We start from the raw sequence: 56,016 nt of genomic DNA on the forward strand, positions 1-56,016 counted from the left end.
TCGTACCGTGCGCAACTGGAAGCGCATAGACAAGGTCTGGCTCAACCCGGATAAGGTCAATGAAGAGCTACCGGAAACCATGAAGCTTGTTGCATGAAAAAGCGGACATCATTGTTGACAAACACCGGTTGCGTGGTGACGGTGATCGGTGCCAGGGTGCGCGTGCCGCCTTGTAACGCAGGCGGAGCAAGCTGCGCCCAGGCAATCGGCATGCCTGCCGTAAGCGAACATGAGAGCCAACTCGTTGCGGCGAGGACGCGTACAGCCGGCCGGGCCAATGTTTTGCAAGGCATATACATTCTGTTCCTAGTTTTGGTGGTCAAATTTGCGTGTCGCAGGGCCCCGGACTTTTCCTCTGGCGTCGCGGAAATGACCAGAACCAGGCACCGGTTGCGACCGGTACTGCAAGCGCCAGCCAGGCCAGCCAGTGCCAAATATCGACGCCCAGCAATGCGGCCAACAAGCCGAAACACGTCAGCAGTCCGAGCACAGCAGGGGCGCCCCAAAGCCGCCACGTTGCGACAGGTCTTTTACCCGTCATCATGACCTCGCCGCGGCCGGGCTCGGCGGGGAGTTACGCGCCATCCGTTCGATACGGGCATCATTGGCCTTGCGGCGCGCGATCCACAGATAAAGGCCGCTGGCCAACACCACGATCGTCAATAGATCGAGCAGGACCCAGATAATCTTCAGAGGTATGCCGCCGTAATCGCCAAAATGAAGAGGGCGCGAAAGCTCGAGGAGATTCAGGTACCAGGGCGGATGCGCCACAGCGGTCACGTCGCCCGAACCTGCATCCACCAGCACTGGCGTGAATAAGTGGCCGGTCAGCGGCGTGCTGCCCTTGGTCCAAATCACGTAGTGGTGGGAAGTGGCGTAACGGTTGCCCGGGTAGCTGATGCTGACCACTTCATTGCCCGGAATTGCGCCGGCGGCGGCCGTTACGGCGGCGTCCATGGACGTATGTTGTGACGGCGGCGCGTCGTTGCGATATGAAGCGATCAGTTCGGAGACTTCGGTGGCCTGCCATAGGCCATACAAAGGAGTAGCCAATTCATTGATGACGCCGGTCACGCCCACGACAGAGGCCCATACCAGCGTAACGGCGCCAAGCAGGTTGTGCAGGTCCAGCCATTTCAACCGTGCGGAACGTTGCTTGCGCACGGTGCCGAACGACAACTTTTTCATGAAGGGTCCGTACAGCACTATGCCGGAAATGATGGCGATGACGAAGAGCAACCCCATAAAGCCCAGGAATAATTGGCCGGGCAGTCCGGCGAACATGTCCACGTGTAGCGCGAGCATCAGACCTAGAAATGTGAACTGCTCCTGGGCGACCGTGTCTCCGTCCTGCAGCAGCGCACCGGTATGGGCGTCGAAACGCATGTAATGATGCTGCTTTGGGTCTGATGCATGGGACGGAGACATGCCGACGTAGACCAGCGGTTCGTGATCATCCATGTACACATATTCGACCACTTCGCCAGGGTACTGTTGACGCGCACTCTGAACGATACCGTCGAGGCTGGTGCGCGGCGTGCCTTGGGCGACTACGGCATAGGGCTTGCCGTCATCCAGCACATGCTCGAGTTCCTCGTGAAAGACCAATGGCAGACCAGTGATGCAGATCACCAAGAGGAACAGTGTGCAGACCAGGCTGGACCATTTATGGACCCAATACCAGGACTTAAGCGACGCGGGCGCCATCATGCTGGCCAGGCCATGCGGGGAGGAACGCTGGCGTCTTTCGAGATTTCCTGTATGGCAATGCCCACGGTCAACCATTTATTGAATGAGAATGATTCGTATTATAATTTTATTGATTTTTGCTGTCAACCAAAGAGTTTCGTGGCGTCAGCAAAGTTTCCCTAAACGCAACCGTTCGCGTTTGGGTACCGAAGTTACGATGTGAATATTTTCACTATGACCATGAGGAGCGCAAGCTCATGACTGACACTATCTCCCATTCACGCGTTTGTTCCGGGCAGGCGATTTATGTCGGGTGCGCCGGCTGGGGGCTGGCTTCCGGAGTAGCTTCGCGTTTTCCCAGCGAGGGTAGCCATCTTGAACGATACGCACAAGTATTCCCGTCGGTGGAAATCAATTCTTCGTTCTACCGCCCACATCAACCCAAAACCTATGCGCGTTGGGCCGCGAGCGTACCGGATGCATTTCGGTTTTCTGTCAAGATTCCCCGCAGCATATCGCATGAACTCCGGCTGCGGGAAGCGGACGCCGCCATGCGCGCGTTTGTCGACCAGACCGCCATGCTGGGCGATAAGCTGGGGAGCCTGCTTCTGCAGCTGCCGCCTAGCCTGGCCCTGCACAAAGCAGTGGCAACGGATTTTTTTTCCATGTTGCGTCGTCTTACGAGCGTGCCTGTCGTCTGCGAACCACGCCATACAAGCTGGTTCACCCCCGCGGCGGCTGAATTGATGAGGGACGAAGGTATAGCTTGTGTTCATGCGCACCCGGCCCCGGTATCGGGCATTGAGCCCCGAGGCGACCCGCATACCCTGTATATCCGCCTGCATGGTGCTCCGCTTATGTACTACTCCGCGTATGACGATGCGTTTATTGATGCGGTAGCCGTGAAGATCGCCGCTACGTGCCGGTCACGCTGTCAGGCCTGGTGCATATTCGACAATACGGCGCGAGGAGAGGCCATACCCAATGCGCTGACCTTGATGGAACGTTTGAGAGCGATACACCCGGCGACCTGAAGTGCCCGGTTTCCAGCGAATGCGCTCGTCAGCCAATATGTTTGATAAGCGCCGACGCTGCCATGGGATTCAAGACTTTGTGGCCGCCGATGACATACAGGTAGACATTGCGCTTGTCGGCATCGGGCATGGCCGGCGCAAGCGGACTCAGGCCCTTTGGCGTTGCGCCCTTGGCCCACGCCTTTGCACGCTGTGACCACAGCTTCAGGGTAGCCGAGGGATAGCCAAGCGCCTCGCCCTCTTGAGTGCCCATCAGCCGGATATAAACGAATGGCGCGGTTGTGTCCGCGATTAAAGGGTACTGGGAGTCCACGTCCATCACCACGGCAACGCCATAGCGCCGGGCCAAGGCGATGAATTCCGGCGTCCGAAAGCTGTCGTGACGGACTTCGACGGCATGATGCAGAGCAAGACCATCGATACGCTTCGGGAGCAACTTGAGGAACGCCTCGAAGTCGCCAGCATCGAATATCTTGCTGGGCATAAACTGCCAGTTGATCGGGCCGAGCTTGTGTTTCAGTTCCGTCACACCACCTGACAGAAAACGCTCGATTGATTTTCCAGCTTCCGCCAGTACCTTGCGATGGGTAGCGTAGCGGGGCGCCTTTACCGAGAATATAAATGTGTCGGGCGTCTGCTCGTACCACTTGGCAAAGCTTTCCGGCTTCTGAGCTCCGTAGAAGGTGCTGTTGATCTCTATCGAGGTGAGCTGCCGGCTGGCGTACTCGAGCTCGCGCTTCTGGGGATGGCTTTCGGGATAGAAAGTGCCTCGCCATGGTTCGTATGTCCATCCACCTATGCCGACGCGTATCGTGCCGCTGTTTGTCTCGTTCATGAGGGTCCTCCGAGGGGTCGTCAGTAACCGGGCTAAAATCGCTGAAAATAGAGCATTTATTTTGTTTCTTCGTAAGTTTTCAGGAGCAGAGGGTTGATCAGTTTGGCTAGCGGTATCATGCTTGTAGTCGCGTTCGCCGCGGCGTTTATTGTGTCCCGGCTGATTGTAAAAACCCGGACAGCGCGCGCCGCTACGCAAGCGCGGCTGCACATGGAGTCTATTAGGCGCAATGCGCCACCGCCAGCGCCTTCCAAGAATAAAAGCAAGCGGCGGCGACAACAACGTACGCAAGGCTAACGAGGTATCCATCGCACGCCAAAAAGTGCAGCGGCTTTTAGTGTCGAATCCCTATTCTTTCAATCCTACTTTCAGGAGCTGGCCCGGCGACGCGTCGGTCAATACGTAAACATAACCGTCAGGGCCGACACGCACATCGCGGATGCGCGCGTCCAGGGATTCGAGCAGCCGCTCTTCGCGCACGACGTTATGGCCATCTAGCTCAAGCCGTATAAGGGCGTGTTCCTTTAACGATCCAATGAAAAGCGACTGCCGCCAGGCAGGGAAGCGCTTGGCGTCGTAGAAAGCCATGCCCGATATTGCCGGCGATACTTTCCAAAAATGGATGGGCTGTTCCGTTCCCTTAACGTGGGTGCCTTTCGATTCGGGTATGGCGGAACCACCGTAATCGATGCCATGGGTTGCCAGTGGCCATCCATAGTTTTTACCGGCTTCCGGAATATTGATCTCATCGCCGCCACGTGCGCCATGCTCATGCGTCCACAGCCTGCCTGTCCAGGGATTGAGCGCCGCTCCTTGTTGATTGCGATGGCCGTACGACCAGACCTCTGGTCGCGCGTTTGCGTTTCCGACAAAGGGATTGTCGTCGGGAACTCGTCCGTCGGGCAGGAGCCGCACCACTTTGCCTTGCAGTTTGTCCAGGTCTTGAGAGGTTGGACGTTGATTGTTCTCGCCCAGGGCAATGAATAAGTACCCTTGTCGGTCAAACACCAGACGCGAACCAAAGTGCGCACCGGTGGACAGCCGGGGCATCTGCCGGAAGATAACGGTGAAGTCTTCCAGTCGGCGCCCATCAGCCGACAAGACGCCGTAGCCTACGGTGGTGCCTGCTTTACCGTCATTGCCGCGTTCCGCATAAGACAAGTACACACGCCGGTTTTTTACAAAGTCCGGAGCCAGGACGACATCGAGCAAGCCGCCCTGCGACCGCGCATAGACGTCAGGCACGCCAGCTATGGGTTCAGACAGCGTGCCGTCCGGTTTCCACAACCGCAGCCGCCCCGCTTTTTCGGTGATCAATGCTCCAGCGTCCTCTGGCAGGAATGCAATTGCCCAAGGGTAGTCCAGGTCAGTAAGCAGCTCAGTGACGATGAGCGTGCCTTTCTCGCTGGGAAAGCTGCTGGGAGCCGGAGCCTGCGCATGGGCCTGCCAGGCAAGCAGCGGTAGTGCAGCGGCGCAGAGAAAGCTGTGCAATGTCCGGCGGAAAGCCGGCCCGATAGCGAAGTGGTTTTTTCTGATCGAGCTGGTGTAAGGTAGCGTCATGAGAGCTCTCCGGGTTGGAATGATGGAAGAGGCTGGCTGCTTGTCTGCCTTCTAAAACCATATCACGTAGTCAATACATATGGCTGCCGATCGCGGGGTGGCGTGCAAGCTAAGAGGGCGGTGCATGGCCATTACATTACAACGCCTGTTCAATGTCCATCGCGCGGAGGTCGCGCCGGTGGCCCTGTCCGTGCTGTTTTTCTTTTGCGTGCTGACCGCGCTGATGATGCTGCGGCCTGCGCGCGAAGCATTGGGTATGCAAGGCGGATTGGATGCAGTCCGATGGCTGTTTGTCGGTACCGCGCTGGTGACGCTGCTCGTCAATCCCGTATTTGGAACGCTAGTAAGCCGATTTCGCCGGATCGTGTTCATTTCTGCCACGTATTTGTTCTTCGCGTCCAGCCTCGTGGTTTTCTACCTGTTGATTGTCTTTACGCCTGACGTTGTCGGCCTGATCACCGGCCAAATCTTCTATGTCTGGTTCAGTGTCTTCAATCTATTTTCTTCCATGGTCTTCTGGGCCTTGATGTCCGACCGGTACTCTCTGGAACAGAGTAAACGGTTTTTTGCGCTGATCGCCGTGGGGGGTACTCTGGGCGCCATTTTTGGCCCATGGCTGGCTTCAGTCCTCGCGGCGCCACTGGGCACCCCGGCTCTGCTACTGGTGTCCAGCGGCTTCTTGATACTGGCATTGTGCGCGGCAACCATGCTGGTCCGCATCCAACCTGCGCATACAACGCAGGATGACGACGAGTTGGAGGGGCGGCCACGGCCCGACGCCGGCGTTATCGGCGGCGGTGCATGGGACGGGATCAAGGCAGTGTTCCAGTCAGGATACCTGACCGGCATTGCGGTCTACGTCGTGATCCTGGCCGTAATGGCCACCTTTCTTTACTTCACGCGGCTGCAAATGGTGGCAGCCCTGGGCGGTGGAGTGGACGCGCGCACCACGCTTTTTGCCCAAATCGACTTGATCACGCAAATTGCCACCCTGGTGATCCAGGTCCTAGTATCGGGCCATCTGATGAAGCGCCTGGGTGTCCATATCACCCTTGCCCTGCTGCCCGTCACCGCATTGCTTGGATTTGTCGGACTTGCGTTGGCAGGTTCATTGGCTGCCTTGATCATTTTCGAGTCGGCGTTCAGGGCGGTGCAGCGCGCGATCATGCGTCCCGCCCGGGAAACGCTGTTCACCGTGGTCAGCGCGGAAGACAAGTACAAGGCCAAAGCCTTCATCGACACTTTCGTCTATCGCGCTGGCGACGTGGCAGGTGCCCAGCTGGAGGGCGCATTGGGTCGCCTGGCAATGGGACTGGCCGCCGTGGCCAGCGTCGCCGTACCTCTGGCCATCGTCTGGGCGGTACTTGCGCTTTGGCTGGGCCGCACGCAACAGCGGATCGCGGTGTCCGACAGATCCGGGCATATCCCTGCAGGCTTGCCTTCCCCTAACACGCTTGGTAAAGGAGCTTCCACATGATCTCTCGTCGTGATTATTTGAGGCTGTGCATGGCAGTCAGTACCGGCTCCATGCTCAAGTCCGCCTCGTTGTGGGCAAATGAGAAATCCGGTATGGCGTCCGGTATCTTGATCACACGGCGTATCCCGTCTTCCGGCGAGACGCTCCCCGTGGTGGGCTTGGGCAGCTCGGCGACGTTCTCCAGCGCGGCGGGCAGTCACGATGTTGAAGCGTTGAAGCAGGTATTCACCGCCATGGTGGAACGCGGTGGATCGGTTTTTGATACCGCGCCCAGTTATGGCGCATCGGAATCCGTGGCGGGAGGAATCGTCAATGACATCGGCATTCGGGACAAGGTGTTCTGGGCGACCAAGCTCAATGTTGCCGGCTATGGCGGGGGAAAAGCAGATGTCGCGCGGGCACGGGCCCAGATCGAGGCTTCATTCAACGCGGTCCGCAAACCCGTTATCGACCTTATCCAGGTGCACAATCTTGGCGATCTGCCTACTCAGTTGCCGCTATTGAAAGACCTGCGCGACCAGAAACGGATACGCTACATGGGCGTCACCACGACATTTCCGAGCCAGTACGACTACCTGGAAAAAGTGATGCGCGATGAGCCGCTGGACTTTATCGGTGTGGATTATGCAATTGATAACCGGATTATGGAGGAACGTATCTTGCCACTGGCGCAAGACCGCGGCATTGCCGTGCTGGTGTATGCGCCGTTCGGGCGCTCGCGTCTATTCAGTTTGGTGAAGGGACACGAGGTGCCCGGCTGGGCTGACGAGCTGGGCATCCGATCCTGGGGTCAGTACTTTCTGAAATTTGTAGTGTCCCACCCGGCAGTCACTTGTGCGACCCCGGCGACGAGCCGCCCAAAGAATATGGTGGACAACATGGGCGCGGCGTATGGAGACTTACCGGATGCGTCCATGCGGAATCGCATGGCCCAGCACATACAATCTCTGTAACGACGGTTCACGGCGCGGAAATATCCGCAGTCCGGCGCTTGGCTGCCTGCGCGCCCGTCAGTCAGCTCGATCATCGTGGAAGATGGTTGTCGCTACCGACTAGGCATCAACGTGAAGTTCTAGTGCGGTTACAAGGTGCAGGCGCCTTTCGGGCCGGCGTCTCGGGGTGTCCTTCACCAGACAGGCTTGCGCTTTTCCACAAAGGCAGCTATGCCTTCTTTGGCGGCTTCGGTTGCAGCGACGTTGCAGAAACTGTCTGCTGCAGCAGATACCGCCTGGCGATAGCCATTGTCATTTGCATGCATGAATGCAGACCTCCCGAACCTGACGACTTCCGCCGATTTGTCGCGCAGGGTCTGCGCAAGCTGACGTGCGCCTTCGAGCTCCTGGCCGTCCCCGGTCAATCGGCAAACCAGTCCCAGCGATACCGCTTCCTGTGCGTCAAAAGAGCGTCCGGTGAACAGAAGCTCAAACGCCCGGTGTCGGCCGATGATACGCGGCAGATGCGTGAAATGGATGGATGGAAGCACGCCGGCGTCGATTTCCGGATAGCCGAAAGTCGCTGTGCTGGAAGCCACAATCATGTCGCAGGAGATTGCAATAGTCATGCCGCCGCCACGCGCTGTGCCGCCTATGGCTGCGATTGTGGGCTTGCCCATATTGAACTGGGTTTCCGTCATCCGGACGTACAGGCGATCAAGCAGCGACCGTACTTTGCTGGTCTCACCCGTGTGAATGGCCGTCAAGTTCAATCCGGCCGAGAACCGGCCGGGAACCTTGCTTCCCACAATAACGGCACGAACGTTGGAATCGCGCGATGCCTCTTCCAGAGCTGCAAGGTAGTCCTCCAGCATGGTCTCGGATAATGCATTTACTGGCGGATTGTTGAACAGTATTTCTGCAACTTGATTGTTGACGTCATAGCTTAATGCGGACACCGTGTACTCCAATAGTTGAGCCTGCTGGTAGAGGGTGGTTCGATTCTACGCAGCACAGGCTTGTGTGATTATCCCGTGCTCCTTGAAGGACTGGATGTCTTCCCGGCTATAGCCGGCCTCGAGAAGAATCTCTTCACTATGCTCGCCGTGCAGCGGGGGAGGACGCGAGGCCGTCCGGTCCTTTTGCTGAAACCGGACCGGATGCCCGATATTCTGCAATTCTCCCAGCACGGGGTGGTTCGACGCCACGATCAGGCCGCGCGACGCGACCTGAGGATGCGACAGCGCCTCCCCTAGTTTATAAATCGGAGAGCAGGGCACGCCGACCGCGCTAAGGCATGATAGCCACTCTGATACTGTCCGGGTTTTCATTACGTCCTGCACCAGGGCTTCGGTTTTGGCCAAATTGCTCATGCGTATGGCATTGGTGGCAAAGTCGGGGTGGTCGACATAGCTATCCAGACCGGCGACCGAGCAGAATCGGCGCCATTGGGCGTCATTGCCAGCCCCGAGCATGATGGGTCCGTCCGATGCTTGAAATGCCTGATAAGGCGACATGGACGGATGGGCCGTTCCCATGGGTTTCGGGTTCACACCCGTGCGCCAATAACTTTGAGCCATATAAGACATAAAGCCCAGCGCCGTATCCAGAAGCGATATCTCGAGGTACACGCCCTTGCCGGTCCGTCCGCGTTCGATGACAGCGGCCAGCACACCGCTTAGACCGTGCATGGCCGTACCGATATCGACCGGCGAAAAGCTGGCACGTGCATAATGCCCTTCCTTTTCGCCGATGGTGCTGATCATACCGCTGAAGGCCTGCAACATGACGTCGTAGCCCGGCTCGTTCCCCATGGGTCCCGTTCGTCCGTATCCCGAAATCTCGCAGTAAATCAGTTTGGGGTTCAGTGCCGCCAGCGTTTCATAGTCAACGCCCAGTTTTTTTGCGGTGCCTCCCCCAAATCCTTGCATCACAATGTCGGAATTTTGAACTAGCCGGTGAACAGCTGCCAGACCCGCTTCCGTCTTGAGATCGACGGCCAGGCTGCGTTTATTGTGGTTGACGGCCAGGAAGACCGCGGATTGCCCATGGTCCTGGGGAAGCCACCCTCGCGTATCGTCGCCTGTGCCCGGCGTCTCGATCTTGATGACATCGGCGCCGAACTCTCCAAGATATTGGCTGCACAGCGGTCCAGCCAACACCTTGGTCAGATCAACGACTTTCATACCTTTAAGTGGCTTCATTTTTTGCCTCGCAGATGGAAGTGAATTACTCAGCCTTGATGCCAATGGATAGGGCGGCTTCACGCCACTTTTTCGTATCGCTGCTCATGAACGTATCCAGGTTTGCCGGTGCCACATAGAAATTTTCCACGCCGCGTGCTGCAACACTCTGACGGTAGGTTGGATCTTGCACGGCTTTATCAATTGCATGGCGCAGCTTGGCAACCACATCTGGCGGCGTTTTTGAAGGAACTTGCAAGGTGAACCAGAAATCGACATCCACGTCGCCAAAACCCGTTTCCTTCAACGTGGGCACGTCGGGCAGGAGCGCAGAGCGGTTCGACGATGTAATGGCAAGGGGCACCAACTTGTCGGCTTTGACCTGCGTGACGCTGGTGGTCATGCTGTCGAACATGAAGTCGATGCGGCCTGCCAACATGTCGGTAATGGCGCTTGCACTGCCTTTATACGGGATGGGCATGGCGGAGATGTCCGCGGCTTTCTCCAGCAAAGAGCCAAAAAAATGAGGTGAGCTTCCAGGGCCGAAGGTCGCGAAGCTCAGTTGCGCGCCGTTCTTCTTGCCTTTTTTGACCAGCTCTTCAACTGTCTTGATGCCGGACTCGGGGTGCACGACCAATAGGTTGGGTAAAGCCCCCGTGATGCCAACCGAAATCAGATCGCGGGATGGCTCGAAATTGGCGCTGGGATACATTAACGGATTCACCGCTTGCATGGCCGCTGTACTGTGGACCAGTGTTAAACCGTCAGGTTTGGCGTTGACGACGTTCTGGGTGCCAATGTTTCCACTTGCTCCCGGACGGTTGTCGATGACCACGGGCATGCCGAGCTCTTTTGAAAGGGGTTCGGCGAGCAGCCGTGCAATGAAATCGGTAGGGCCTCCTGCCGAGAACGGTACAACGATGGTCGTCGTTTTTCCACCGCCCAGCTGAGCCATAGCCGGCAACGAGAATGCAGCTGCAACGATTCCGACCAATAGTAAGTGGCGAGTTGTTATGTTCATGTCTCCATCCTGTTTGAGTTTTTGAACGTTATTCGGAACATCCGAGGCTGGATTCTGAACGCGAGCTGGGTATAGGTCAAAGATTAAATTTTCATGGCAGGTATAGTATTCTTGTATAGGTTGATCACTCATAGCCAGGGACAGTTCAAATGGCCTTCGATCTGCGAAGTCTACGAAGTTTTGTCGCCGTTGCCTCTACCGGGTCCATCTCGGGGGCGGCGCAACTGCAGCATGTCGCTCAGCCCGCGCTCAGCGTTCAAATCAAGCAACTCGAAGAGCAGTTGGGCACAGCGCTTTTTGAGCGGCACGCGCGTGGCGTAACGCTTACGTCCGCGGGTGATCGACTCTTGGTGCACACAATAGAGGTATTGAGACGTCTGGATGTTGCATTCGACGACGTACGTGGCGCTGTGGATGATCCTAGTGGCCGCGTTTCGATTGCACTGCCACAATCTGTCGCCAAATTTGTGACCGTACCACTCGTACGGGAGGTCGTGCTGCGATGGCCCAAGATTCAACTTCAAATGGTCGAAATGAGCACGGGCTATATTCCCGATCAGCTTATGCGTGGGTACATCGACATCGGTGTGACGTTCGGCGTTGAAGAAGATGTACGGATGAACTTCAAACACCTGATGGATGAAGAACTGGTGCTTGTGACATCACAGCGGGAGCTGTTGCGTCTGCGCCTGCCGCCGCAGCGCAACAGGACGGATGTCGCCTTGCGATCCATCGGATCGCTACCGATGATTTTGCCGACGGTAGCGCACAGTTTACGACGGCGTATCCAGACGTATTTGCTGGAGGAAAACGCAACGTTGAACGTGATTGCTGAAGTCAACGCCATACCCGAGCTAATCGAACTGGTGGCGGCCGGCGTCGGGTCCACCATATTGTCGTATGCAGCGGTTAACGACCATGTGGTAGCCGGACGACTACTCATGTTGCGGATCAACAATCCCCAGATGATTCGATCGATTTATTCCTGTCGGTCGGCAACATTGCCGATGTCGATAGCCGCGACGAAGGTCCAGGAACTGTTGCATGAAACCATTGGCCACGCTGTGGCCTGCGGCGCTTGGCCACACTTGCTTGATGGTCTGGGCAACAGCGCTGGCGAAGAGCAGGTGTGACCTTGCCGCGATTTTGTCTAGCCGGCCGACCCGTGGGGCAGCCCCGCCATGGCTTCTTCGATCTCGGCAGCGGTGGGCATGGATACCGCAGCGCCGTGCCGGGTGACCGAAATGCCGGCCAATGCGGCGCCAAACCGCATGGCTTCTTTTACGTGCAAGCCCCGGGACAAGCCAGCGGCGAAGCCGCCTGTGAACCCGTCCCCGGCGCCAGTGGTATCGATGCACTTGCCAGCGCTGAACGCAGGCGCCAGATAGGCTTCGTCTGCATTGCAAAGCAATGCACCTTTTTCGCCCAGTGTAATGATTACGTTGGCTGCCCCTTTTGCCAACAGTACATGCGCTGCCGCCTTGGCGCTTTCAATCGAGTTCACCTCAATGCCTGACAGGATGCTTGCCTCGGTTTCATTAGGCAGGAGGTAGTCGCACAGCGGGAAGACGTCGTCAGGTAACGCACAGGCTGGCGCCGGGTTGAGTATTGTGATTACGCCGTTCTTTTTTGCAAGTTCGAGACCACGCACAGCCGCTTGCACTGGTTGTTCGAGCTGCACGACGAAGACTGCGGAAGCAGCAATATCGGAAGCGTGGGTGTCGATATCGTCGCGGGTCATGTGTCGCGATGCGCCAGGATAAACGCAAATGCTGTTATTCCCGGATCGAGTGTCGACGAAGATGCTGGTAACGCCAGTCACTTCGTCGTTCACGATTCTTGCCTTGCTGCATATGCCTTCGTCTCGCCAGAGTGCGATAGTTCCCGGTCACGAAGACAGTTCCATCTGGTGGAGTTTCTCCACCCGCCGACGGCAATCTTCATCAGTGGAAAACTGCGCCTGCAGGTAGGACTCGACCAGATCGTTGGCCAGCCAGGGGCCGACAATCTGTGCGCCGATACACATGACGTTCACATCATCATGCTCGACGCATTGATGGGCGGAATGCACATCGTGACATACGGCCGCCCGGATACCCCGAACCTTATTGGCGGCGATACTGGCGCCAACAGCGGTCCTGCACACCATAATGCCGCGGTCCGCGGATCCGGCCTTGATCTGGTCCGTAAGTGCCCGGGCAATATCTGGAAAATCCCCAGGTTCGTCAGAATGACTGCCGACATCATGAATTTCATGTCCCATTCTTTTAACGGCTTCGATGATGGAACCTTTTAAAGACCAGCCGGCATGGTCGGAGCCGACGACTATACGCATATCGCTTCCTGATTAAAAATGTATTGGGTCTATTTGCTGCCGAGCATTTCCTTAGGCAGCTCGCGCCTCGGCGTTGCATTGTTCGCGAACTGTGCGTGGGCCGAGCAGAATCCTGGCGCCTTCTGCGGTGGTACAAAAGGACATAGACAACAAGGTTGGCGACAATAAGTAGTACCGCCAATAGCGTTTGCAGCTGTCGCGTGAGACCCGGAGGATATATCGCCACCAGCAGGTAGTGTTCAATAAACCCGCTGGCGTATCCATTGTTGCCCGCCATCTGGCGTAACGTGTTTTCCGATGGAGTCAACGGACAGGTCCAGCCCATTCCTATGACGGCTGCGCCCCACGCGAGCGCGGGCATATGCAGGAGGACGATCCATGGCTTCCATAATGCGAGCACGCCGCCGAAAACCACAAACATGATGAATGAGGCATGCACCAGTAGAACCAGATCGGCAAGAGCCTGGTAGATCATTGCAGTTTCCCGCTCAATTGGATACGCAGGCGTGCCAAACCACCGTGGACCTTCAGATGACAGGTAGAAATTCAGGGCGGGCGCCGCGGGGGAACGCCAGATCCAGACGCGCGATTTCATCGCTGGAAAGCGTGATGTCCCCGGCGGCGGCGTTCTGTTCAAGATGCGCTGCCTGGATCGCTTTGGGAATGACGAATACCGATGACGCACGCGTCAGGAAGGCCAATGCTATTTGCTGTGGGGTCGCACCGCGGGCCCGCGCGATCTCGTTCAGCGTCATGCCCGCCGGTGTCGTCGATTCAGGGAAGGCGTTATGTCCCAATGGACTATATGCCACGACGGCAACATTGTTGGCGTCGCACCAGGGAATGACGTCATGTTCGATGGCACGTTCCCCCAGATGGTAAAGCACCTGATTGCAGGCCAGGCGTCCCCGTCCCAGCAGGGCCAGTGCCTCGTCCAGATCGTCGACATCGAAATTGCTGACGCCAAACGACAGGATTTTGCCCTGTTTTTGCAGGCTTTCGAATGCGGAGAAAGTTTCCTCAAGAGGGTAAGAGCCACGCCAATGCAACAGATAGCAGTCGAGGTGGTCTGTGCCCAAGCGCTTCAGGGAGCTTTCGCACGCCGCGCGCGTACCGTGACGGGAGGCATTCTCCGGCAACACTTTGGATACCAGAAAAGCATCATCGCGCCGCCCGCGGATTGCTTCCCCAACCACGCGTTCCGCGGCGCCGGAGCCATACATTTCTGCTGTGTCGATATGGCGCATGCCAAGTTCGAGGCCGAGTCGGATTGCGGAAACGGCGGCGCTGCGCTGCGCGTTGTCGATATACCAGGTTCCCTGTCCAATGACTGGAACCCGGTGGCCTGTGGTGCCGAACAAATGTTGATGCATGGTGTTGTAGACCCCCGTTGTTCGCCGGGGCGTTTGACCGCTGGTAACACCCGGACATAGGCAATGGCACATCGAAACGCCGGTTTATGTTACTACTGAACGCGGCGCCTGCGGGAGATCCCCAGGCGCCGTTTTGCAGTGAACAGGAACCAGGCATGACAAAAAGCAGTTTCAGTACCGGTATGGATACCGCACGAGTAGGTGCGTGTTTCATGGTGATCGTCTTACATGTGGCGGCAGTCAATTTCAGTATCTTCGACGACCAGTGGTGGGCGTCCAACTTCTACGATTCGCTCACGCGCAGTTGCGTCCCGGTGTTTCTTATGATTTCGGGCGTGTTGCTATTGAACAGGCACGAAGATATTCCGGTGTTTTTCACCAAGCGTTTTGCGCGAATTCTGCCACCGTTGCTGTTCTGGTCCTTGTTCTACATGACATGGAATGCATGGCAGGGCAGGGGCTATGGTGCCTGGACGCAATGGGTGAAGGCGGTGGCCAGTGGCCCCGTCGTTTTTCACTTATGGTATCTGTACGCAATACTCGGCATTTATCTGTTCGTACCGTTGCTGCGGCGTATCTGGTCTTCGTCGCAAACGTCCGATAAAAGAGCATTTTTATTGCTTTGGATGCTTGTCTCGGGATGGCCCATTGTAGGGGCCGGTTTCGGACTAGACCGCGATTTTTCGCTGTTGTCGTCGGCGACGCCGGTGATAGGACTTATGGGTTACCTGTTCCTGGGCGCCTATGTTTACGAGGTATATCAGAATAAGCTCTCCAAGGTCCAATACTGGTGGGCGAGTGCCGGCCTCTTCGTGGTCTTCAGCGTGCTGACGATGGTGGCGACTTTTGTTTACTCCACGCATGTCAAGGCACCCGATGCCCTGTTCTACGATTATCTATCACCCTTGGTCATGGCGGCGTCCGTTTGCATTTTCAATGTCCTGTACGGCCTGGGCAGCGCGCTGCGTCCCTATGCGGCGGCGTTGAATCGCATATCGGCTTGCACGTTGGGCATCTACTGCATCCATATATTCGTAATGGACCGATTCGAAGCCATGACCGGTCTTCTCGGTTCTGGCGAATCGTCCTGGTGGTCTATCCCGTTTATGGCAACTCTGGTGTTCGGCGTATCACTGAGCATCATCATGGTACTCAGGCGCTTTCGGCCGTTCCTGCATGTGACCTGAGTGCGATTGCTTATGTCGCGGCGATGGAGGGCACTTGTGGTTCATGGGCAAAGCACCTAACATGGGACGCGTACCTTTCCCTCGTCCAAGGAGTGTAGCCATGACCAATCACGTCTATAAGCAACTCGAACTGACTGGATCGTCCAGCGTAGGAATTGAAGACGCGATCAGCAGCGCTATCGCGAAAGCGCACGAGACCGTGCGCAATATCCAGTGGTTCAACGTCACCGAAACGCGCGGTCATGTCACTGACGGCAAGGTGGCGCACTGGCAGGTATCAATAAAGGTGGGCTTTACACTGGAATAATGGTATCAGTGCGTCCGCATTGTTTCATCGAGCAATGCCCGCATGCGCTGCCAATGCGATCCTTGCCAGAATATTCCCTTGCAGACATCGCAAGTGCTGAATTCTTCATAGATTGCCCGTGTGCGTGGGGGAATCAGATGTAATACTGCATCCTTGTCAATGGGTCGCAAGGGCGCATTGCACTTGAGGCATAAGGAAAAGGGGCGGGCACTACTGGTCAAGTCCAACCTGTCTACGACCTCGCGGAATTGCTGCTCCGATCGCAACGCCCTTACGTAGCAGCCATGGGTAATGCTGCGGCGTTTCAGCAATTCGCGATCACGTGACAATACGATGCGATGCTGCGTGGCGGCAATCGCCTCGATCTCGTCATCTTGATAGTTGTTCTTATAGAGTGTGTCGAACCCGGCCAGTCGCAATAGCGGCGCCAGACCGCCCAGATGCGCGTCGGCAATGAAACGCAAGTCGCGTAACGGATGTGCGCGCACGCGTAGCAGCGCGCTCACGTCCAAGGTTTCGAATTTTGGGTACACGGCCACACGATCACCGTTGTCCAATATTTTGTCGAAACTCGTCGATATGCCGTTGACCAGCACGAGTTCCACTTCCGTATGAGGTACGCCCAGCGCCTCTATCATGTGCTTGACCGTGGCGGCGCGAGCGCAAGGCATATCAAAAGCCCGTCGGCGCCGTTCAGGCGCCAGGAAGTCGTTGAGCTCTTCGTAGAATCGGAAGGTAGCGGTGACCATGGCGCTCCGCGTCGGTAATCCAGTCACTCTTGCGCGGCCGGCGCCTCACCGGACAGGCAGGAAATTGAAGAAAAGCAGTCCCTGCATATAGTTGATGCCGACACGCCGAAGATTTTCATCCAGCAGGTTGGCCACGAGATCCAGGCGACCTACTAGTTGTCCAAACTCGCGTTCAAAGCTCAGATTGGAGATTGCATCTGTTATTTCGTTTGCAAGCAGCAAAGGCTTGCCGCCAGCGTCGCGGCGGGTTGCCAGCAACCACGCCGCAATCTCGACGTTTCTCGCCGCATTATAGACATGCTGTGCGTTCAACACATCGGTGGCATAAAAGCGGGTCTTGCCATTGTGCGCGCGCACAACCATGTCGGACAAGCCGAAGATAAGCGTGCCTGCTCGATCGCCCTGATAAGCTGGATCCAGCGCCAGGGAGAGAATTTCAATATCGTGTAGCGCGGCCAGATCGGCAGGACCCTGACCGCTACGGATGGCCTCCCGCCCCTCTCGCACAGCCTCCGCAAGGCTTTGGGCCCCGGTCTTGCGCCATTCACCTGGGTTCCGTCTATAGAGCTTTTCCAGCAAACGGCTCAGACTGTCCAGGTTGTCGCGCATGGCGATAGTGACGGTACGGTTGAAGTCGGTTTGCCCAAGCTGATCGAAAGACATTTCCTCGTCGCGGGGTTGGGAAGTGCCATGTTGTGCCTGGGATCCCATGCAGCCCGACAAAACCAGAGCCGTTGCCAGAATTACCCATGCCACGCTGCATCGCTTCATGCCGCTGCCGTCCTGAGTCCGCTTTATCGTTAGACCCGTCGTAGTTAAGTCGATCATAATGTGTAATGGGTAATCGTTGCTGTCTATCGTTCAGTCAGCGGCGGCAAACGCCGCTTGACCGGCGTGGTCTTGACAATGGCTGTATTGGTTTCAGCCTGATTGGCAAGCTTGTCCAGGATGGTATCCAGTTGTTCCATGGAACGTACATTCAATCGTGCAACGAAGCAATCTTCGCCCGTCACCTTGTCGCATTCGGTAAATTGCGGAATAGCCTGGATTTGGCGTTCGACTGAATGCAATTGGCCAGGAAGGGGGCGTATCCGGACGATCGCCTGTAGAAGATAGCCAAATGCCTTTGGGTCGACCATTACGGTGTAGCCAGTAAGGACTCCACGCTCTTCAAGACGCCGCAGACGTTCCGCGACGCTGGGTGAGGACAGTCCGCTGGCGCGGGCCAGCGCTTTGAGGGAAAGCCGTGAGTCTTCCATGAGCGCGGCTATGAGAATACGGTCGATTTCGTCGTGCATTTTATTAAATAGGAGGAACCCCGATTTTGATGCCTGATAAAAAGGTGAACAGTGTGTTCCACCTAATTTTAGCCATGGATGGCCAGCCTGGAAAGCGTCAAACTTTGCCTGTCTGAATAAAGGAGTCTGGCGATGGTAAATCAAGTTAAATGCGGCTCAATCGAAATGGCCGCCGCCATGGTGATTTCTGGCACTATCGGCTGGTTTGTATTGATGTCGGGACAGCCCGTGCTGGATGTCGTATTTTGGCGTTGCGTGTTCGGTGCTCTTACCTTGCTGTTGATATGCGGGCTGATGGGATTCCTGCGTCCCGGCCTGATAACCTGGTCGGTCTTTGGGATTGCCGTTGCTAGCGGGGGCGCCATCGTGGGAAACTGGGTGCTCTTGTTTGCCGCGTATTCCGGCGCCTCGATCGGCATTGCCACGGCGGTCTACAACACACAGCCGTTCATGCTCGTCGCCTTGGGAGCCATATTCCTGGGCGAGCGCATTACATTGGACAAAATGATGTGGCTTAGCCTAGCTTTTATTGGCATGCTGGCCATCACCCAGTCGCACGGCACCACAGGCGGCGGACACGCCTACTTGATGGGTATTGCGCTGGCTCTGGCGGCGGCCTTTCTTTATGCCATCGCGGCCTTGCTGGTCAAACGGCTGACGGGTACTCCGCCACACCTGATCGCCCTGATCCAGGTTTGTACGGGCATCCTGCTTCTCGCGCCGTTTGCGGAGGTTTCTGCTCTGCCTGAACAGACAGCGCTGGCCTGGATCATGCTGCTGTCGATGGGCGTCATACACACCGGGCTGATGTATGTACTGCTCTACGGCGCCATCCAGAAGCTGCCCACCGCGTTGACGGGTGCTTTATCGTTTATCTATCCTGTTGTCGCAATCCTGGTCGACTGGGCAGCGTTCGGCCATCGCCTGCAGTGGCTGCAGTGGTTCGGAGTCGCTGCCATTCTTCTTGCGACGGCAGCGATGCGGCAGGGCTGGACATTGGGGCGGCATCGTGCCGTGCCTTGACGTGCAAATCCGTCACGACCATCGCGACGGCGAAGAGGGGCGCCCGGCCCCATCCGGAAATGCCGGTATGGACACCCAACATAAGAAGCTCCTGTGGTGCTCACGTGTATGATTGCAAGCTACCGATTTGATACTCCAGGGAGCAATAATAATGGACAAGACAGCAGGAATAGCGGTAGTAACGGGGGCGGGCAGCGGCATCGGCCGCGCCGTGGCGTTGGAGCTTCTCGCCAATAATTATCAAGTCGTACTGGCCGGTCGTCGTGCCGATGCGCTGGAGCAGACGCGCGAGATGGCAGCAAATAATGGATCGCGCGCCGTGTCGATTCCCACCGACGTCACTGATGAACAGTCCGTCCATGCCTTGTTCGCCCGTATAGAAAACGACTTTGGTCGACTTGACCTCTTGTTCAATAATGCGGGGCGCGGCGCTCCCGCTGTGCCCATCGAGGACCTGCCCATTGAGACCTGGCGCGCCGTGGTTGACGTGAACCTGACCGGCATGTTCCTGTGCGCGCAATCAGCCATACGCTTGATGAAAAAGCAACAACCGCAAGGGGGGCGCATTATCAATAACGGTTCGATTTCGTCCCACGCGCCCAGGCCATACTCGATAGCGTATACGGCCACCAAGCATGCAGTCTCGGGTCTGACGAAATCAATTTCGCTCGACTGCCGTCCCTACCATATCGCCTGCGGGCAGATCGATATTGGCAACGCCGCCACCGAAATGACCGATCGCATGACGGCCGGTGTGTTGCAGGCGGATGGCAGCACGCGGGCCGAACCTCGCATGGATGTCGCCCATGTCGGCCGCGTGGTGGCGCACATGGCCCAGCTGCCACTCGACGCCAATGTACAGAACATCACCATCATGGCGACCAATATGCCCTTTGTCGGGCGCGGCTGATCGTCCAGGGCAGATCATGACCATACAAGATAGCGTTCACAGTGAATCCCCCAACGGCATACTTTCATTCTGGCAGGCAGCCGGGCCGCCGCGGTGGTTCAAGAAAGACACGATTTTCGACCAGGACTTCCGCAATCGGTTCCTACCATTGCACCTGGCAGCGGCACGACGCGAACTGGACCACTGGCAACGCAGTGCCGACGGCGGGTTGGCGCTGCTGATTCTCCTGGATCAATTTCCCAGGAATGCGTTCCGGGACACCGCCCACATGTTCGCTACCGATGAGCTGGCCCGCTATTTCGCGACGGCTATGGTGGGTTCCGGCCTGGACCAGGATATTGAGCCGGCGTTGCGCGTCTTTTGCTATCTGCCTTTTGAACACTCCGAATCCCTGGCCGACCAGGAGCGCTCGCTGGCCCTTCAGGTCGATATGGACCCCTCGACACGCGCGTTTGCGGAAGAACACCACCGTATCATCGCGCGGTTCGGCCGATTTCCCCATCGCAACCGTTTGCTGGGACGTATAACCACGGCAGCCGAGCAGGAATACCTGGAAGCCGGCGGATTCGCCGGCTAGCCGTATAGCCAGGGAAGGAGATCTTCATGCCGGTTTTAACCGCCATTGCTGCGTTGTTCATCATGCAATTCCTTGGCGAAGTCGTGGTGCGCCTGACTGGCCTGCCTGTACCCGGGCCTCTGGCGGGAATGCTGCTCATGCTGGTCGCGTTGATTTTTCATGGAAGGGTGCCGGTGGGTCTTCGCGATACTTGTCATCATCTACTCAAGCACCTGATGCTGCTGTTCATCCCTCTGGTGGCCGGAATCATGCTGCACTTCGGGCCGCTGGCTGATGAATGGATTCCCTTCCTGCTGGCGTGCATTGGAGGTGTTGCGCTTACCATCGTGGCCACTGCACTCAGTTTTCGCTGGATGCTCAGGCGGTCACGGGCGCCAGGTTCATGAGCGAAACGTTCCAAACCCTATGGGCTTTCCTGGTCGATTCCAGGCTTTTCTGGTTGACACTGACCTTGCTGTCGTACCTCTTGGCAGCCGCCGTGTATCAGCGCAGCGGCGGAAATCCCCTGTTGTTGCCAGTATTGACGGCCGTGGTGCTCATCGTGCTGGTGCTGACTGCGACCAACACGCCGTACGCCTTGTATGCGGAACACACAAGCTTCCTGCCTTTCCTCATCGGCCCCGCCACTGTGGCTCTTGCTGTACCGCTGTATGCGCAACTACCGCGACTGAAGCGCTTATGGTCGCCCATACTGGTTGCTTTAATGGTCGGTTCCAGCACGGCCATTCTCTCTGCGATCTTGATTGCGCGGATGCTGGGCGCATCCATCCAGACGCAGCTGTCGCTGGCACCAAAGTCTGCGACCATGCCTATTGCCATGGAGGTTACCGCCTTGAGCGGAGGATCCCCTTCACTGACGACAGTTGCCGTGGCCATTACCGGTATCGCAGGCGCCATCATGGCGGGGTGGCTACTGACGCTTCTGCGGCTGAACGACCCCCGGGTCGAAGGATTTGCGCTAGGCTTGAGTGCACACGCAATCGGCACGGCGCGAGCTTTCCAGTCCAGCGATACGGCCGGCGCATTTGCCGCATTGGGCATGGGGCTGAACGGGGTCGTAACCGCAATACTGGTGCCCTTACTGCTAAGCGTAATGGCATTGTTCTAGGTCATTACCTGAAGCCGCTTCAAATAGTATTATCCTGATAACGAGCACTGCCACAGAATAATTAAAGGAGACCAGAATGCCCAGCATTTTTGACCAGGATCTGCCCCAGACACCGGCGAATCACGCCTCGATTTCGCCCTTGTCATTTATCGAACGGTCCGCCAGCGCCTATCCGCAACGTCTTGCCATTGTGCATGGCAGTGGTCCCGATACCTTGCGACGCACTTGGTCCGAGCTTTATGATCGTTGCCGCCAATTGGCCAGCGCGCTTGAAAGAAGCGGCGTGTCGAAAGGCCATACGGTCGCCGTCATGCTGCCCAATACCCCGGAAATGGTCGAGGTTCATTTTGGCGTACCCATGACCGGTGCGGTACTGAACACGATCAATACACGTCTCGACCCGCAAACCGTCGCCTTCATGCTGGACCACGGGGAAGCGCGGACTGTCATCGTGGATACGGAATTTGCGCCAGTGATGTCCAAGGCATTGGCCTTGCGCAGTTCCGCATCACCCATACAAGTGATCGATGTAATCGATAGCTTGTATGGCGGCGATGCGAAAGCTATAGGCAGCATCGACTACGAGACCTTCATTGCCGATGGCGACCCCCACTATGCGTGGCAATTGCCCGAGAACGAGTGGGATGCCATTGCCCTGAACTACACCAGCGGCACTACCGGCAACCCCAAGGGTGTCGTGTATCACCATCGCGGCGCGGCAACCGCCGCCATTTCCAACATTCTCGAATGGGATATGCCCAAACATGCCGTTTATCTCTGGACGCTGCCCATGTTTCATTGCAACGGCTGGTGCTTTCCGTGGGCGATTGCCGCGCGCGCGGGAGTCAACGTATGCCTGCGCAAGGTCGAAGCCAAAGCCATATTCGACGCAATCAGGGAACATGGTGTGACGCATTATTGCGGTGCCCCCATCGTGCACAGCTTGCTCGTCAACGCGCCCGGTGCCATGAAAGAGGGGGTGCCGCAAGGGGTCAAAGCCATGGTCGCAGGGGCGGCTCCGCCGGCTTCCATGATCGAAGGCATGGAACGTCTCGGTTTTGACTTGCTGCATGTTTACGGTCTGACAGAAACCTACGGCCCGGCCACCGTGTGTGCCAAGCACGACGAATGGAACGATCTCGACATTGGCGAGCGCGCGCGCCTTAATTCGCGTCAAGGCATCAATTACCACCTTGAGCGCGGCATCGCGGTAATGGACCCGCAAACCATGCAGCCGGTACCGGCTGATGGCGAAACCATGGGCGAAATCATGTTTCGAGGCAATATTGCCATGAAAGGCTACCTGAAGAACCCGAAAGCGACGCAGGAAGCGCTGGCAGGCGGATGGTTTCATAGCGGCGACCTGGCCGTGATGGATCCGGACGGCTATGTGAAGATCAAAGATCGCAGCAAAGACATCATTATTTCAGGGGGTGAGAATATATCGTCCATTGAGGTCGAGGACGTCCTTTACCGTCATCCCGATATCCTCGCCGCAGCGGTCGTGGCGCGTTCGGACACACGTTGGGGCGAAACGCCATGTGCATTCGTCGAACTGAAGGAAGGCGCCGAGACGACCACAGAGGCAATTATCGAACACTGCAAGAAGCATCTTGCCGGATTCAAAGTGCCGCGCGCCGTTGTATTCTGCGAGCTTCCAAAGACTTCCACCGGAAAGATACAGAAATTCGAATTGCGCAAGCAGGCTGAATTGCTTGCCGCCACACCGGGCTAAGCTGCTGTGGCGGTCTAATTCCGTATACTAGACTATTGTTTTTTTTTTCTTGGAATCCTGGTATGCCTACATTTGATGTCGTCTCAGAAGTTGACAAGCATGAACTCAGCAACGCTGTCGATCAAGCCAGCCGCGAATTGGTCACACGATTTGACTTCAAAGGCACCGACGCCAAATTCGAGCTTGATGGTTTCGTGGTCACGCAGTCCGCCTCCAGCGTTTTTCAATTGAATCAGATGCTCGACATCCTGCGTGGCCGTCTGTCGGCGCGCGGCATCGATGTGCGGTGCCTGGATGTCGCTCCCCCCCTGGAAAACCTGGGCGGCGCGCGCCAGAAGATCACGATCAAGCAGGGTATCGAGCAGGCCATCTCCAAGAAGCTCATTGCAGCGCTCAAGGCGGACAAGCTGAAAGTCGAAGCCCAGATCAACGGCGAAAAACTGCGCATCAGCGGCAAGAAACGCGACGATCTCCAGGCTGCTATTGCCGTGCTCAAGAAAGCCGACGTCGAATTGCCGCTGCAGTTCGAGAATTTCCGGGACTGACACGCGCACCGTTCGACCCCGGCCGGCACGCAACGCCGGTCAGTTCTTGAGCCGGTATCCCGACTTGAATATCCAGTAGACCAGGGCCAGGCATACGGCCAGGAAAAACACCGTCATGCCCAGGCTTACAAAAACATTGACGTCGGCAATGCCGTAGAAACTCCATCGGAAGCCGCTGATCAGGTACACAACCGGATTGAACAGGGTGACGGTCTGCCAGAAGGGCGGCAGCATATTGATGGAATAAAAGCTTCCGCCCAGGAATGTCAGCGGGGTGACGATCAATAAAGGCACCAGCTGCAACTTTTCGAAGCCGTCGGCCCAAATTCCTATAATGAAACCGAACAGGCTGAATGTGACCGCCGTGAGAACCAGGAACAGCAACATCCAGAAGGGATGGTCTATTTGCAAGGGCACGAAAAATCCGGCGGTGGCCAGGATGATGGCGGCAAGAATTATGGATTTGGTCGCCGCCGCCCCGACATATGCCAATGTGATCTCGGCATAGGAAACCGGTGCCGACAGGATTTCGTAGATAGTGCCAGAGAACTTCGGAAAATAAATGCCAAATGATGCATTCGATATGCTCTGCGTCAGCAGTGAAAGCATGATCAGTCCTGGTACGATGAAAGCTCCGTAGCTAATACCGTCCACCTCGGTAATCCGGTGTCCGATGGCAGCGCCGAATACGACAAAATACAAAGACGTGGAAATGACCGGCGCGACAATGCTTTGCAGCAGGGTACGCCAGGTCCTGGCCATTTCGAATGCGTAGATCGCGCGGATTGCATGGATATTCATGGGTTTCGAACCAATTTCACAAAGATTTCTTCAAGCGACGTCTGTTTCGTTTCCAGGTCTCGGAATCGTATGCCGGCGGTGGTCAGGTCCTGAAAGAGCGCGATGATATCGTTGTGCTGACGCTGGGTATCATAGGTATAGGTCAACGTGGTGCCATCGGTGGATAGCTCCAGCTGGTAGGCGCCAAGCGATTCGGGCAATGCATATAGGGGCTGGGGCAGGTGCAGTATCAGTAGTTTCTTGCCCAGTTTGTGCATGAGTTCCGTTTTGTCTTCGACCAGTATGATTTCGCCATTGTTGATGACGCCGACCCGATCGGCCATTTCTTCCGCTTCTTCGATGTAGTGGGTCGTAAGAATGACCGTAACGCCCGTGTCCCGCAAAGAACGCACCACTTGCCACATTTCCTGCCGAAGCGATACGTCTACCCCGGCCGTGGGCTCGTCGAGAAACAGAATTTGAGGTTCATGTGACAACGCCTTGGCAATCAGTACGCGGCGCTTCATCCCGCCTGAAAGCGTGATAAGTTTGTTGTCTTTCTTGTTCCACAGCGACAGGGCGCGTAGAGTTTTCTGTATATGTTCGGGATTGGGTGGCTTGCCGAACAGGCCGCGGCTGAAGCTCACGGTGTCCCAGACGGACTCGAAGGCATCGGTGGTAAGCTCTTGCGGCACCAGACCGATTTTGGAGCGCGCCAGGCGATACTCACGCACGATATCGTGGCCATCGGCCAGCACCGTTCCCGATGAGGGGTTCACCAGCCCACAGATTATGCTGATAAGCGTGGTTTTGCCGGCGCCGTTGGGCCCGAGCAGCGCAAATATCTCACCGCGGCGTATGTCCAGATTTATATTTTTGAGCGCCTGGAAACCCGAAGCGTAGGTCTTGTTCAGATTGGATACCGAAATGACGGGTGACATAATGAATTCCGAATTCGACTAGGGCACAATACCATAATCGGAACCCTGATCGACCCCACAACCGGGACTGGATGTCATTCATGTTCTCTTGCAAGTCAGCATTGCTTACCCCGGCCCAAATGGCCGCCGCCGATAGTGCCGCTATTGCCTCGGGCATCAGCGAAATGGCGCTCATGGAAGCCGCCGGTTCGGCGGTGGCCAACGCCGTCGGCGCACGCTGGGGCAAGCGGCCCGTGCTCGTTCTGGCAGGTCCGGGGAATAATGGCGGCGACGGATTCGTCGCCGCTCGCCATCTGCGCGATGCCGGCTGGAACGTCCGGATAGCTTTACTGGGCAGTCTGGAACAGCTGTCCGGTGTTGCGGCAAGGCAGGCGGCTTTATGGAACGACGAAGTCCTCGCACTATCTGTCTACCTGCTCGACGGCACGGCGCTGGTCGTCGACGCTTTATTCGGCGCCGGTTTGACCCGGCCTATCTCCGGTGTAGCGGCCCAACTACTCGAGGCAGTTGCGTCACGCGGCATTCCTGTTTGTGCCATCGATGTTCCCAGCGGCCTCGACGGTGCGAGCGGCCAGCCGCAAGGTGTCGTCGCGAGAGCAGATATTACCGTTACGTTTTTTCGCAAGAAGCCGGGACACGTCCTGATGCCAGGCAGGCTGCTGTGTGGAGAGGTGATACTTGCCGATATTGGCATTCCTGACCGGGTTCTCTCACAGATCGATCCGGCTGTATTCGAGAACTCGCCGGTACTGTGGATGAACGCGTATCCATGGCCTCATATTGATGGCCATAAATACCAGCGTGGCCACGTGCTGGTGGTCGGCGGGGCCACCATGACGGGCGCGGCAAGGCTGTCGGCACTGGCCAGTGCGCGGATCGGCGCCGGGCTGGTTACCGTGGCAGCGCCCGATTCCTCCTGGGCCATATATGCCGCGGCATTGACCAGTATTATGGTGCAGCGCGTCAACGACGTAAGCATGCTGGACCATCTGCTTAGCGACGATCGCAAGAATGCGGTCGTCGTTGGTCCCGGAGCCGGCGTGTCCCACAGCACGCGTGAATACGTGTTGGCGGTGCTGGCGCGCAAGCGTGCGGTGGTGCTCGACGCCGATGCCATCAGCGCGTTTGCGGCGGATCCCCAGTCGCTTTTCAATGCGATAGCGGGTCCCTGCGTGCTTACACCCCATGAAGGCGAATTTGGCCGCTTGTTCAATGTCAACGGAGATAAGCTGGAACGTGCACTCATGGCGGCCAGGCGTAGCGGCGCCGTATTGGTGCTGAAGGGCGCTGATACCATTGTTGCTGCCCCTGACGGACGCGCAGTCATCAACACCAACGCTCCGCCGGACCTCGCGACAGGTGGTACAGGCGACGTCCTTGCCGGCTTCATTGCCGGTCTCGTCGCCCAGGGCATGCCGGCTTTTGACGCCGCAGCCGCGGCCGTATGGCTACACGGCGAGGCCGCGGCGCTTTTCGGCCCGGGCTTGATTTCGGAAGACCTGCCCCAGATACTGCCCCGGGTGCTGCGGCGCCTGAAACGTGCAACACGACACGATATAAGCTGAGCCGCCGTTGTGCGCGCTTTCGTCACCTGCCTCGCTTTATTGGCATAATGCCGGTCTTGCAACGTTAAGCACCAAGAGATACCTGTATGTCCGATGTTATTGCCCTGATCTTCGACTTCGATGACACCCTGGCCCCAGATAGCACGTCAGGTTTTCTGACCGATATCGGGGTGGATGTGCAGCAATTCTGGAAAGCTCAAGTGGACCCGCTGTTGTTCGAGCAAGACTGGGACCCCGTGCCCGCCTACCTGTATCAAATGATCGAACTCTCCAAGAGCGGTACCCACGGGTTGATCGATCAGGACAGGCTCAAGGACTGGGGCAGTCGACTGCCGCTGCACGCAGGTGTGGAATCCCTGTTCGGACGACTCAGGGCCATGGTGAAAGATCATCATCCTCAAGTCCAGCTGGAGTTCTACCTGATTTCCAGTGGTGTCGGCGACGTGGTGCGCCACACATCCATTGCCCATGAATTTACAGATATCTGGGCCTCCGAATTTATTTACGACGCCGACGGAGGCATACATTTTCCCCGACGGGTAGTCAGCTTCACCGATAAAACGCGCTACCTGTTCCATATCCAGAAGGGGATCATCGGCACGGCTTCCCGCAACAAACCATTCGAGGTCAACAAAAAAATTGCCCCCGACAAATTGCGGGTCCCCTTCGAACAAATGATATTCGTTGGCGATGGGTATACAGACATCCCGTGCTTTTCCCTGATCCGACGTTCAGGCGGTGTCGCGTTCGGCGTCTGGGACCCGAAACATCGCGACAAGCGGAGTCGTGCCTGGGGGTTCATCCAGGAAGGGCGAGTTTCCAACCTGAACCAGGCACGCTATGACGAGCAGGCTGAACTTTACCAATGGCTGGAAGAAGCGGTCGAAAGCCTGGCCGGCCGGATCGCCTTGAACAACCGGATCTATCGTGGCTGAAATAGTGTCTCATCAGGCAGTATTCAGCACGGAAGATGAATCGGCCATGCATATCGCAATCCAGCAGGCCGACCTTGCCTGTGCGATTGGTGAAGTGCCCGTAGGCGCGGTGGTGCTGGACGTGGCGGGACGAATAATAGGAAGGGGTTTCAATCGCACCATTACCGATCACGATCCCACCGCTCATGCGGAAATCGTGGCGCTGCGCCAAGCGGCCGCAGCCACGGGCAACTATCGGCTGCCTGGCGCCAGCCTGTTCGTTACATTGGAGCCTTGCGCGATGTGCATGGGGGCCATTTTGCACGCGCGTTTGAGCAGGGTGGTGTACGGTGCCACCGACCCCAAGACAGGTGCCTGCGGCAGCGTACTGTGCGTGCAGGCCTACCCGCAGCTCAATCACCAGACGTCGGTGACCGGCGGCCTGCTGGCGGCTGAATGTGGTGGTCTTCTCAGGCAATTCTTTCGCGAACGGCGACGCAAGACGGCTCCTTGAATAGACCGCGCTGCCGTCGCAGTGCATGGATTATTATGTCTTGCTTTTCCCAACTATTCGCTTGAAGACGAGATCAATAATGACGCACGCGGCGCACGACCACGCTCCTGACCATACCCACGATGAACATGGACACCATCATGAGCACCACGACCTCCCGTCACCTGATGGCATCTACCTGATCTCACCTTCCGGTGCCGTGGCAGATCCGCTGGCGATCGAACTGGCGCGCGAACGCCTGGGTGAACTGGGTTTCAAGACTGCCGTTGACCGTACCGCGCTTGCCGTGCATGAACGCTTTGCGGGTACCGACAAGCAACGCCTGGCCGGCATCGCCCGCGCACTGAAGCAGAAGCATCCTATCGTCATGGCGACCCGCGGTGGCTACGGCCTTAGCCGCTTGCTGCCTTACATCGATTGGACTGCGGTAGCCGACAGCGGAAAAATATTCATAGGTCAAAGTGATTTCACGGTGTTCAGCCTGGCTTTGCTGGCCAGGACAGGTGCAAGCAGCTTTGCGGGGCCGACAGCCGTCTATGATTTCGGTGCGAAAAAGATGGACGATCTCACGGCGGCCCTGTTTGCCGAGACCATGCGGCGCGAACTCGAGGTCTTGAGCTTCGAGTCCCCCGATTCCGATGCGGTTGATGCGCGCGGCCTCTTATGGGGAGGCAATCTTGCCATGGTTGCATCACTGGTCGGTACGTCCTATATGCCTGATATCGATGGCGGCATATTGTTCCTGGAAGACATTGCCGAACATCCCTTCCGGATCGAACGCATGCTTACGCAATTGTGGCATGCCGGGATTCTGGGCCGCCAGCAGGCGATTGTGCTTGGCCGCTTCACCGATTACCGCCTCGCCGCCCACGATAATGGTTTCGATCTCCCGTCTGTCGTCGCCTGGCTGCGCGCCACGGTCAAAGTGCCCGTCATCACTGGTCTGCCGTATGGCCATACCCGGGTCAAGGCCACCTTGCCCATAGGCAAGCAAGTCGGAGTCGCGACCGAAGACGGCATGGCTCATCTGGTGCTCGAAGAGCATTTCTAGGCACAACTTGTTAAACTATCAGGTTATATTGACTTTATTACGTGAAATCTCTAAGTGATCTCCACCGCAAATCTAACCATCCAGTTCGGCCCCAAGCCCTTATTCGAAAACGTCAGTGTCAAATTCGGGGAGGGCAATCGCTACGGCTTGATTGGTGCCAATGGTTCGGGCAAGTCCACCTTCATGAAAATCATCGGGGGCGACCTCGAATCCACTGCCGGCAATGTGTCGCTGGAGCCCGGGGTACGCCTGGGCAAGCTGCGCCAGGATCAGTTCGCATTTGAAGACATCCGGGTGCTGGATGTGGTAATGATGGGTCACGAGGAAATGTGGCAGGTGATGTCGGAGCGGGATGCCATCTATGCAAACCCCGACGCCACGGAAGACGACTACATGCACGCCGCCAATCTCGAGGCGAAGTTCTCGGAATACGACGGCTACACGGCAGAAGCGCGGGCCGGCGAGCTGTTGCTGGGCCTGGAGATTCCGGTTGAGCAGCACAACCAGCCCATGCGCGAGATCGCGCCGGGCTGGAAGTTGCGTGTGCTGCTGGCCCAGGCGCTGTTTTCGAATCCCGATGTACTGCTGCTGGACGAGCCCACCAACAACCTGGACATCAACACCATACGATGGCTGGAAGACGTGCTTAATGGCTACCAAAGCACGATGATCATCATCAGCCATGATCGCCACTTCCTGAACCAAGTGTGCACGCACATGGCCGACCTGGATTACCGCGAGCTGCGCATTTATCCGGGCAACTACGACGACTACATGCTGGCCTCCACGCAGGCCCGCGAACGAGTCTCGTCATCGAACGCCAAGGCCAAAGAACGGGTGGCTGAGCTGCAGGATTTCGTGCGTCGCTTTGCCGCCAACAAGTCCAAGGCACGCCAGGCAACATCGCGACTCAAGCAAATCGACCGCATCAAGGCAGCCGCGGTCGAAGTGAAGCCATCGTCGCGCCAGAATCCCTACATACGCTTTGAACAGACCAAAGTGCTGCACCGCCTCGCCGTAACGATAGACAAGATCAGCAAGTCCTATGACAAGCCTGTTATCAAACCTTTTTCCGCCATGATAGAAGCCGGCGAGAAGGTGGCGATCATTGGCGCCAACGGCGTAGGCAAGACAACGCTGTTGCGGATGCTGGCCGGCGACCTGCAGCCCGATACGGGTTCGATCAAATGGTCTGAAAGCGCTGACATCGGCTACATGGCACAAGACGTATCCGACCAATTCCAGTCCGACAAGACACTGTTCGACTGGCTCAGCGAATATCGCCAGGCGGGCGACGATGATCAATCGATGCGTTCGGTAATGGGTCGCATGCTTTTCTCGGGCGACGATATCGGCAAGGAGGTCAGAGTACTCTCAGGCGGCGAGAAAAACCGCATGAGCTTCGGGCGCCTCATGCTTGGCCGCCACAATGTGATGCTGCTGGACGAGCCCACCAATCACCTAGATATGGAATCGATCGAGTCTCTGCAATTCGCACTCGAAAAGTACGCGGGCACACTTGTGTTCGTTTCTCACGATCGGGAGTTCGTCTCGGGCGTTGCAACGCGCATCATGGAAATCATGCCCAATGGCGAGGTTGCCGACTATCTGGGCGGCTATGAGGACTACCTGGCCTCACGCGGTATCGAGGCCTGATCGGCTGGAGCCATGCCTTATACCTTGACTGGTTTGGCAAGCTACCAGGAAGAAATCAAGAAGAGCCGCTTCACTGTCTTTGCGGCGGCTGCTCAGTCTCCTGCTCAGGCTTTACAGTTTGTTGCCGCGCATAGGGTCGCGGAAGCCACCCACAATTGCTGGGCCTATCGTATTGGAAGCGAATATCGTTTCAGTGACGACGGCGAGCCGGGAGGCACGGCCGGGCGCCCAATACTTAAAGCGATAGAAGGGCAGCAGTATGACCGTGTCGCAGTACTCGTGGTGCGCTGGTTCGGTGGCATCAAGTTGGGTCCAGGCGGCCTGATACGCGCGTATGGCGGCACAGCGGCACAATGTCTGCGACTCGCAGACAAGACTGAACTTATCGATGAGGTGATGGTGGCCTGCCGTTGCGGCTTCGCCGACATGGCGGTAGTCCAGTCCCGTTTTCCCGCGTTCTCGACACGTATCGTCGAAGAGACATTTGACGGCGAAGGCGTTCGATGGACTATCGCGTTTCCGCGGACGCAGGAAGAAGCCCTTGCCCAACTCTTCGTGAATCTTACTCGCGGCCAGGGCAGCTGGTCGCCGGTCTGAGCGTCATTCGTTGTTGACTTCGCTTCCTGACGCTTGGACCGCTTATGCCTCGTCGTCGGCCTGGTCCTGCTGCGCGGCTATTTCTGCATGCACCTGATCCATGTCCACCGCCTTGATCTGGGCGATCAGTTCGCTTAACTGGCTCGCAGACAACGCCCCAGCCTGTGAGAATAGCAATACCTGCTCGCTAAACACCATGAGCGTAGGGATGGACCGTATACCCATGCCGGTCGCCAGTTCCTGCTGATCTTCCGTATTCACCTTGGCGAAGGTGATGTCGTCGTGCAGCTCAGAGGCTTCATCGAAAATAGGTGCGAAATTCCGGCAAGGCCCGCACCAAGGTGCCCAGAAATCCACGATCAGCGGCTTGCTTGCCTTGATTGCAGCCTGAAACGAGTCTTTGTTCAAGTCGATGGTACTCATAGGAGCGTCCCCCAAACAAAAAGCGGCTTATAGCCGCTTGGAATGATTGATATATTAGCTTAGTGTAGCGCGCTTTGCGCGGCCAGCGGTTTCGGCGCTTGACGCCGTTGCCGATGGGCAGGCTTATCCACAAAGGTTTATGCAGGAAAGAACGCGTATCGAACCACGAAAAGCACCGCCACCAGAAGAGTCGCCAAATGGATCTCCCGGTAGCGTCCTGTGGCCGCCTTGAGCACCACGTAGCTGATGAAGCCGAAAGCCAGTCCGTCGGCAATTGAGTACGTGAATGGCATCATGATGGCTGTCAACGCGGCGGGGGTGGCTTCAGTTACATCGTTCCAGTCGATTTCGGTAATCTCGCGCAACATCAGCCCAGCCACATACAGCAATGCGGGTGCCGTAGCGTAGGCCGGTACTGAACCGGCCAAAGGCGCCACAAACAGTGCGAGCAGGAACAGGATCCCGACCGTCAACGCAGTCAGGCCGGTACGGCCGCCGGCTTGAACGCCGGAGGCGCTTTCGGCATAGGCAGTTGTGCTGCTCGTTCCAAGGAAGGAACCTGCCACGATTGCTGTGCTGTCCGCCATCAGCGCCCGTCCCAACCGGTTGGGCTTGCCTTCAGGAACCAGATTGGCTCGTTTGGCCACGCCTATCATTGTCCCCGTAGCGTCGAATACCTCGACCAGGACAAGCACGAGGATGACATGTACAAAGCCCGTATGCAAAGCGCCCATGATGTCCAATTGCATGAAAGTTGGCGCGAGACTGGGAGGCATTGAAAACACCCCATAGAATTCGCTGTGTCCGGTGAGCATGGACAGAACAGTGACTGCCAGGATGCCGATCAGGATGGATCCCTGGACCTTCATGGCGTCGAGCGCCGCAATAACGAAAAAGCCCAGAATGGCAAAAAGTGCCGGTGCGGCAGTGAGGTCGCCCAAGTCCACTTTGGTTGCCGGATTAGCGACGACAATGCCCGAGCTGCTCAGTGCAATGATGGCCAGGAACAACCCTATGCCGGCCGCGATGGCCGCGCGCAACGACTTCGGTATGCCCGCGACAAGCCATGACCGGATGCCTGTAAGGGTGAGCAACAGGAATATGACGCCGGACAGGAACACGGCCCCAAGCGCTTGTTGCCAGCTATACCCTAATGCTCCGACCACCGTAAATGCGAAGAAAGCATTCAGACCCATTCCGGGTGCCATGCCGATCGGCCAGTTTGCGAGGAATGCCATGATAAGCGTGCCGATGGCCGCAGCCAGGCACGTCGCCACGAAGACGGCACTCTTGTCCATGCCAGTGCTCGACAGGATTTCCGGGTTCACGAAAATGATGTATGACATTGTCAGGAACGTCGTGATGCCGGCCAGTATTTCGGTGCGCACTGTTGTTCCGTGTTCACGCAACTGGAATAATCGTTCGAGCATGGGAATTCCTGAAAAGGGGGCTTGATGGGCCGTGGCGCCGCCGCGTGCAGTCGGTCAGGCACTATCATTAAAGTAATGCAGCCTGAATTCTAAGACGGATTCACTAGTGGTTGTAAACTGGCGCTCATGATTATTATTGGTTTTGAAAGCTCTTGCGATGAAACGGGTGTGGCGCTGGTCTGCACCGAACGCGGTTTGCTGGCGCACTCGCTGCACAGCCAGATCGCCATGCACCAGCAGTATGGCGGTGTCGTTCCGGAACTCGCCTCGCGCGATCACATCCGCCGTGTGCTGCCCCTTACGCGCGAAGTGCTTGGTTCGGCCGGCATGACGCTGGATCAGATTGACGCAGTCGCTTATACCGCGGGACCGGGCCTGGCAGGTGCGCTGCTGGTCGGCGCAAGCTTCGCGCAGTCGTTTGCATGGGCGCGCAGCCTGCCGGCCATTCCTATCCATCATCTCGAGGGACATCTGCTGTCGCCGTTGCTCGCGGCTCCACGCCTTGACTTTCCTTTCGTTGCCTTGCTGGTTTCTGGCGGACATACCCAGATCATGCGGGTTGACGGCGTTGGGCGATATGAGTTGCTCGGTGAAACTCTCGATGACGCAGCCGGTGAAGCATTCGACAAGACGGCCAAGCTGATGGGCCTGGGCTATCCAGGCGGGCCGGCGTTGTCCAACCTGGCTCAGCAGGGCGATGCCAGGGCTCATGACTTCCCGCGGCCCATGATTCATAGCAGCAACCTGGACTTTAGTTTCAGTGGCCTCAAGACGGCGGTAATGACGCGCGTCAGGGCCCTGGAGAAAGCCGACGGTCCCTTATCGGCGCAGCAGCTTGCCGACCTTGCCGCATCCACCGAATCGGCCATTGTCGATGTGCTTGGCGCCAAATCGATCAAGGCGATGAAACAGACCGGCTTGAAGCGTCTGGTGGTGGCCGGTGGGGTGGGCGCAAATCGTCATCTGCGGACCCGCCTTTTGCAAGACATGCTCAAACTGGGAGGACAGGTATTTTTTCCTCCCCTGGACCTGTGCACCGACAACGGTGCCATGATTGCATTCGCGGCAGCAATGCGCGTAAATGCAGGCCTCGTGGATCTGTCTGATACCAGCCATGCCTTCACCGTGAGACCCCGCTGGGAGTTGCATGACATTTGCCTGGGCGCTGACGCCGCGGCTGTTTAGCACGCCAAACTACTTCTTGCTGCCGATGCGGCTTTCCTTGCCAGTCATGAGTCGGCTGATGTTCGCCTGGTGGCGAAACAGCAACATCACGCTGATGATCACGATGGCGAATGCAATGGCTGGATCCAATGGCCAGGCAACGTTGCCGCCCAGCAAGTAGTACAGTGGCGCGAAGATGGCCGCGATGATGGAAGCCAGCGAAGAATACCGGCTTACGTAGACGATGATCAGCCAGGTTCCCACTGTGGCCAGTGCCAGCCAGGGATTCAATGCCAGCAACACGCCGAGCGCCGTCGCTACCCCTTTTCCACCCTTGAATTTAAGGAACACCGGAAACAGGTGACCTAAAAACACGGCAACCGCGCATAGTGCCACGCTGAACGAAGGCAGACTCCATTGAGTTGTTGCATACGCAGCGACGAATACGGCCAGCCAGCCCTTGGCCGCATCGCCCAGAAGCGTCAGGACCGCGGCCAACTTGTTGCCCGTACGCAAAACGTTGGTGGCGCCGGGGTTCCTGGACCCGTAGCTGCGCGGATCCTTCAGTCCCATGGCGCGACTCACCACCACCGCGAACGGAACGGACCCGAGCAGATACGATATAAAGACGAGGGCAAGGACGATGAAACTTGCGGTAGCGACGGTCATAAAATTTAGAAAGCTCCAGTGTGTTTGCGTGGATTCTACCGAGTGTCACCCAAAACACCAATACGAGCAGGTACAATTCGCTACGTTCGGTTGAATTCTATGGAAGGGCAATGCGCATACTGGTGTCCAACGATGATGGCTACACCGCTCCAGGCCTCGAGGCGCTGGTGCAGGCCTTGAAAGGGATGGGTGAATTAACCGTCGTGGCCCCCGAGACCAATTGCAGCGGGTCGTCGAATTCCCTTACCCTCAACAGGCCGATGTCGGTGCGTCAGGCTGCCAATGGCTTCTACTATGTAAATGGTACGCCGTCCGATTGCGTGCACATAGCCCTGACCGGCCTGCTGGACTTTCGTCCCGACTTGGTGGTTTCGGGCATCAATAACGGCGCCAACATGGGAGACGATACCCTATATTCCGGTACGGTGGCGGCGGCAACCGAGGGCCATCTTTTCGGCATTCCCTCCATCGCATTTTCCCTTGCAAATAAAGGGTGGGAACATATCGAAGGTGCGGCGCGTATCGCCCGGCGTATCGTCCAACAGCAAACGGCTACTCCCCTGGTTGGCAACATACTGCTTAATGTAAACATTCCTTCCGTGCCCTATGATGCCATCCGCGAGGTTCGCGTTACACGCCTGGGCAAACGCCACCCTTCCGAGCCGGTCGTGAAAAGCAGTACCCCATATGGCGATCCGGTGTACTGGATCGGCCCCGTCGGACGGGCGTCCGACTCGGCCATAGATACCGACTTCGGTGCGATCGAACAGCATGCCGTGTCGATCACCCCGTTACGGCTGGATCTCACCCATTACGAACAATTGTCATTAGTCAGGGACTGGGCGGTGCCGTTATGCGAAAACCAGTAGTGCCGTTCCCGTTTGCCAACGGCACCACCAACCGCTTCGGGCGTTCAAGCCTTGGTGGAGGTTTGTCCACCGCCAACAGCAATACACGGGTCTTCGCCCAGGGTCGTGCGGCGCCCGTCGTACCGGCACTCCGCCAGTCGTCGGGCAATGCCAATTTGGGTTTGAACTCCGAACGATCGCGTGGCATGATGATTCAGCGTTTGCGCAACCAGGGCATCCAGGACGATCGCGTGCTCGACGCCATGATGTCGGTGCCGCGGCACTTGTTCGTCGATGAAGGTCTGGCCAGTCGTGCCTACGAAGACGCGGCATTGCCTATCGGTCATGGTCAGACCATTTCACAACCCTGGGTCGTCGCGCGGATGATCTCCGTGATGTGCGAAAATCGGGTTCCGGTTAAAGTGCTGGAAGTGGGTGCGGGCTGTGGCTATCAGGCTGCGGTACTGGCACATTTCATCAAGGAAGTGCATACCATCGAACGAATTCGCGGCTTGCACGAACTTGCACGAGAGCATCTCCGAACGCTCAAGCTCATTACCCGTGTTCGTCTGGTATTCGGAGACGGCATGGCAGGATTGCCCGGGGTAGCACCGTTTGATGCCATCATCATTGCTGCCGCCGGTATTAAAATTCCCCAGGCGCTGTTGGAACAGTTGACCATTGGGGGTCGATTAATTGCCCCGGAAGGGTCAACAGCGCAGCGTTTGATCCTCATAGAACGCACGGGAGCCGCAACCTGGCGCCGTGACGAACTCGAATCCGTTCGCTTTGTCCCTCTTCGGGCAGGAACACAGTCTTAAGCCTCCAGGAGAGCTATATGCATGCAGGGACGTTTCGTTCTACCGCTCTGACAATTTCGTACCGGAAACGCACATCTCGTTATCTGGTCATTGCCGCCGTGGTTGCGACGACCATTCTGGCCGGATGCGCGTCTCGCAGTACCAAGGCACCCGTTACCGATATGTCGGCGGGTCCGGTGACCCCGACAACGGGCGGTACTTACGTCGTGCGCCCCGGCGATACCTTGTACAAGATTGCCCAGGCCAATGGTATGGAACTGGCAACGCTTACGCGCCTGAATAACATTACCGATCCCAGCCAATTGAGGGTTGGGCAGGTATTGCGCCTGGACGCTTCAGGTCCGGCGCCGGCACCCAGCACCAACACAGGCGTCGCCAAGCCTATACCAGTCACGCCAGTTGCGCCCGCCGAACCCGTGGCGACGCAACGGGCCAGTGATGCAACGGTCATCAGTTGGGGGTGGCCGGCCTCTGGAAAAATCATCCAGAGCTTCAACGCGAACACGAAAGGCATCGATATCGCGGGAGCGGTAGGCGAATCCGTGCATGCGGCCGCTGATGGAAAGGTCATGTATGCCGGCAACGGCGTGCGCGGGCTTGGTAATCTGGTCCTTCTTGGTCACTCCAATGGTTTCATCACGGCCTATGCTCACAACCAATCCTTGCTGGTCAAAACCGGAGAGCAGATCAAGAAAGGGTCCAAGATCGCCGCAATTGGCCAGACCGACACCACTTCGCCGCGTTTGCATTTCGAAATCCGTCGCCGCGGCACTCCAGTCGATCCCATGGCCTACCTACCCCCTCGATGATTCCCTCACTCGTCTTCGATCTTGAAACAATACCCGACGCAGCTGGTCTGCGTCGGTTGAATCCGCACTGGGACGCGGACCTTACCGATACGCAGGTCATTGAAATGGCGCTGGCAGCCAGGCGCGAGTCGCATGGCACCGATTTCCTGCCTTTGCATCTGCACAAGGTTGCCGTTATAGGGTGTGTGTTCCGTGACGACCACGGCTTTCGCGTGAAAACCCTGGGCAAGGCCGATGACACTGAAGGTGTCCTGCTTGCGGGCTTTTTCAAGACAATAGAACGCTATACGCCGCGCCTCATCAGCTGGAACGGTTCAGGCTTCGATCTTCCCGTTTTGCATTACCGCAGCCTTATAAACTCCGTGCCGGCGCCCCGTTATTGGGACATGGGCGAAGACGACCGCGACTTCAAATACAACAACTACATCAGCCGCTACCATAGCCGGCACGTTGACTTAATGGATGTCCTGGCCAAATATAATGGGCGCGCTAATGCGCCCCTGGACGACCTGGCCAAGCTCTGCGGATTTCCCGGTAAACTGGGTATGGATGGCAGTCAGGTCTGGCAGGCCTGGGCCAATGGCAAGGCCGATGAAGTGCGCGCCTACTGCGAAACAGACGTGGTGAACACATGGCTGGTGTACTGTCGTTTTCGATTCCTGAAGGGCGAACTCGACCGCGAATCCTACGACGCTGAAGTGCATCTGGTGCGCGACACGCTGCAAGCCAGTGATGCCGTTCACTGGAAGGAATACCTGGATGCCTGGGGCACGATTCCAAAAGGCGCATAGACCAGCATAAGCACTGAGCTGTTTCCCGCGCGCGATGATGCGGCCCCTGCGTGGTGCGCAGCATTACAACTTAAGCCGCTAATCGGGTGCGAGCAGCCCAAGCACTTTTTCTGCCGTTGCCTGGGAGGTGCCACCAGCTGGAACGACCGTCCATTCAACCGCGTCTGGTTGCTGCTGCAACTGGGCCAACACCACAGCTCTGCCTGCATCGGAGGCGTCGCCACGACGCGACTCCACGCGAGCGATAAGCGTGTCTGCTTGTACCTCCAGCCATATCCCCATGAAGGGCACGCCGGCCTGCTCGGCGCACTGCTGCACACGCAGACGTTCTTCCTGCTTTGAAAACACACCATCGGCCATAGCCGAGTAGCCATTGGTCAGGATTCGTGTTGTCTGCTTATACAGTGCGTCATAAACCCGGGCCGATGATTCCTTGGTATAGCTGCTTGGCGGGAGGCGCGTTTCCGATGACACACCGGCCATGCGCTTGCGGATTCGGTCGGTCGACAAGATGCGCGCGCCAGGTGCAGCGCCCGCGAAGTGTGCAATGGCCGCAGCCACGGTAGACTTGCCCGAGCCGCTTAGTCCGCCTATGGCATACATGCGTACTGATGCTGGTTGCAGCAGCTGCATGGCCAATGCCAAATAAGCCTGGGCCTGCGCAATAATTTCTTTTCGTTGCTGCGCATTGGGCAAGGCGGCCTGGGTCGCCAGCACCTGTGCCCGTATGGATGCGCGCAGCGCCATAAAAAATGGCAGCAAGGGCAGGCCGTCAACCTCATCGGCTTCGTCCATGTAGCGGTTCATGACCCAGTTTGCCTCGGCAGGCAAACCGGCGTGCCACAAATCCATCAACAAAAATGCCAGGTCGTACAGGACGTCGATTACGGCGAGTGAATCATTGAACTCAATGCAGTCGAACACAGTTGGCTTGCCTTCGAAAAGGCAAATATTGCGCAAGTGCAAGTCGCCGTGACAATGGCGTATGCGGCCGCCTGCTGCGCGCTTATCCAGCAGCCTGGCATGCTGATGCAGGTGGGTGCGCAATGCAGCCCGAAGCTGGCGAACGGCTTCCTGGCCAAGCACCGACGCCATGTTTTCGTTCTGTTCATTCAGACGTAACACGGCCTCGATGGCGGCTGCGCCCGAGCAAACGATATGAACCTGAGCGTTTTCATGAAAGGACGCAATATAGCGGGCCAGCGTCGTAAGCATACTGAGTTCGAGGCCGCCCTCAGCCGCAAGCCGCGAAAACAAGGTGCTGTCGTCAAAGCGCTGCATTTCGACCACGGCATCAACCAGTTCGCCTTCACCGCCAAATTGCAACTCGCCGTCAGCACCGCGCGTAATACGCCTTACACCCAGATAGAGGGCGGGCGCGGTACGCCGATTTAGCATGACCTCTCGTTCGCAGGCCGTTGCGCGCAACGCTGGTGTTGAAAAATCAAGATAGGAAAGCCGAATCGCCCGTTTCACTTTCCACACCCGCGGGCCACGCATGACGATGATGGAGATATGAGTTTCGACGATGCGCACGTCGTTCTGGCTTATGTCCTTGCAAGCCGCGCCGCGTAGAAACTCCAGGACGCACTGCTGATCGCCATGCGACATCGTTCCTCCTTCCAAAAGGCCGCCGGATTGGGGCCTTAATCAAACAATATGCCGATACCATCATGCACATCGGCGACAAAAGCAGTGGCCAGCGTGAACATCACGCCACTGTACTGTATCAGGCTCCATTTGAGCGAGGCGGTTCAGTTTTCTAGCCGTCCGCACATCGGGCAAATTGGAGCCGATAGGTTAGGGGGCTGCTGTAGCGAGCCAAAAGCTCGGGGCGTCCCTGGCTGAAGTCGATTGAAAAGGTTTCGTTTTCGATGAAACAGATCGGAAACGACTTCGGTTGCACAATGAGGCCTCCTCACCAAATCAAAAGGAAGCACATCATGCAACGCTCACTATCTTCCGTGTCCATCAAGCTCGCCACCCTGACTGCGGCCCTGGCGCTGGGCGGCGCGGCATTTGCGGCCACCGGTGATTCCACATCAGAGCCCGTCACCCCGCAAGCAAATTCGACCACGGCCTCGCCTGCAACATCGGAAAAAACGCCTGGCCACCATTACAAGCATGGTCGCCACCACAAGTCCATGCTCGGCCATCACATGCGCGATTCCGCATTCCTCGTGCCAGGTTATGGACCACTGCACCCCAAGTTTGTTGACTCGTTGGCTCTGACCGATGCTCAGGCCAAACTTGTCAAGGAGGCTCAGGATGAGCAGAAAGAGGCTCGTAGCGCGCGTATCGAGGCGATGAAGGCTGGAAGAACCGAGAAACTCGAACAAATCAAAAGCGGCAAGCTTGACCCCAAGGCGGCGTTGAAACAGACCGAAACGTTGCATGAGCAAGCTGCCAAGGAACGCAGCAAGATCCATGAAAAGTGGCTGGCAGTATGGGACGCTCTGGACGAAACTCAGCAGGGAAAAATTGCGGCCCACCTGAACGAGCGCGCCGAAAAATTTGCAAGTCACGGCGAGAAGCATGCGGAAAGGCACGGCAATCGCGATGCCGAGGCTGATCCTGCGAAGATTGCCTCGTAGTCGGAACGCAAACACGTATCCTCGCGGCTCGACTTACTGCCGCGAGGATGTCAAAATTCGGGGCTGCCTCTTTGGATTCCCGAATAATGACGTTAGAAGTATTTGATATAGAGTCCCTGGACCTCGAGGCCCGCGGTGTCGCGCGTCGCGAGGGTAAAGTCGTCTTCGTGGACGGTGCGTTGCCTGGCGAGAAGGTTCTTGCCCGTATCGCCAAGCGCAAGGCATCTTTCGATACTGCCCGGCTCGAGCGGGTTATCAAGCCATCATCGCAACGCGTCACGCCCGGATGTCCGCACTTTGGCATGTGCGGCGGCTGCGCGATGCAACATCTCGATGCCTCGGCCCAGGTGGCCATCAAGCAACGTGTGCTTGAAGACACATTGTGGCACATAGGGCGTGTGCGCCCGGTTGTGGTGTTGCCGCCCATGCACGGTCCGACCTGGGGTTATCGCTATCGGGCTCGCCTATCGGTGCGTGCCGTGCGCAAGAAGGGAGTCGTCCTGGTCGGATTCCGTGAGCGCCGCGGCAGTTACGTGGCCGATATCCAGCAATGTCGAGTATTGCCGGCGCACGTATCGGCCATGCTACTGCCATTGCGCGCGTTGGTAGGTGCATTCGCGCAGCCAGACCGCATTCCCCAGATCGAAGTCGCAGTCGGAGACAAAACCACGGTATTGTTGCTGCGTCACATGGAAACCCTCGCCGACAACGACATCGCCTTGTTGCGCGAATTCGGGCACAAGCATGATGTCACCTGGTGGTTGCAGCCCAAGGGACCCGAGACGGTGCACCCGTTGAATCCCGAAGATGCCGACAAGCTGGCTTATACCTTGCCGGAGTTCGGCCTGCGCATGCCTTATCGTCCCACCGATTTCACCCAAGTAAATCACGCGATCAACCAGGCGTTGATTTCCAAAGCCCTGACGTTGCTCGATGTTCAGCCATCGGACCGTGTTGCCGATTTGTTTTGCGGGTTGGGCAATTTTACCTTGCCTCTAGCAACCCGGGCGCGTAGCGTGGTTGGCATAGAAGGCAGCGCTGCGCTTACCGAAAGGGCGCTCCAGGCGGCGCGGGCGCATGGCCTGGAAGGTCGCACCGGATTCGCGACCCTGAATTTATTTGAAGTCGATGCGCAGTGGTTGCGCGATCTGGGTTATTTCGACCGGATTCTTATCGATCCGCCTCGTGAGGGCGCAGAAGCCGTGGCACGAGCGCTCGCCGCCCTGGCGTCGGCGGAGCGGCCGAAAAGAATTGTATATGTATCCTGTAGCCCGGCCACCCTGGCGCGGGATGCCGGGATACTTGCACATGAGGGTGGCTACACACTGCGCAGTGCCGGCGTTGTCAACATGTTTCCACATACCGGTCATGTGGAATCGATTGCCGTCTTCGACGCCAGCTGACGCGATTACTGGCCGGCCGACGTTTCGGCCAGTATGCGCTCTGCTTCCTGCCTGACGCGTACCGGTGCAGTCCCACCGATATGATTGCGTGCAGCGACTGATCCTTCCAGGGTGAGTACCCCGTAGATATCCTGTTCGATCAGACCGTGGAAGCCCTGGAGGTCGTTCAAGGGCAGGTCGGCGAGGTCGCAGCCTCGTTGTTCGCATTCACGTACCGCATGGGCAACCGTTTCGTGAGCGTCGCGAAAAGGCACGCCTTTCTTGACCAGATAGTCGGCAAGATCCGTGGCGGTGGCAAAACCCTGTAGCGCGGCGGCGCGCATCGCCTCCGCCTTGACCCTGATACCTCCGACCATATCGACAAATATTGTCAGGGTGTCGCGGACGGTGTCGGCCGAATCGAACAGGCCTTCCTTGTCTTCCTGATTGTCTTTGTTGTATGCCAGAGGCTGGCCTTTCATCAGGGTAAGCAAGGCGATGAGATGACCGTTCACGCGACCGGTCTTGCCGCGTGCCAGCTCGGGAACATCAGGGTTCTTCTTCTGGGGCATGATGGAACTGCCCGTGCAGAACCGGTCGGCCAGGTCGATGAAGCCGACGCGCGGACTCATCCACAGGACGAGTTCCTCGGAGAAGCGCGAAATGTGCGTCATGATAAGCGCGGCGGCCGCGCAGAATTCAATGGCAAAGTCGCGGTCGGATACGGCGTCGAGGGAATTACGGCACACGCTTTCGAAGCCCAGCGTCCGGGCGACACGTTCACGATCGATCGGGTACGAAGTGCCGGCCAGTGCGGCAGCGCCCAGCGGCAGTCGATTCACGCGTTTGCGGCAATCGGTCAGGCGCTCCGCATCGCGGCCGAACATCTCGGCATAGGCCAGAAGGTGGTGGCCGAAAGTGACAGGCTGCGCCACCTGCAAATGTGTAAAGCCGGGCAGGATGGTGTCGGTGTGCTCGAGGGCCAGCGTGGCCAGTTTTCGGCGCAATTGATGAAGAAGGTCGATGGCAATGTCGATTTCGTTGCGCACCCAAAGCCGGATGTCGGTCGCCACCTGATCGTTGCGCGAGCGGCCCGTATGCAGCCGCTTGCCTGCATCGCCGATCAGCTCCACCAGACGTTTCTCGATATTCAGGTGCACGTCTTCAAGGTCTATGGACCAGGAGAACCGGCCTGCATTGATCTCTTCCAGGATCAGCGCCATTCCGCGGTCGATGGCGGCCTTGTCTTCCGCGCTGATGATGCCGATGGAGGCAAGCATGTCGGCGTGCGCCAGCGAACCCTGGATATCGAAATCGGCCATGCGCTGGTCGAAATTGACTGAAGCGGTATAGCGCTTGACGAGGTCGGAGACTGGTTCGGAAAAACGGGCTGACCAAGCCTGAGCCTTGTTTGCAAACTGGTTTTGCGGCGGGGAGGAGTTGTTTTTTGACATAGTGCGGTGATTATAAGGGAAGGGCGCCTACGGTATATTAGTGACCTTCCACCTTATCAATGTACGAGGCACGGCCCTGGCGATGCAAGAAGACAATACCCTGATCCAATGGGTGGACAGCAACTGGCTCAGCAGCAACATGCCCGACGCGCTGTGGGCCCAGGTTGCACTGGGCTTGCTGGTGCTGGCGGTTCTGGTCATCGTGACCGGCTGGATCATGAGCAGCGTGCTGGCAACCGTTGCGCGGCGCATGCTTTCAGCCATTGGCCACGACGACTGGTCCAAGGCGCTTGGCCGGCGCCGGGTCTTCCGTCATCTGAGCTATGCCGTGCCCTTGCTGGTCATCATGGGCAATATCGGCGTGTTGCCTATCGACGAGAAATACGCTGGAATGCTGGCACGCATCTTCCTGTCCGCGGGGATGGTATTTTTTTTCCTGGCTATCAATGGTGCCCTCACCGCATGGCAAGACATCTATGCGTCCAGCGCGCGGGCGCAAACCCGTTCCATAAAGGGCTACCTTGAGCTGGCCAAAATTGTGTTCTGGGCCATTTGCATCATCCTGATCATTTCGATCCTGGTCAATCGTTCGCCTTTACTGATGCTTTCCGGCCTGGGCGCATTGTCGGCGGTGCTGCTGCTGGTGTTCAAGGACACGCTCTTATCGCTGGTCGCCAGCACGCAGATGACCAGCAACGACATGCTGCGCATTGGCGACTGGATCGAGATGCCGCAAGCCGGCGCAGATGGTTTCGTGATTGACATGGCCTTGCATACGGTAAAGGTACAGAATTGGGACAAGACCGTCACCACCATACCGACGTACAAGCTATTCTCCGAAAGCTACCGAAATTGGCGGTATATGTTCGAATCGGGTGGCCGTCGCATCAAGCGCACATTGCGCATCGATGCGAGCACCGTGCGCTTCCTGCGTGAAGACGAAATCCTGGCCTTGCGACGGTTTGCCTTGCTGCGCGATTATCTCGATGAGAAGCAAGGAGAACTCGAACAGAGCAACCGGGCGTTGGGGCCGTTGGCCGACCTCGAAGTGAATAGGCGCCGGCTGACCAACCTCGGTACATTCCGGGCCTACGGGCTGGCCTATCTGCAGCAGCAACCCGAGGTGCGCCAGGACATGATGATGCTAGTGCGCATGATGGAGCCCGAATCGCAGGGTATACCGATAGAGGTCTACTGTTTTGCCAACAACACGGCATGGGTCGAATACGAACGCATCCAGGGCAATATTTTCGACCATCTTGTCGCTATACTGCCCGAGATGTCCTTGCGCCTGTATCAGGCTCCGGCAGGCAGCGACTTCGCCAACATGCGATAATTTTTCCTTTAAGCGGAGCCATCCTATGAAATTAGTTGCGGCAATCATCAAGCCGTTCAAGCTCGACGAAGTGCGTGAAGCGCTGGCCGATATCGGTGTCAGCGGGCTTACCGTCACCGAGGTCAAGGGTTTCGGCCGCCAGAAAGGGCATACCGAGCTATACCGTGGTGCCGAGTATGTCGTCGATTTCCTGCCCAAGATCCGCGTCGAGGTCGTGTTGCCCGCAGCCATGGTCGAAGCAGCCATCGACGCCATCATCAAGGCCGCCTTCACCGGCAAAATAGGCGATGGCAAGATTTTCGTCACTGCCGTCGAGCAAGCGATACGCATACGTACCGGCGAAAGTGGCATAGACGCCTTGTAGGCATGAATTCGAACAACTATTTACCATGCGCCTGCCCGGAGTCGGCGGGCGTCGAGGTCAGCAATGAAGCCATTCAATTGGGATAACCCGTATCGTACCGAGCGCACGCCGCTTTTTGCCCGCAATGTGGTGTCGACATCGCACCCGCTGGCGGCCCAGGCAGGGCTGCGCATGATGCTCAAGGGTGGCAACGCGGTCGACGCCGCCATCGCGGCTGCGGCCACCATCGTGCTTGTTGAGCCGGTTTCCTGCGGACTGGGTGGCGACTGCTTCGCAATATTGTGGGACGGCAAGCAATTGCAGGGCTTGAATTCATCCGGCGTGGCCCCGGCTGCCTGGAATGTCGAGTATTTCAAGCGCAAGCATGGCAGTAATGCACAGGGTTTGGCCAACATGCCCATGCGTGGCTGGGACGCCGTCACGGTACCCGGTGTCGTTGCCGGATGGGCCGCATTGCATGAGCGTCACGGCAAATTGCCGTTCGAGTCTCTGTTTGAACCAGCCATCGAGATCGCTGAACGCGGCTTTTCAGTGTCTCCAGTCGTTCACCGTAAATGGGTTGCCGCGGCAGCCGAGTTGAAGGACCAGCCCGGCTTCGCCGAGGCTTTCATGCCTGAAGGACGTGCACCATACATCGGTGAACTTTTTTCACTCGCCGACGCCGCGCGAACACTCAAGTTGATCGCGCAAAGCAAGGGGCGGGCATTCTACGAGGGCGAGCTTGCAGAAAAAATAGCGGCATTCAGCAAGGCTTGCGGCGCAGCCATGACGCTCGAGGATTTGCGCAGCTATCGGCCAGAATGGGTTGAACCGATTTCCAAGGACTACCGCGGCTACACCCTCAACGAAATACCTCCGAACGGACAGGGAATCGCGGCACAGATGGCGTTGGGCATCCTACAGCATTTCGATGTGGCCGATCTGCCGGTCGACTCACTGGAGTCGCAGCATTTACAGATCGAAGCCATGAAGCTGGCATTCGCCGACTTGTATCGCTATACATCTGACCCGCGCAGCATGGAAGTCACTCCGGATCAAATGCTGGACGATGCGTATCTGGCCGGTCGTGCGCGCCTTATCGACAGGCAGCGCGCCACACGGTTCGGCCCCGGGCGCCCGGCGTCGGGTGGTACCATCTATCTGACGGCCGCTGACGAAAGCGGAATGATGGTTTCTTTCATTCAGTCCAATTACATGGGATTCGGTTCTGGCGTCGTTGTGCCCGGAACCGGGATCAGCCTGCAGAATCGTGGCTATGGATTTTCCATGGATCCTGCGTCGCCCAATGTTGTCGAAGGTGGCAAGCGCCCATTCCACACCATCATTCCCGGTTTCCTTACGAAGGACGGCAAGCCGGTGATGAGTTTTGGCGTGATGGGCGGCGACATGCAGCCGCAGGGCCATCTGCAGACCGTAGTCCGCATGCTTGACTACGGACAGCAGCCACAGGCGGCCTGTTGTGCGCCGCGCTGGAAGTTGAATCGCGACTTCACCCTCGATCTCGAGACAGGAATCAGCGAGACTGTGGCGCAAGGCTTGCAGGCCAAGGGCCACATCCTCAAGGCAGTGGATGACCCGTATATGGACTTTGGTGCTGGCCAGTTCATCTGCCGTTTGTCCGATGATCCGGCCCGGGGCTACGTCGCTGCTAGCGACAGCCGCCGCGATGGGCAGGCCGTCGGCTTTTAGTCTATGTACCGGCCCAGTCAGGCCAGTGCCGATACCCATTTTCTTTGAAAGTAGCAAAGGCGCCCTATGGCATTGCGTGCCACGATTTTCAAGCTGGAATTACATGTGGCCGACCTGGTGCGCGGCTATTACGATAGCCATACGCTCACTCTCGCGCGTCATCCTTCCGAGACCGAAGAACGCATGATGCTGCGCGTACTGGCTTATGCCCTGTACGCCAGTGAAGGTCTGTCTTTTACACGAGGACTCAGCACCACCGACGAACCCTCACTATGGGAAAAAGATCTTACGGGCACCATACTCACCTGGATTGAACTCGGGCACCCGGACGAGCGCCGCATACTGCAGGCCAGTGGCAAGTCGGATCGGGTTGTCGTCTTCTGCTACGGCGGACATGCCAGCCACGTTTGGTGGCAGGGCGTCCAGACAAGTGTGGCAAGGGCTCAGAATCTCAGCGTGATTTCGGTGAGTCCGGCGCAGGTCCAGGCGCTTGCCGGCCTTGCCAGACGAAATATGACATTGCATATCACGATCGAGGAAGGCACCGCCCTGGTTTCATGCGCCGACGACAGCGTTGCGGTCGATATAGATGTTTGGCGCTGAATTGCAGGGCATCTGGGACTTTAGTCCAGGAAATGGTATGATTCCGCCCTGCAGGGCCGCTTAGCTGCTTATCGCGGCCAGGGCCCAGAAATCCGGCAGGAAGCACTCGGCAACCAATAAAGGCTGTCGCTGACGCCAGAATACCGAACAGCGGGCCATTACGCGGTGCGCCGGAGGGCATTCATCACCCAGCAGGCGCCGAAGCGAACGGTACAAGGGATCCTGATGATGCAGGCGACAGACAAAGAATTGCGATCGCGTAATTTGCGTATCGTGATACAACATATCGGCCAACGGACGGGTACGAAGACGTCGCATCCCCTGCCATAGGCCGTGGGAAGCATTCAATGGCGTGAAACTACGGGCGAACACGCTTTTCGTGCCGTTGATCGACATGACAATCTCACGTAACCAAACAGGCGCATGCGGTCGGCGTTTGAGCATCCATGCTTCGCTGGGATGCAGGCCCTGGGCTCGTTCGCGTACGACTTGCAGCTGTACCTGACCGATTTCACGCAGGCCCACGGTCAGGGCGCCCGGTCGAAATAACCAATACTTTTGTTGCTGACTGAACGATGGCGGCGGTGAAGCAAGCCAGTCGCTTCGATAAGGCGGGAAGAGTTCCATAAATCATATTATCGCCAAAGTCATAAAATACTGCTCATGGAAAAGACACGAATTTCAAAATTGATGGCCGAGCAAGGTCTATGTTCGCGCCGCGAGGCCGATGCATATATCGAACGCGGCTGGGTGAGAGTGGACGGCACAGTCGTCTCCGAATTGGGCAGCAAGGCCTGGCCAGATCAGAAGATAACGCTGGACAAGCAGGCGCAACGCCGCCAAACGTCACGGGTCACGATCCTGCTGAACAAGCCGGTGGGCTATGTCTCAGGGCAGGCTGAGCAAGGCTATCGTCCCGCCGTAACGTTGATCACCGCCGCGTCGCAGTATCGCGCAGACAAGACCGCTTTGCGTTTCGATCCAGCCCATCTCCGGGGGCTTGCGCCCGCGGGACGCCTGGATATCGACTCGCAAGGCTTGCTGGTGCTGACCCAGGACGGCCGTATTGCACGCCAGCTCATCAGCGATGATTCGGAAATCGAGAAAGAATATCTTGTGCGTGTGCATGGCAAGATCGGAAACAATGGTTTGAAGATGCTTAACCATGGCTTGATGCTCGACGGCCAGCAGCTACGGCCCGCCCACGTAAGCTGGCAAAATGAAGACCAGTTGCGGTTCATCCTTCAGGAGGGGAAAAAGCGTCAGATCCGTCGCATGTGCGAACAGGTGGGTTTGAAGGTGGTCGGCCTGAAGCGCGTACGTATGGGTCGCATTGTGCTCGGAGACCTGCCTCCGGGACAATGGCGCTACCTGAAAGACGCTGAGCGTTTCTTGTAGAGTCCGGCGTGCCAGCGCTCAATTGCCATGCTGGGTCAGCGTAAATGCGGCACGCTCGTCGAGCCCCAACTTGTCGCGTAGCCACGGCAACGTTCTGCTGAGTTCGCCATACAAGGTCCAGGGCGGGTTGACGACGAACATGCCGCTGCCATGCAGCCCAAATCCGTCGGTTGTGGGTTTGCGCAGGGTGAGGCTGGCATGCACCCAAGGGGTTTTCAGGCGTTCCAGGGTGCGCGGCATTTCTTGCGCTTCCCGTCGTTGCACAATGGGGTACCAGACGGCGAAGCAACCCGTGGCGAATCGCTTCAGCCCCTCATTCACCGCTTGCAACGTCCTGCGATAATCCTGTTTGTCCTCATAGGAAGGGTCGATGATCACCACGCCGCGCCTGGAAGGCGGAGGTAATTGGGATTTCAGTCCTTCGAATCCATCCGCTTCGTAAATGGATGTCTGGCGGACTGCTGCGCGGCCTTGACGGGAAAGGTTTTCCTTTAGAACTTCAGCCTCGGACGGATGCATTTCAAACAGCTTCAGCCGATCGCGATTGCGCAAGGCATGCAGAGCCAGCCAGGGCGAACCGGGATAGAAGTTCGCGACACCGTCCGGATTGAAAAAGTGAACTTCCTCAAGATACCGCTCTATCATGGGCGGCATGGATTTTTCCTGCAGCACGCGATCGAGGCCTTCGGTGAACTCGCCGTTGGTAAGTGCCCATTCGCTACGCAAGTCGTAAAGCCCGGCCCCGGCATGCGTGTCGATGACCGAATACGGAGCCTCTTTCTGATTGAAATGATCCAGGATATGGACGAAAATGGCGTGTTTCAACACATCGGCGTGGTTGCCGGCATGGAATGCGTGTCGGTAGCTGAACAAAGATATATTCCTCTAGTGCATGGTGGCCGCTTGCTAGCGCTGGCGGCATGGGGATTGTCGGACCGATAGGGCAAAAGATGCCTCCATCAAGCCAGCGATGCTGGTGTTATGTGGGTTATTTCATCAGTGACGATGGCATTGCAACCCCAGTTCAGCAGTTCCTGTGCTCGCGCCATATCGTTCACCGTCCAGATGGCCAGCGTATAACCCCCGTTCCGCAGCGCCCGTACCAGCGGCAATGTGGTGTAACGGTGATTGAGGTTCAATCCGAGGCATCCCAGCCTTTTAATGCGATCTTCCCAATCATCGGGCACATCGTGCTCGATGAGCAGTGCACGGGGAAGTTGCGGTGCTTCTTTCATGGCCGCGGCCAACGCGACTTCCGAAAAGGACGACAAAAGGGGCGGGATATCGGCGCCGGCCCATAACCGTTGCGCCAATCGGGCCACGTGCCGGCCGGTTTCAGCTTCCGCGCCGGTGGTCGGCTTGATTTCGATGTTGCTGCGTATCCCGTTGGCCAGCGTGTAGGAAGCAATCGATGCAAGTGTGGCGATAGGTTCGCCCGCATACTCTTTCGATGTCCATGCGCCGAAGTCCAGCTCGGCCAGTTCCTTCAGGGTCATGTCGGCAGCACGTCCGCAACCGTTGGAGCTGCGGTCCACGGTGTCGTCATGCAGTAAAATCGCGACACCGTCGCGGCTGAGTTTCACGTCGTACTCCATCATGGTGAAGCCGTGCCGGACCCCTGTTCGCACTGCAGCCAGCGTGTTTTCAGGCGCATGGCGGCCAGCGCCCCGGTGTGCGATAAGCTTGGGGTAGGGCCACGTCGAAGACATGTCGGGCATTGTGAAGATCCGGTATTTACGTATCGCGAAAGAATGCACGCATTTTATCGCCACTTGTCTACATTAACGGGCGGGTTTTCCCAAAGCTGGGGTAAACTGCATAAAATTTCTGTGTTCTGCTCGGGTTTTGCGTAATCATGGCGATCTCGATCGCCTTTTTTGATGTAACCGTCGCGCAAGCTCCTCCCGGGATGCGTGTCAGTGGGTGATTAATGTTCGAATTTATACGTACGCATCAACGCTTGATGCAACTAATACTGTTGGTCCTCATCCTGCCATCTTTCGTCCTGATCGGCGTAAGTGGCTATACGAATTACGTGTCCGGTGACGAAGAGCTCGTGAAGGTGGGAAACACTGCCATAACGCAGCAGGAATTCGAGCAGGCGCGCCGTAGCCAGGTGGAACAACTGCAGCAAACAAGCCAGGGCGGGTTCGATCCAGCCGTACTAGATAACGTTCCGGCGCGCACTGCCTTGCTCGACTCTCTCATCGACCGCCGCATCATGATCACGACAGCAGAGAAAGAACGATTCACGGTGTCCGACACTGCGCTGCGCCAAGCCATAGCATCCATGCCGCAATTGCAGGTGGACGGACAGTTCTCCGCCGAACGCTACAACCAGGTATTGGCATCGGCCGGGCTATCTACGCGCGAATTCGAGCAAAGTCAGCGTGCCGAACTCGCTCTTAGTCGTGTGCTGGGGCCGGTGGGCGCCACCGCCGCCGTTCCTGCAACCGTTATCGATCGCCTCGAGCATGCACTTACCGAAGAACGTCGCGTCCGCCTGATTGCCTTTCCATCGACCGACTATGAAAAAGACCTCACGATCAATGATGAAGACATCAAAGCCTGGTACGAAAAAAACAAGCAGACGCTCGAACTGCCCGAGCAAGTAACCGCCCAGTATCTCCTGCTTAACGAGGAGGCGGCCATGCAGAACCTGCCTGCGCCCAAACCGGAAGAGCTGCAGCAGTATTACGAGCAGAACAAGTCGCGGTATGTGCAGCCCGCGCGTGTGAATGTCAGCCATATTCAGCTTAATGTTCCGGCCGGCGCAAGCGACGAACAGCGTGCCGCCATCAGGGCCAAGGCAGACGAGATTGCGAAAAAACTTCAGGCCGACGTAGGGGCATTTCCAGAAATCGCAAGCGCCGAGTCCCAAGATGCAGGCACCGCGAACGATGGTGGCAAGTTGGGCTGGATCACCAAAGGTACATGGCCGCAAGCCTTGGAGCAGGCAGTATTTGCGCTAGGCAGTGGTGAAGTCTCGGGTGTGGTCGAGGGCCCCAGTGGCTATCATATCTTCCTGGCCAATGAAGTACAGGCCGAAAAGGGAGAATCATTCGAAGAAGCGAAAGACAAGGTCGAGCAAGAGGTGCGCCGCCAGCTAGGCGCCGAACGCTTTGCGGATATGGCCACCCGGCTAACCAGCCTGGTCTATGACAATCCTGCAAGCCTGCAACCCGCCGCTGATGCGCTGGGTCTGAAGGTGAGGTCGGCCACGGGCATCGCACGTGATCGTCTCTTGCCCTCGGAAGAGGTGGGTGCCAATGCCGCTTCAGCCGGCGAAGATGCGGCAATTCTGGATGACCAGCGCGTTCGGCGCGCATTGTTCACACCGCAAGCACTCAAGGAAAAACAGAACTCCGGGGTCATCGAGATTTCGCCCGACACCATGCTCACCGTGCGCGTAGAAAAAGCAATACCTGCCCATATCCCGGAACTCGAGAAAGTGAAGGCTCATGTCGTCGAGGTTCTGAAAAAAGAGAAAGCCCTGGCGGCTTCAGAGAAAGCCGGACGTGATGCACTGGCTACGTTCGAAAGCGCACAGGACAAGACACAAGTGCCTCCCGGATTCGGCACACCGCTCGATATCAGCCGCATTGATACTCAAGGTTTGGGCAAACCCATTCTCGACGCGGCATTTGCAGCACCCGCCACGGGACTACCCAATTATGCGGGAGTGACAGGTCCTCAAGGCTTCGTCGTGCTACGTATTGAAGGCGCCAAAGAAGGCAAGGTCGATGCACCAATGCTGGCTACGCTGCCGATCGAGCTGGGCCAGGCGTGGGGCAGGGCCGAGCAAAACGCTGTACTTAAGGCAATGCGTGCACAGGCCAAGGTAAAGGTATTGCCGGAAGCCAGTAAAGTGCTTTCCGGCGAAGCGTCACAAGATTAGGTAGCGAGATCTAGTTGGGCTTCAGTATGGGCGCCAGGTGCGCCCATACGTTCTTTTCCAGCAGGGCCTGGGCTTTTTCGTTCGGATGTATGCCGTCGGACTGGAACATGGTCTCGTCCGTGGCAATGCCTTCCATGAAAAAAGGCACCAGCGCGGCATTGTGCTGTTTGGCCACTGATGCGAAAAGGCCGTGGAATTGTTCCGCATAGGTCCGTCCATAATTGGGTGGGATGTGCATACCCAGAATCAAGACCGAGGCATTGGCTTCTTGTGCCATGGCCACCATTTTTGACAGATTATCCTGGGTCATCGTCAGCGGCAGGCCACGCAAAGCGTCGTTGCTGCCGAGTTCAATGATGACGATGTCGGGATGGTAGTGCGCAAGCGCGTCGGGCAAACGGCTCACGCCTCCGCTGGTGGTGTCGCCGCTGATGCTGGCGTTGTGTATCTGGTATCCTGTTTTTTCTTCGGACAGACGCCGACTGAGGAGTGCAACCCAACCGGAATCTCGGCGAAGACCATATTCAGCCGACAGGCTGTCGCCCACTACCAATATTGATGGGCCGGGCGTTTCGGTTACCGCCGCGGCCGTTGCCATGCCGGCCCAGGAAAGACAACAAAGTGCCGCTATTATTAGACGCCAGCGTATCCACATGAATTACATCCACTCGATTGAAGTTAGTCAATTATGCCAAAGGGTCACCGATTCTTCGGGTGAACTCGATATTCTCAGCGACGTTAGCTTTACCGTCGCGGATGGCGAGGCTGTTGCCGTCACCGGAAGCTCGGGTTCCGGAAAATCGACCCTGCTTGGACTCCTGGCCGGACTGGACGTTCCATCTTCCGGACAGGTAAAGCTGCTGGGACACGATTTATTCGCCCGGGACGAAGAGGCACGCGCGGCCCTGCGCGCGGCCCACGTGGGTTTCGTGTTCCAATCGTTCCAGCTGCTTCCCAATCTGACGGCCCTGGAGAATGTTATGTTGCCGCTGGAGCTTGCGGGCAGGCCTGCCGTGGACGCGGCCAGCGATATGCTTGAACGCGTCGGCCTGAAGGATCGGTACCATCATTATCCCAAGACGCTGTCCGGGGGAGAACAGCAACGGGTTTCGCTTGCACGCGCTTTCGTGGTACAGCCGCGATTGTTATTTGCCGATGAACCTACCGGTAGTCTGGACCCGATCAACGGCGCAAAAGTGATCGAACTCATGTTTGCCCTGCATCGCGAGCATCAGACAACACTGGTTCTGGTCACTCACGATGCACAGTTGGCCGCCCTGTGTCAGCGGGAGTTGAAGTTGGCTGGAGGTCGTTTGCAGATACCTGACTATCGGTAACCGATACCCATCACGTAGTCGCGTAGCAACAAATCCTCGTACTCAACTTCTTTCATCAACACTTCCAACGTTTCGTTGGCGTATAGCAACCCGAGCGGCTCAGATGCCTGGTTGCTGACGGGAATCTGTTTTAATTTCTTGTCCTTCATGAGAAGCCAGACGTCATAAAGGTTTTGATCAGGATGGCACGCTATGACGTCTCGGGTCATGACCTCGGACACCATGGTTGTGCAGCTGCAACCTTGGCAGTAGCTTATTTGCTTCACCACGTCGCTTTTAGTGATCACTCCGGACATCAGGCCTTCCGGATTACACACAACTAACAGATTGGTGTCCATCTCGCTTAGCATTTTGGCTGCGTCTACCAGCGGCGCAGCGATTTCAATCGTAACCAGACGCTTGCCGGCGGTGGGCAATATAGCTTGAACAAGTGGCAATTTTTTTCTCCTTTCGTCGAATTTGCTGCCGAGAATTGGATCGAAATGTCCGCAGCTATAGCGAATGGTTCACCATTGCCAACCGAATATGTTCGATCGCCCGAGACGGCTCAAGGCTCTTTGGGCAGACCTCGGTACAGTTCATGATGGTACGGCAGCGGAACAAACGGTAGACATCATTCAGGTCATCCAGCCGTTCTTCTGTCGCCTGATCGCGGCTGTCGGCAATAAAGCGGTACGCGTTCAATAGCCCAGCTGGCCCAACGAATTTGTCCGGATTCCACCAGTATGACGGACACTGGCTTGAACAACAGGCACACATGATGCATTCGTACAGGCCGTTGAGCGATTCGCGTTGCTCGGGAGACTGCAGCCGCTCTTTTTCAGGCGGCGGCTCGTGATTGATAAGATATGGCTTGATTGACCAGTACTGCTTGTAGAACTGGGTCATGTCCACTATCAAATCGCGAATAACCGGGAAGCTCGGCAAGGGGCGCAGCACAACCGGTTCTTCCAAGGTTCTTACCTGAGTAACACACGCGAGTCCATTGCGCCCATTGATATTGATGGCATCCGAGCCGCATATGCCTTCACGACACGATTTGCGCATGGTCAGCGAATCATCGAGCTCCATCTTGATGCGCAGGATGACGTCGAGCAACATGTGATCGTT

The 56,016-nt window shown here is 57.2% G+C and carries 58 protein-coding genes and 2 pseudogenes (1 of these 60 only partly in view); 33 read left to right on the top strand and 27 right to left on the bottom strand.

Annotation, left to right across the window (positions count from 1 at the left end; genetic code table 11):
* Positions 1–319: 319 nt before the first annotated feature.
* Both CR155_RS08015 and CR155_RS08020 read right to left on the bottom strand, forming a co-directional pair.
* A complete protein-coding gene (locus CR155_RS08015) occupies positions 320–544 on the bottom strand; it encodes a hypothetical protein (RefSeq protein WP_439650423.1) in 225 nt (74 codons plus the stop codon).
* On the bottom strand, positions 541–1,710 hold the full coding sequence (locus CR155_RS08020) for a PepSY-associated TM helix domain-containing protein (protein ID WP_102069499.1): 1,170 nt from the start codon (positions 1,708–1,710) through the stop codon (positions 541–543). The genes CR155_RS08015 and CR155_RS08020 overlap by 4 nt, the downstream gene beginning before the upstream one ends.
* 236 nt (positions 1,711–1,946) lie before the next feature.
* Here CR155_RS08020 and CR155_RS08025 point away from each other — a divergent pair, with 236 nt between their 5' ends.
* A complete protein-coding gene (locus tag CR155_RS08025) occupies positions 1,947–2,723 on the top strand; it encodes a DUF72 domain-containing protein (RefSeq protein WP_102069500.1) in 777 nt (258 codons plus the stop codon).
* A 28-nt stretch (positions 2,724–2,751) separates the two neighbouring features.
* Here CR155_RS08025 and CR155_RS08030 read toward each other — a convergent pair whose 3' ends face one another.
* Entirely contained in the window at positions 2,752–3,558 is an 807-nt protein-coding gene (locus CR155_RS08030) for a DUF72 domain-containing protein (protein ID WP_102069501.1), read from the bottom strand.
* 348 nt (positions 3,559–3,906) lie between these two features.
* Positions 3,907–5,118, bottom strand: a complete 1,212-nt coding sequence (locus CR155_RS08040; RefSeq protein WP_102069503.1) for a PQQ-dependent sugar dehydrogenase — start codon at positions 5,116–5,118, stop codon at positions 3,907–3,909.
* A gap of 124 nt (positions 5,119–5,242) precedes the next feature.
* On the opposite strand from CR155_RS08040, the gene CR155_RS08045 reads away from it, so the two are divergent.
* Both CR155_RS08045 and CR155_RS08050 read left to right on the top strand, forming a co-directional pair.
* Positions 5,243–6,595, top strand: a complete 1,353-nt coding sequence (locus tag CR155_RS08045) for an NTP/NDP exchange transporter (RefSeq protein WP_102069504.1) — start codon at positions 5,243–5,245, stop codon at positions 6,593–6,595.
* The gene (locus CR155_RS08050; RefSeq protein ID WP_102069505.1) at positions 6,592–7,548 is read left to right on the top strand and encodes an aldo/keto reductase; all 957 of its coding nucleotides are present in this window, start codon (positions 6,592–6,594) and stop codon (positions 7,546–7,548) included. The genes CR155_RS08045 and CR155_RS08050 overlap by 4 nt, the downstream gene beginning before the upstream one ends.
* A gap of 173 nt (positions 7,549–7,721) precedes the next feature.
* Here CR155_RS08050 and CR155_RS08055 read toward each other — a convergent pair whose 3' ends face one another.
* The 3 genes from CR155_RS08055 to CR155_RS08065 are packed head-to-tail and all read right to left on the bottom strand — an operon-like array spanning position 7,722 to position 10,731.
* Positions 7,722–8,486: an enoyl-CoA hydratase/isomerase family protein gene (locus CR155_RS08055; RefSeq protein WP_102069506.1), complete on the bottom strand. Its 765-nt coding sequence runs from the start codon at positions 8,484–8,486 to the stop codon at positions 7,722–7,724.
* Positions 8,487–8,531: 45 nt separating this feature from the next.
* Positions 8,532–9,731 carry a CaiB/BaiF CoA transferase family protein gene (locus tag CR155_RS08060; RefSeq protein WP_102069507.1) on the bottom strand — a complete coding sequence of 400 codons (1,200 nt, stop codon included), beginning with the start codon at positions 9,729–9,731 and terminating at the stop codon, positions 8,532–8,534.
* A gap of 25 nt (positions 9,732–9,756) precedes the next feature.
* Entirely contained in the window at positions 9,757–10,731 is a 975-nt protein-coding gene (locus CR155_RS08065; RefSeq protein ID WP_102069508.1) for a Bug family tripartite tricarboxylate transporter substrate binding protein, read from the bottom strand.
* A 149-nt stretch (positions 10,732–10,880) separates the two neighbouring features.
* Between CR155_RS08065 and CR155_RS08070 the strand changes: the two genes are divergently transcribed.
* Positions 10,881–11,864 (top strand): LysR family transcriptional regulator, encoded by a 984-nt coding sequence (locus CR155_RS08070; protein WP_102069509.1) that lies wholly within the window; start codon positions 10,881–10,883, stop codon positions 11,862–11,864.
* A gap of 17 nt (positions 11,865–11,881) precedes the next feature.
* Here CR155_RS08070 and CR155_RS08075 read toward each other — a convergent pair whose 3' ends face one another.
* From CR155_RS08075 to CR155_RS08090, 4 genes and pseudogenes are all read right to left on the bottom strand, one after another.
* Entirely contained in the window at positions 11,882–12,610 is a 729-nt protein-coding gene (locus tag CR155_RS08075) for a PfkB family carbohydrate kinase (protein WP_102069510.1), read from the bottom strand.
* Between the two features lie 9 nt (positions 12,611–12,619).
* Positions 12,620–13,066, bottom strand: coding sequence for an RpiB/LacA/LacB family sugar-phosphate isomerase (locus tag CR155_RS08080; protein WP_102069511.1), 447 nt, complete (start codon positions 13,064–13,066; stop codon positions 12,620–12,622).
* Positions 13,067–13,181: 115 nt separating this feature from the next.
* A pseudogene (locus tag CR155_RS08085) lies at positions 13,182–13,541 on the bottom strand (DUF2784 domain-containing protein); the annotation flags it as partial.
* Positions 13,542–13,593: 52 nt separating this feature from the next.
* Positions 13,594–14,439, bottom strand: coding sequence for an aldo/keto reductase (locus CR155_RS08090; RefSeq protein ID WP_102069513.1), 846 nt, complete (start codon positions 14,437–14,439; stop codon positions 13,594–13,596).
* A 155-nt stretch (positions 14,440–14,594) separates the two neighbouring features.
* Between CR155_RS08090 and CR155_RS08095 the strand changes: the two genes are divergently transcribed.
* Together CR155_RS08095 and CR155_RS08100 are read left to right on the top strand one after the other, a co-directional pair.
* Positions 14,595–15,626: an acyltransferase gene (locus tag CR155_RS08095; protein WP_158238249.1), complete on the top strand. Its 1,032-nt coding sequence runs from the start codon at positions 14,595–14,597 to the stop codon at positions 15,624–15,626.
* A 100-nt stretch (positions 15,627–15,726) separates the two neighbouring features.
* Positions 15,727–15,933, top strand: coding sequence for a dodecin (locus tag CR155_RS08100; RefSeq protein ID WP_102069515.1), 207 nt, complete (start codon positions 15,727–15,729; stop codon positions 15,931–15,933).
* 5 nt (positions 15,934–15,938) lie between these two features.
* Here the strand turns inward: CR155_RS08100 and CR155_RS08105 are convergent, their stop codons facing one another.
* The 3 genes from CR155_RS08105 to CR155_RS08115 all read right to left on the bottom strand — a co-directional run bounded on the left by CR155_RS08105 (position 15,939) and on the right by CR155_RS08115 (position 17,980).
* Positions 15,939–16,682 (bottom strand): Mut7-C RNAse domain-containing protein, encoded by a 744-nt coding sequence (locus CR155_RS08105; protein WP_102069516.1) that lies wholly within the window; start codon positions 16,680–16,682, stop codon positions 15,939–15,941.
* A 45-nt stretch (positions 16,683–16,727) separates the two neighbouring features.
* Positions 16,728–17,453 carry a hypothetical protein gene (locus CR155_RS08110; protein ID WP_102069517.1) on the bottom strand — a complete coding sequence of 242 codons (726 nt, stop codon included), beginning with the start codon at positions 17,451–17,453 and terminating at the stop codon, positions 16,728–16,730.
* 83 nt (positions 17,454–17,536) lie between these two features.
* The gene (locus CR155_RS08115; protein WP_102069518.1) at positions 17,537–17,980 is read right to left on the bottom strand and encodes an Lrp/AsnC family transcriptional regulator; all 444 of its coding nucleotides are present in this window, start codon (positions 17,978–17,980) and stop codon (positions 17,537–17,539) included.
* A gap of 132 nt (positions 17,981–18,112) precedes the next feature.
* Here CR155_RS08115 and CR155_RS08120 point away from each other — a divergent pair, with 132 nt between their 5' ends.
* The 7 genes from CR155_RS08120 to CR155_RS08150 all read left to right on the top strand — a co-directional run bounded on the left by CR155_RS08120 (position 18,113) and on the right by CR155_RS08150 (position 23,878).
* A complete protein-coding gene (locus CR155_RS08120) occupies positions 18,113–19,003 on the top strand; it encodes a DMT family transporter (protein WP_102069519.1) in 891 nt (296 codons plus the stop codon).
* A gap of 151 nt (positions 19,004–19,154) precedes the next feature.
* Positions 19,155–19,913: an SDR family oxidoreductase gene (locus tag CR155_RS08125; RefSeq protein ID WP_102069520.1), complete on the top strand. Its 759-nt coding sequence runs from the start codon at positions 19,155–19,157 to the stop codon at positions 19,911–19,913.
* 16 nt (positions 19,914–19,929) lie between these two features.
* A complete protein-coding gene (locus CR155_RS08130) occupies positions 19,930–20,490 on the top strand; it encodes a DUF924 family protein (protein ID WP_102069827.1) in 561 nt (186 codons plus the stop codon).
* A gap of 26 nt (positions 20,491–20,516) precedes the next feature.
* On the top strand, positions 20,517–20,876 hold the full coding sequence (locus CR155_RS08135; RefSeq protein WP_102069521.1) for a CidA/LrgA family protein: 360 nt from the start codon (positions 20,517–20,519) through the stop codon (positions 20,874–20,876).
* Entirely contained in the window at positions 20,873–21,598 is a 726-nt protein-coding gene (locus CR155_RS08140) for an LrgB family protein (protein WP_102069522.1), read from the top strand. Before CR155_RS08135 ends, CR155_RS08140 begins: the two co-directional genes overlap by 4 nt.
* A 76-nt stretch (positions 21,599–21,674) precedes the next feature.
* On the top strand, positions 21,675–23,333 hold the full coding sequence (locus CR155_RS08145; RefSeq protein ID WP_102069523.1) for an acyl-CoA synthetase: 1,659 nt from the start codon (positions 21,675–21,677) through the stop codon (positions 23,331–23,333).
* 62 nt (positions 23,334–23,395) lie between these two features.
* Positions 23,396–23,878, top strand: coding sequence for a YajQ family cyclic di-GMP-binding protein (locus CR155_RS08150; RefSeq protein ID WP_102069524.1), 483 nt, complete (start codon positions 23,396–23,398; stop codon positions 23,876–23,878).
* 39 nt (positions 23,879–23,917) lie between these two features.
* Here the strand turns inward: CR155_RS08150 and CR155_RS08155 are convergent, their stop codons facing one another.
* Positions 23,918–24,679 (bottom strand): ABC transporter permease, encoded by a 762-nt coding sequence (locus CR155_RS08155; protein WP_102069525.1) that lies wholly within the window; start codon positions 24,677–24,679, stop codon positions 23,918–23,920.
* Complete coding sequence (locus CR155_RS08160) at positions 24,676–25,599, bottom strand: ABC transporter ATP-binding protein (protein WP_102069526.1); 924 nt, start codon at positions 25,597–25,599, stop codon at positions 24,676–24,678. The genes CR155_RS08155 and CR155_RS08160 overlap by 4 nt, the downstream gene beginning before the upstream one ends.
* Positions 25,600–25,679: 80 nt before the next feature.
* Between CR155_RS08160 and CR155_RS08165 the strand changes: the two genes are divergently transcribed.
* The 6 genes from CR155_RS08165 to CR155_RS08190 all read left to right on the top strand — a co-directional run bounded on the left by CR155_RS08165 (position 25,680) and on the right by CR155_RS08190 (position 31,896).
* Positions 25,680–27,164, top strand: a complete 1,485-nt coding sequence (locus CR155_RS08165) for an NAD(P)H-hydrate dehydratase (protein ID WP_102069527.1) — start codon at positions 25,680–25,682, stop codon at positions 27,162–27,164.
* 86 nt (positions 27,165–27,250) lie between these two features.
* Positions 27,251–28,099 carry an HAD family hydrolase gene (locus CR155_RS08170; RefSeq protein ID WP_102069528.1) on the top strand — a complete coding sequence of 283 codons (849 nt, stop codon included), beginning with the start codon at positions 27,251–27,253 and terminating at the stop codon, positions 28,097–28,099.
* Position 28,100: 1 nt separating this feature from the next.
* Positions 28,101–28,592 carry a tRNA adenosine(34) deaminase TadA gene (tadA, locus tag CR155_RS08175; RefSeq protein ID WP_255399232.1) on the top strand — a complete coding sequence of 164 codons (492 nt, stop codon included), beginning with the start codon at positions 28,101–28,103 and terminating at the stop codon, positions 28,590–28,592.
* A 79-nt stretch (positions 28,593–28,671) separates the two neighbouring features.
* A complete protein-coding gene (locus tag CR155_RS08180) occupies positions 28,672–29,643 on the top strand; it encodes an LD-carboxypeptidase (RefSeq protein ID WP_102069529.1) in 972 nt (323 codons plus the stop codon).
* Positions 29,644–29,697: 54 nt separating this feature from the next.
* Positions 29,698–31,299: an ABC-F family ATPase gene (locus CR155_RS08185; protein ID WP_102069530.1), complete on the top strand. Its 1,602-nt coding sequence runs from the start codon at positions 29,698–29,700 to the stop codon at positions 31,297–31,299.
* Positions 31,300–31,311: 12 nt separating this feature from the next.
* Positions 31,312–31,896 carry an IMPACT family protein gene (locus tag CR155_RS08190; RefSeq protein WP_102069531.1) on the top strand — a complete coding sequence of 195 codons (585 nt, stop codon included), beginning with the start codon at positions 31,312–31,314 and terminating at the stop codon, positions 31,894–31,896.
* Between the two features lie 42 nt (positions 31,897–31,938).
* On the opposite strand, the gene trxA is transcribed toward CR155_RS08190, so the two are convergent.
* Positions 31,939–32,319 carry a thioredoxin gene (trxA, locus tag CR155_RS08195; RefSeq protein ID WP_102069532.1) on the bottom strand — a complete coding sequence of 127 codons (381 nt, stop codon included), beginning with the start codon at positions 32,317–32,319 and terminating at the stop codon, positions 31,939–31,941.
* 137 nt (positions 32,320–32,456) lie between these two features.
* Positions 32,457–33,749, bottom strand: a complete 1,293-nt coding sequence (locus CR155_RS08200) for an NCS2 family permease (protein ID WP_102069533.1) — start codon at positions 33,747–33,749, stop codon at positions 32,457–32,459.
* Positions 33,750–33,875: 126 nt separating this feature from the next.
* Between CR155_RS08200 and tsaD the strand changes: the two genes are divergently transcribed.
* Complete coding sequence (gene tsaD / locus CR155_RS08205) at positions 33,876–34,934, top strand: tRNA (adenosine(37)-N6)-threonylcarbamoyltransferase complex transferase subunit TsaD (RefSeq protein ID WP_102069534.1); 1,059 nt, start codon at positions 33,876–33,878, stop codon at positions 34,932–34,934.
* Between the two features lie 9 nt (positions 34,935–34,943).
* Here the strand turns inward: tsaD and plsY are convergent, their stop codons facing one another.
* Entirely contained in the window at positions 34,944–35,582 is a 639-nt protein-coding gene (gene plsY, locus CR155_RS08210) for a glycerol-3-phosphate 1-O-acyltransferase PlsY (protein WP_102069535.1), read from the bottom strand.
* A 110-nt stretch (positions 35,583–35,692) separates the two neighbouring features.
* On the opposite strand from plsY, the gene surE reads away from it, so the two are divergent.
* The 4 genes from surE to CR155_RS08230 are packed head-to-tail and all read left to right on the top strand — an operon-like array spanning position 35,693 to position 38,851.
* A complete protein-coding gene (gene surE / locus CR155_RS08215; protein WP_102069536.1) occupies positions 35,693–36,451 on the top strand; it encodes a 5'/3'-nucleotidase SurE in 759 nt (252 codons plus the stop codon).
* Entirely contained in the window at positions 36,436–37,251 is an 816-nt protein-coding gene (locus tag CR155_RS08220) for a protein-L-isoaspartate(D-aspartate) O-methyltransferase (RefSeq protein WP_102069537.1), read from the top strand. The genes surE and CR155_RS08220 overlap by 16 nt, the downstream gene beginning before the upstream one ends.
* A gap of 17 nt (positions 37,252–37,268) precedes the next feature.
* The gene (locus tag CR155_RS08225) at positions 37,269–38,060 is read left to right on the top strand and encodes a peptidoglycan DD-metalloendopeptidase family protein (protein ID WP_102069538.1); all 792 of its coding nucleotides are present in this window, start codon (positions 37,269–37,271) and stop codon (positions 38,058–38,060) included.
* The gene (locus CR155_RS08230) at positions 38,057–38,851 is read left to right on the top strand and encodes a 3'-5' exonuclease (protein ID WP_102069539.1); all 795 of its coding nucleotides are present in this window, start codon (positions 38,057–38,059) and stop codon (positions 38,849–38,851) included. Before CR155_RS08225 ends, CR155_RS08230 begins: the two co-directional genes overlap by 4 nt.
* A gap of 78 nt (positions 38,852–38,929) precedes the next feature.
* On the opposite strand, the gene CR155_RS08235 is transcribed toward CR155_RS08230, so the two are convergent.
* Positions 38,930–40,462 (bottom strand): bifunctional aminoglycoside phosphotransferase/ATP-binding protein, encoded by a 1,533-nt coding sequence (locus CR155_RS08235; protein ID WP_102069540.1) that lies wholly within the window; start codon positions 40,460–40,462, stop codon positions 38,930–38,932.
* A gap of 332 nt (positions 40,463–40,794) precedes the next feature.
* Between CR155_RS08235 and CR155_RS08240 the strand changes: the two genes are divergently transcribed.
* Both CR155_RS08240 and rlmD read left to right on the top strand, forming a co-directional pair.
* Positions 40,795–41,445 (top strand): hypothetical protein, encoded by a 651-nt coding sequence (locus tag CR155_RS08240; protein WP_102069541.1) that lies wholly within the window; start codon positions 40,795–40,797, stop codon positions 41,443–41,445.
* Between the two features lie 86 nt (positions 41,446–41,531).
* The gene (rlmD, locus tag CR155_RS08245) at positions 41,532–42,848 is read left to right on the top strand and encodes a 23S rRNA (uracil(1939)-C(5))-methyltransferase RlmD (protein WP_102069542.1); all 1,317 of its coding nucleotides are present in this window, start codon (positions 41,532–41,534) and stop codon (positions 42,846–42,848) included.
* A gap of 5 nt (positions 42,849–42,853) precedes the next feature.
* Here rlmD and argH read toward each other — a convergent pair whose 3' ends face one another.
* The gene (gene argH, locus CR155_RS08250; RefSeq protein ID WP_102069543.1) at positions 42,854–44,281 is read right to left on the bottom strand and encodes an argininosuccinate lyase; all 1,428 of its coding nucleotides are present in this window, start codon (positions 44,279–44,281) and stop codon (positions 42,854–42,856) included.
* Between the two features lie 82 nt (positions 44,282–44,363).
* Here argH and CR155_RS08255 point away from each other — a divergent pair, with 82 nt between their 5' ends.
* From CR155_RS08255 to CR155_RS08270, 4 genes are all read left to right on the top strand, one after another.
* A complete protein-coding gene (locus CR155_RS08255) occupies positions 44,364–45,617 on the top strand; it encodes a mechanosensitive ion channel family protein (protein ID WP_102069544.1) in 1,254 nt (417 codons plus the stop codon).
* A gap of 25 nt (positions 45,618–45,642) precedes the next feature.
* Positions 45,643–45,981, top strand: coding sequence for a P-II family nitrogen regulator (locus CR155_RS08260; protein WP_102069545.1), 339 nt, complete (start codon positions 45,643–45,645; stop codon positions 45,979–45,981).
* 63 nt (positions 45,982–46,044) lie between these two features.
* Positions 46,045–47,670 (top strand): gamma-glutamyltransferase family protein, encoded by a 1,626-nt coding sequence (locus CR155_RS08265; RefSeq protein WP_102069546.1) that lies wholly within the window; start codon positions 46,045–46,047, stop codon positions 47,668–47,670.
* A gap of 66 nt (positions 47,671–47,736) precedes the next feature.
* Positions 47,737–48,273 (top strand): YaeQ family protein, encoded by a 537-nt coding sequence (locus CR155_RS08270; protein WP_102069547.1) that lies wholly within the window; start codon positions 47,737–47,739, stop codon positions 48,271–48,273.
* Positions 48,274–48,333: 60 nt separating this feature from the next.
* On the opposite strand, the gene CR155_RS08275 is transcribed toward CR155_RS08270, so the two are convergent.
* Complete coding sequence (locus tag CR155_RS08275) at positions 48,334–48,900, bottom strand: chorismate--pyruvate lyase family protein (protein WP_102069548.1); 567 nt, start codon at positions 48,898–48,900, stop codon at positions 48,334–48,336.
* 36 nt (positions 48,901–48,936) lie between these two features.
* Here CR155_RS08275 and CR155_RS08280 point away from each other — a divergent pair, with 36 nt between their 5' ends.
* Complete coding sequence (locus CR155_RS08280; protein ID WP_102069549.1) at positions 48,937–49,671, top strand: pseudouridine synthase; 735 nt, start codon at positions 48,937–48,939, stop codon at positions 49,669–49,671.
* Positions 49,672–49,689: 18 nt separating this feature from the next.
* Here the strand turns inward: CR155_RS08280 and CR155_RS08285 are convergent, their stop codons facing one another.
* Both CR155_RS08285 and ugpQ read right to left on the bottom strand, forming a co-directional pair.
* Positions 49,690–50,544: a 23S rRNA (adenine(2030)-N(6))-methyltransferase RlmJ gene (locus CR155_RS08285; protein WP_102069550.1), complete on the bottom strand. Its 855-nt coding sequence runs from the start codon at positions 50,542–50,544 to the stop codon at positions 49,690–49,692.
* 86 nt (positions 50,545–50,630) lie between these two features.
* Entirely contained in the window at positions 50,631–51,380 is a 750-nt protein-coding gene (gene ugpQ / locus CR155_RS08290) for a glycerophosphodiester phosphodiesterase (protein WP_102069829.1), read from the bottom strand.
* A gap of 221 nt (positions 51,381–51,601) precedes the next feature.
* Here ugpQ and CR155_RS21460 point away from each other — a divergent pair.
* A pseudogene (locus tag CR155_RS21460) lies at positions 51,602–52,738 on the top strand (SurA N-terminal domain-containing protein); the annotation flags it as partial.
* Between the two features lie 841 nt (positions 52,739–53,579).
* Here CR155_RS21460 and CR155_RS08300 read toward each other — a convergent pair.
* Positions 53,580–54,224 carry an arylesterase gene (locus tag CR155_RS08300; protein ID WP_102069552.1) on the bottom strand — a complete coding sequence of 215 codons (645 nt, stop codon included), beginning with the start codon at positions 54,222–54,224 and terminating at the stop codon, positions 53,580–53,582.
* Here CR155_RS08300 and CR155_RS08305 point away from each other — a divergent pair.
* Positions 54,223–54,906 (top strand): ABC transporter ATP-binding protein, encoded by a 684-nt coding sequence (locus tag CR155_RS08305; RefSeq protein ID WP_102069553.1) that lies wholly within the window; start codon positions 54,223–54,225, stop codon positions 54,904–54,906. The two genes, CR155_RS08300 and CR155_RS08305, sit on opposite strands and share 2 nt — an antisense overlap.
* Here the strand turns inward: CR155_RS08305 and CR155_RS08310 are convergent.
* Positions 54,897–55,343 (bottom strand): CBS domain-containing protein, encoded by a 447-nt coding sequence (locus tag CR155_RS08310; protein WP_233214050.1) that lies wholly within the window; start codon positions 55,341–55,343, stop codon positions 54,897–54,899. The genes CR155_RS08305 and CR155_RS08310 overlap by 10 nt on opposite strands.
* Positions 55,344–55,398: 55 nt before the next feature.
* Positions 55,399–56,016: the 3' portion of a succinate dehydrogenase iron-sulfur subunit gene (locus CR155_RS08315; protein ID WP_102069555.1), read on the bottom strand. Its footprint extends 81 nt past the window's final position; 618 of the gene's 699 nt are visible here — the last part of the coding sequence; its start codon lies beyond the right edge, outside the window — the gene reads right to left on this strand; its stop codon occupies positions 55,399–55,401.

The sequence above is a fragment of the Pollutimonas nitritireducens genome (assembly GCF_002849615.1).
Classification (GTDB): Bacteria; Pseudomonadota; Gammaproteobacteria; order Burkholderiales; family Burkholderiaceae_B; genus Pollutimonas; species Pollutimonas nitritireducens.

Coding starts and splice junctions, on each gene's coding strand:
- CR155_RS08110 (WP_102069517.1), bottom strand. CDS start 17,453: ATGAAGCGATGCAGCGTGGCATGGGTAATTCTGGCAACGGCTCTGGTT.
- ugpQ (WP_102069829.1), bottom strand. CDS start 51,380: ATGTCTTCGACGTGGCCCTACCCCAAGCTTATCGCACACCGGGGCGCT.
- CR155_RS08100 (WP_102069515.1), top strand. CDS start 15,727: ATGACCAATCACGTCTATAAGCAACTCGAACTGACTGGATCGTCCAGC.
- CR155_RS08130 (WP_102069827.1), top strand. CDS start 19,930: ATGACCATACAAGATAGCGTTCACAGTGAATCCCCCAACGGCATACTT.
- argH (WP_102069543.1), bottom strand. CDS start 44,281: ATGTCAAAAAACAACTCCTCCCCGCCGCAAAACCAGTTTGCAAACAAG.
- CR155_RS08065 (WP_102069508.1), bottom strand. CDS start 10,731: ATGAACATAACAACTCGCCACTTACTATTGGTCGGAATCGTTGCAGCT.
- CR155_RS08030 (WP_102069501.1), bottom strand. CDS start 3,558: ATGAACGAGACAAACAGCGGCACGATACGCGTCGGCATAGGTGGATGG.
- CR155_RS08280 (WP_102069549.1), top strand. CDS start 48,937: ATGGAAAAGACACGAATTTCAAAATTGATGGCCGAGCAAGGTCTATGT.
- CR155_RS08305 (WP_102069553.1), top strand. CDS start 54,223: ATGAATTACATCCACTCGATTGAAGTTAGTCAATTATGCCAAAGGGTC.
- CR155_RS08230 (WP_102069539.1), top strand. CDS start 38,057: ATGATTCCCTCACTCGTCTTCGATCTTGAAACAATACCCGACGCAGCT.
- CR155_RS08060 (WP_102069507.1), bottom strand. CDS start 9,731: ATGAAGCCACTTAAAGGTATGAAAGTCGTTGATCTGACCAAGGTGTTG.
- trxA (WP_102069532.1), bottom strand. CDS start 32,319: ATGAGTACCATCGACTTGAACAAAGACTCGTTTCAGGCTGCAATCAAG.
- CR155_RS08115 (WP_102069518.1), bottom strand. CDS start 17,980: ATGCACGACGAAATCGACCGTATTCTCATAGCCGCGCTCATGGAAGAC.
- CR155_RS08070 (WP_102069509.1), top strand. CDS start 10,881: ATGGCCTTCGATCTGCGAAGTCTACGAAGTTTTGTCGCCGTTGCCTCT.
- CR155_RS08025 (WP_102069500.1), top strand. CDS start 1,947: ATGACTGACACTATCTCCCATTCACGCGTTTGTTCCGGGCAGGCGATT.
- CR155_RS08095 (WP_158238249.1), top strand. CDS start 14,595: ATGACAAAAAGCAGTTTCAGTACCGGTATGGATACCGCACGAGTAGGT.
- CR155_RS08145 (WP_102069523.1), top strand. CDS start 21,675: ATGCCCAGCATTTTTGACCAGGATCTGCCCCAGACACCGGCGAATCAC.
- CR155_RS08240 (WP_102069541.1), top strand. CDS start 40,795: ATGCAACGCTCACTATCTTCCGTGTCCATCAAGCTCGCCACCCTGACT.
- CR155_RS08135 (WP_102069521.1), top strand. CDS start 20,517: ATGCCGGTTTTAACCGCCATTGCTGCGTTGTTCATCATGCAATTCCTT.
- CR155_RS08200 (WP_102069533.1), bottom strand. CDS start 33,749: ATGCTCGAACGATTATTCCAGTTGCGTGAACACGGAACAACAGTGCGC.
- CR155_RS08170 (WP_102069528.1), top strand. CDS start 27,251: ATGTCCGATGTTATTGCCCTGATCTTCGACTTCGATGACACCCTGGCC.
- CR155_RS08255 (WP_102069544.1), top strand. CDS start 44,364: ATGCAAGAAGACAATACCCTGATCCAATGGGTGGACAGCAACTGGCTC.
- CR155_RS08180 (WP_102069529.1), top strand. CDS start 28,672: ATGACGCACGCGGCGCACGACCACGCTCCTGACCATACCCACGATGAA.
- CR155_RS08050 (WP_102069505.1), top strand. CDS start 6,592: ATGATCTCTCGTCGTGATTATTTGAGGCTGTGCATGGCAGTCAGTACC.
- CR155_RS08275 (WP_102069548.1), bottom strand. CDS start 48,900: ATGGAACTCTTCCCGCCTTATCGAAGCGACTGGCTTGCTTCACCGCCG.
- CR155_RS08080 (WP_102069511.1), bottom strand. CDS start 13,066: ATGCGTATAGTCGTCGGCTCCGACCATGCCGGCTGGTCTTTAAAAGGT.
- CR155_RS08105 (WP_102069516.1), bottom strand. CDS start 16,682: ATGGTCACCGCTACCTTCCGATTCTACGAAGAGCTCAACGACTTCCTG.
- CR155_RS08140 (WP_102069522.1), top strand. CDS start 20,873: ATGAGCGAAACGTTCCAAACCCTATGGGCTTTCCTGGTCGATTCCAGG.
- CR155_RS08090 (WP_102069513.1), bottom strand. CDS start 14,439: ATGCATCAACATTTGTTCGGCACCACAGGCCACCGGGTTCCAGTCATT.
- CR155_RS08120 (WP_102069519.1), top strand. CDS start 18,113: ATGGTAAATCAAGTTAAATGCGGCTCAATCGAAATGGCCGCCGCCATG.
- CR155_RS08040 (WP_102069503.1), bottom strand. CDS start 5,118: ATGACGCTACCTTACACCAGCTCGATCAGAAAAAACCACTTCGCTATC.
- CR155_RS08265 (WP_102069546.1), top strand. CDS start 46,045: ATGAAGCCATTCAATTGGGATAACCCGTATCGTACCGAGCGCACGCCG.
- CR155_RS08165 (WP_102069527.1), top strand. CDS start 25,680: ATGTTCTCTTGCAAGTCAGCATTGCTTACCCCGGCCCAAATGGCCGCC.
- CR155_RS08270 (WP_102069547.1), top strand. CDS start 47,737: ATGGCATTGCGTGCCACGATTTTCAAGCTGGAATTACATGTGGCCGAC.
- CR155_RS08150 (WP_102069524.1), top strand. CDS start 23,396: ATGCCTACATTTGATGTCGTCTCAGAAGTTGACAAGCATGAACTCAGC.
- plsY (WP_102069535.1), bottom strand. CDS start 35,582: ATGACCGTCGCTACCGCAAGTTTCATCGTCCTTGCCCTCGTCTTTATA.
- CR155_RS08220 (WP_102069537.1), top strand. CDS start 36,436: ATGCGAAAACCAGTAGTGCCGTTCCCGTTTGCCAACGGCACCACCAAC.
- CR155_RS08235 (WP_102069540.1), bottom strand. CDS start 40,462: ATGTCGCATGGCGATCAGCAGTGCGTCCTGGAGTTTCTACGCGGCGCG.
- CR155_RS08045 (WP_102069504.1), top strand. CDS start 5,243: ATGGCCATTACATTACAACGCCTGTTCAATGTCCATCGCGCGGAGGTC.
- CR155_RS08020 (WP_102069499.1), bottom strand. CDS start 1,710: ATGATGGCGCCCGCGTCGCTTAAGTCCTGGTATTGGGTCCATAAATGG.
- CR155_RS08225 (WP_102069538.1), top strand. CDS start 37,269: ATGCATGCAGGGACGTTTCGTTCTACCGCTCTGACAATTTCGTACCGG.
- CR155_RS08015 (WP_439650423.1), bottom strand. CDS start 544: ATGATGACGGGTAAAAGACCTGTCGCAACGTGGCGGCTTTGGGGCGCC.
- rlmD (WP_102069542.1), top strand. CDS start 41,532: ATGACGTTAGAAGTATTTGATATAGAGTCCCTGGACCTCGAGGCCCGC.
- CR155_RS08155 (WP_102069525.1), bottom strand. CDS start 24,679: ATGAATATCCATGCAATCCGCGCGATCTACGCATTCGAAATGGCCAGG.
- CR155_RS08260 (WP_102069545.1), top strand. CDS start 45,643: ATGAAATTAGTTGCGGCAATCATCAAGCCGTTCAAGCTCGACGAAGTG.
- CR155_RS08125 (WP_102069520.1), top strand. CDS start 19,155: ATGGACAAGACAGCAGGAATAGCGGTAGTAACGGGGGCGGGCAGCGGC.
- CR155_RS08300 (WP_102069552.1), bottom strand. CDS start 54,224: ATGTGGATACGCTGGCGTCTAATAATAGCGGCACTTTGTTGTCTTTCC.
- tsaD (WP_102069534.1), top strand. CDS start 33,876: ATGATTATTATTGGTTTTGAAAGCTCTTGCGATGAAACGGGTGTGGCG.
- CR155_RS08160 (WP_102069526.1), bottom strand. CDS start 25,599: ATGTCACCCGTCATTTCGGTATCCAATCTGAACAAGACCTACGCTTCG.
- surE (WP_102069536.1), top strand. CDS start 35,693: ATGCGCATACTGGTGTCCAACGATGATGGCTACACCGCTCCAGGCCTC.
- CR155_RS08190 (WP_102069531.1), top strand. CDS start 31,312: ATGCCTTATACCTTGACTGGTTTGGCAAGCTACCAGGAAGAAATCAAG.